The organism is Calothrix anomala FACHB-343, from assembly GCF_014696435.1.
Taxonomy (GTDB): domain Bacteria; phylum Cyanobacteriota; class Cyanobacteriia; order Cyanobacteriales; family Nostocaceae; genus Aulosira; species Aulosira anomala_A.
Genome location: NZ_JACJQG010000004.1, coordinates 1 through 57,671 on the forward strand (window position 1 = coordinate 1; position 57,671 = coordinate 57,671).

43 protein-coding genes and 1 pseudogene (1 of these 44 running past the window's edge) are annotated in these 57,671 nt (G+C 40.2%); 34 read left to right on the plus strand and 10 right to left on the minus strand.

Translation table 11 applies throughout. The annotated features are described in order from the left end of the window. From H6G08_RS02765 to H6G08_RS02785, 5 genes are all read left to right on the plus strand, one after another. Positions 1-1,349: hypothetical protein (locus H6G08_RS02765; RefSeq protein WP_190538770.1), on the plus strand; the 1,349-nt coding region annotated here is incomplete at its 5' end. 76 nt (positions 1,350-1,425) lie between these two features. After that, positions 1,426-4,443 carry a contractile injection system tape measure protein gene (locus H6G08_RS02770; protein WP_190538771.1) on the plus strand — a complete coding sequence of 1,006 codons (3,018 nt, stop codon included), beginning with the start codon at positions 1,426-1,428 and terminating at the stop codon, positions 4,441-4,443. 35 nt (positions 4,444-4,478) lie between these two features. Further along, on the plus strand, positions 4,479-5,666 hold the full coding sequence (locus H6G08_RS36850) for an eCIS core domain-containing protein (protein WP_199322341.1): 1,188 nt from the start codon (positions 4,479-4,481) through the stop codon (positions 5,664-5,666). Positions 5,667-6,083: 417 nt separating this feature from the next. Continuing rightward, positions 6,084-6,374 (plus strand): hypothetical protein, encoded by a 291-nt coding sequence (locus H6G08_RS02780; protein ID WP_190538772.1) that lies wholly within the window; start codon positions 6,084-6,086, stop codon positions 6,372-6,374. Further along, on the plus strand, positions 6,364-6,759 hold the full coding sequence (locus tag H6G08_RS02785; RefSeq protein ID WP_190538773.1) for a toxin-antitoxin system TumE family protein: 396 nt from the start codon (positions 6,364-6,366) through the stop codon (positions 6,757-6,759). The genes H6G08_RS02780 and H6G08_RS02785 overlap by 11 nt, the downstream gene beginning before the upstream one ends. A gap of 382 nt (positions 6,760-7,141) precedes the next feature. Here the strand turns inward: H6G08_RS02785 and xisF are convergent, their stop codons facing one another. The 5 genes and pseudogenes from xisF to H6G08_RS02810 all read right to left on the minus strand — a co-directional run bounded on the left by xisF (position 7,142) and on the right by H6G08_RS02810 (position 11,032). Beyond that, on the minus strand, positions 7,142-8,518 hold the full coding sequence (gene xisF / locus H6G08_RS02790; protein ID WP_190538774.1) for a fdxN element excision recombinase XisF: 1,377 nt from the start codon (positions 8,516-8,518) through the stop codon (positions 7,142-7,144). Positions 8,519-8,577: 59 nt separating this feature from the next. Then, positions 8,578-8,865: pseudogene (locus H6G08_RS02795) on the minus strand (cbb3-type cytochrome c oxidase subunit I); the annotation flags it as partial. 14 nt (positions 8,866-8,879) lie between these two features. Continuing rightward, positions 8,880-9,821 carry a cytochrome c oxidase subunit II gene (locus H6G08_RS02800; RefSeq protein ID WP_190538775.1) on the minus strand — a complete coding sequence of 314 codons (942 nt, stop codon included), beginning with the start codon at positions 9,819-9,821 and terminating at the stop codon, positions 8,880-8,882. A 108-nt stretch (positions 9,822-9,929) separates the two neighbouring features. Continuing rightward, the gene (locus tag H6G08_RS02805; protein WP_190538776.1) at positions 9,930-10,535 is read right to left on the minus strand and encodes a DUF2231 domain-containing protein; all 606 of its coding nucleotides are present in this window, start codon (positions 10,533-10,535) and stop codon (positions 9,930-9,932) included. Next, the gene (locus tag H6G08_RS02810; RefSeq protein WP_190538777.1) at positions 10,532-11,032 is read right to left on the minus strand and encodes a DUF2231 domain-containing protein; all 501 of its coding nucleotides are present in this window, start codon (positions 11,030-11,032) and stop codon (positions 10,532-10,534) included. The genes H6G08_RS02805 and H6G08_RS02810 overlap by 4 nt, the downstream gene beginning before the upstream one ends. Before the next feature lie 813 nt (positions 11,033-11,845). On the opposite strand from H6G08_RS02810, the gene H6G08_RS02815 reads away from it, so the two are divergent. The 18 genes from H6G08_RS02815 to H6G08_RS02900 all read left to right on the plus strand — a co-directional run bounded on the left by H6G08_RS02815 (position 11,846) and on the right by H6G08_RS02900 (position 28,414). Next, positions 11,846-12,151, plus strand: a complete 306-nt coding sequence (locus tag H6G08_RS02815; protein WP_096642009.1) for a CRISPR-associated protein Csx3 — start codon at positions 11,846-11,848, stop codon at positions 12,149-12,151. A 150-nt stretch (positions 12,152-12,301) separates the two neighbouring features. Then, entirely contained in the window at positions 12,302-14,602 is a 2,301-nt protein-coding gene (gene cas10, locus H6G08_RS02820; protein WP_242046045.1) for a type III-B CRISPR-associated protein Cas10/Cmr2, read from the plus strand. Next, the gene (locus H6G08_RS02825; RefSeq protein ID WP_190538778.1) at positions 14,599-15,339 is read left to right on the plus strand and encodes an RAMP superfamily CRISPR-associated protein; all 741 of its coding nucleotides are present in this window, start codon (positions 14,599-14,601) and stop codon (positions 15,337-15,339) included. The genes cas10 and H6G08_RS02825 overlap by 4 nt, the downstream gene beginning before the upstream one ends. Further along, positions 15,336-16,604, plus strand: a complete 1,269-nt coding sequence (gene csx10, locus H6G08_RS02830) for a type III-D CRISPR-associated RAMP protein Csx10 (protein ID WP_190538779.1) — start codon at positions 15,336-15,338, stop codon at positions 16,602-16,604. Before H6G08_RS02825 ends, csx10 begins: the two co-directional genes overlap by 4 nt. Before the next feature lies 1 nt (position 16,605). Then, positions 16,606-17,127, plus strand: a complete 522-nt coding sequence (locus tag H6G08_RS02835; protein WP_190538780.1) for a hypothetical protein — start codon at positions 16,606-16,608, stop codon at positions 17,125-17,127. Between the two features lie 27 nt (positions 17,128-17,154). Then, on the plus strand, positions 17,155-18,303 hold the full coding sequence (locus tag H6G08_RS02840; RefSeq protein WP_190538781.1) for a putative CRISPR-associated protein: 1,149 nt from the start codon (positions 17,155-17,157) through the stop codon (positions 18,301-18,303). 6 nt (positions 18,304-18,309) lie between these two features. Then, positions 18,310-19,182, plus strand: coding sequence for a type III CRISPR-associated RAMP protein Csx7 (gene csx7 / locus H6G08_RS02845; protein ID WP_190538782.1), 873 nt, complete (start codon positions 18,310-18,312; stop codon positions 19,180-19,182). 11 nt (positions 19,183-19,193) lie between these two features. Then, positions 19,194-19,814: a hypothetical protein gene (locus H6G08_RS02850; protein WP_190538783.1), complete on the plus strand. Its 621-nt coding sequence runs from the start codon at positions 19,194-19,196 to the stop codon at positions 19,812-19,814. A gap of 26 nt (positions 19,815-19,840) precedes the next feature. Further along, entirely contained in the window at positions 19,841-20,785 is a 945-nt protein-coding gene (locus H6G08_RS02855) for an RAMP superfamily CRISPR-associated protein (RefSeq protein WP_190538784.1), read from the plus strand. Next, a complete protein-coding gene (locus tag H6G08_RS02860; protein WP_190538785.1) occupies positions 20,782-21,225 on the plus strand; it encodes a hypothetical protein in 444 nt (147 codons plus the stop codon). Before H6G08_RS02855 ends, H6G08_RS02860 begins: the two co-directional genes overlap by 4 nt. Before the next feature lie 2 nt (positions 21,226-21,227). Then, on the plus strand, positions 21,228-22,280 hold the full coding sequence (locus tag H6G08_RS02865; protein WP_190538786.1) for an RAMP superfamily CRISPR-associated protein: 1,053 nt from the start codon (positions 21,228-21,230) through the stop codon (positions 22,278-22,280). A gap of 3 nt (positions 22,281-22,283) precedes the next feature. Continuing rightward, complete coding sequence (locus H6G08_RS02870; RefSeq protein WP_190538787.1) at positions 22,284-22,928, plus strand: hypothetical protein; 645 nt, start codon at positions 22,284-22,286, stop codon at positions 22,926-22,928. 117 nt (positions 22,929-23,045) lie between these two features. Beyond that, positions 23,046-23,432 (plus strand): hypothetical protein, encoded by a 387-nt coding sequence (locus H6G08_RS02875; protein ID WP_190538788.1) that lies wholly within the window; start codon positions 23,046-23,048, stop codon positions 23,430-23,432. 569 nt (positions 23,433-24,001) lie between these two features. Further along, entirely contained in the window at positions 24,002-24,310 is a 309-nt protein-coding gene (relB, locus tag H6G08_RS02880) for a type II toxin-antitoxin system RelB family anti-toxin (RefSeq protein WP_190538789.1), read from the plus strand. A gap of 1,156 nt (positions 24,311-25,466) precedes the next feature. Next, complete coding sequence (cas6, locus tag H6G08_RS02885) at positions 25,467-26,555, plus strand: CRISPR-associated endoribonuclease Cas6 (protein WP_313941071.1); 1,089 nt, start codon at positions 25,467-25,469, stop codon at positions 26,553-26,555. A 763-nt stretch (positions 26,556-27,318) separates the two neighbouring features. Next, positions 27,319-27,576: a YlcI/YnfO family protein gene (locus H6G08_RS02890; RefSeq protein WP_190538791.1), complete on the plus strand. Its 258-nt coding sequence runs from the start codon at positions 27,319-27,321 to the stop codon at positions 27,574-27,576. A 34-nt stretch (positions 27,577-27,610) separates the two neighbouring features. Then, positions 27,611-28,174, plus strand: a complete 564-nt coding sequence (locus H6G08_RS02895; RefSeq protein ID WP_190538792.1) for a Uma2 family endonuclease — start codon at positions 27,611-27,613, stop codon at positions 28,172-28,174. A gap of 18 nt (positions 28,175-28,192) precedes the next feature. Continuing rightward, positions 28,193-28,414 carry a DUF6887 family protein gene (locus H6G08_RS02900; protein WP_190538793.1) on the plus strand — a complete coding sequence of 74 codons (222 nt, stop codon included), beginning with the start codon at positions 28,193-28,195 and terminating at the stop codon, positions 28,412-28,414. Positions 28,415-28,430: 16 nt separating this feature from the next. Here H6G08_RS02900 and H6G08_RS02905 read toward each other — a convergent pair whose 3' ends face one another. Further along, on the minus strand, positions 28,431-29,123 hold the full coding sequence (locus H6G08_RS02905) for a LuxR C-terminal-related transcriptional regulator (RefSeq protein WP_190538906.1): 693 nt from the start codon (positions 29,121-29,123) through the stop codon (positions 28,431-28,433). Positions 29,124-29,209: 86 nt separating this feature from the next. Here H6G08_RS02905 and H6G08_RS02910 point away from each other — a divergent pair, with 86 nt between their 5' ends. From H6G08_RS02910 to H6G08_RS02920, 3 genes are all read left to right on the plus strand, one after another. Beyond that, positions 29,210-30,043 carry a sulfurtransferase gene (locus H6G08_RS02910; RefSeq protein ID WP_190538794.1) on the plus strand — a complete coding sequence of 278 codons (834 nt, stop codon included), beginning with the start codon at positions 29,210-29,212 and terminating at the stop codon, positions 30,041-30,043. A gap of 584 nt (positions 30,044-30,627) precedes the next feature. Then, complete coding sequence (locus tag H6G08_RS02915; protein WP_313941004.1) at positions 30,628-32,019, plus strand: efflux RND transporter periplasmic adaptor subunit; 1,392 nt, start codon at positions 30,628-30,630, stop codon at positions 32,017-32,019. Between the two features lie 11 nt (positions 32,020-32,030). Next, on the plus strand, positions 32,031-35,279 hold the full coding sequence (locus tag H6G08_RS02920) for an efflux RND transporter permease subunit (protein ID WP_190538795.1): 3,249 nt from the start codon (positions 32,031-32,033) through the stop codon (positions 35,277-35,279). Positions 35,280-35,450: 171 nt separating this feature from the next. Here H6G08_RS02920 and H6G08_RS02925 read toward each other — a convergent pair whose 3' ends face one another. Further along, the gene (locus tag H6G08_RS02925; protein WP_190538796.1) at positions 35,451-35,603 is read right to left on the minus strand and encodes a hypothetical protein; all 153 of its coding nucleotides are present in this window, start codon (positions 35,601-35,603) and stop codon (positions 35,451-35,453) included. Between the two features lie 409 nt (positions 35,604-36,012). On the opposite strand from H6G08_RS02925, the gene H6G08_RS02930 reads away from it, so the two are divergent. The 3 genes from H6G08_RS02930 (at position 36,013) to H6G08_RS02940 (ending at position 37,524) form a co-directional block, all read left to right on the plus strand. Beyond that, the gene (locus H6G08_RS02930) at positions 36,013-36,288 is read left to right on the plus strand and encodes a hypothetical protein (RefSeq protein ID WP_190538797.1); all 276 of its coding nucleotides are present in this window, start codon (positions 36,013-36,015) and stop codon (positions 36,286-36,288) included. 103 nt (positions 36,289-36,391) lie between these two features. Continuing rightward, the gene (locus H6G08_RS02935; RefSeq protein ID WP_190538798.1) at positions 36,392-36,880 is read left to right on the plus strand and encodes a DUF4174 domain-containing protein; all 489 of its coding nucleotides are present in this window, start codon (positions 36,392-36,394) and stop codon (positions 36,878-36,880) included. Positions 36,881-36,885: 5 nt separating this feature from the next. After that, positions 36,886-37,524, plus strand: a complete 639-nt coding sequence (locus H6G08_RS02940; RefSeq protein ID WP_190538799.1) for a glutathione S-transferase family protein — start codon at positions 36,886-36,888, stop codon at positions 37,522-37,524. 47 nt (positions 37,525-37,571) lie between these two features. Here the strand turns inward: H6G08_RS02940 and H6G08_RS02945 are convergent, their stop codons facing one another. From H6G08_RS02945 to H6G08_RS02955, 3 genes are all read right to left on the minus strand, one after another. After that, positions 37,572-38,858, minus strand: coding sequence for a M28 family metallopeptidase (locus H6G08_RS02945; RefSeq protein ID WP_190538800.1), 1,287 nt, complete (start codon positions 38,856-38,858; stop codon positions 37,572-37,574). Positions 38,859-39,078: 220 nt separating this feature from the next. Further along, on the minus strand, positions 39,079-39,294 hold the full coding sequence (locus H6G08_RS02950) for a hypothetical protein (protein ID WP_190538801.1): 216 nt from the start codon (positions 39,292-39,294) through the stop codon (positions 39,079-39,081). A gap of 595 nt (positions 39,295-39,889) precedes the next feature. After that, complete coding sequence (locus H6G08_RS02955) at positions 39,890-40,495, minus strand: chorismate lyase (RefSeq protein ID WP_190538802.1); 606 nt, start codon at positions 40,493-40,495, stop codon at positions 39,890-39,892. 1,156 nt (positions 40,496-41,651) lie between these two features. Here H6G08_RS02955 and H6G08_RS02960 point away from each other — a divergent pair. The 5 genes from H6G08_RS02960 to H6G08_RS02980 all read left to right on the plus strand — a co-directional run. Continuing rightward, positions 41,652-43,019 carry an AAA-like domain-containing protein gene (locus H6G08_RS02960; protein ID WP_190538803.1) on the plus strand — a complete coding sequence of 456 codons (1,368 nt, stop codon included), beginning with the start codon at positions 41,652-41,654 and terminating at the stop codon, positions 43,017-43,019. A 721-nt stretch (positions 43,020-43,740) separates the two neighbouring features. Beyond that, positions 43,741-47,274 carry a WD40 domain-containing protein gene (locus H6G08_RS02965; RefSeq protein ID WP_190538804.1) on the plus strand — a complete coding sequence of 1,178 codons (3,534 nt, stop codon included), beginning with the start codon at positions 43,741-43,743 and terminating at the stop codon, positions 47,272-47,274. Positions 47,275-48,053: 779 nt separating this feature from the next. After that, on the plus strand, positions 48,054-49,592 hold the full coding sequence (locus H6G08_RS02970; protein ID WP_190538805.1) for a class I adenylate-forming enzyme family protein: 1,539 nt from the start codon (positions 48,054-48,056) through the stop codon (positions 49,590-49,592). After that, on the plus strand, positions 49,589-49,840 hold the full coding sequence (locus H6G08_RS02975) for an acyl carrier protein (protein WP_190538806.1): 252 nt from the start codon (positions 49,589-49,591) through the stop codon (positions 49,838-49,840). The genes H6G08_RS02970 and H6G08_RS02975 overlap by 4 nt, the downstream gene beginning before the upstream one ends. 208 nt (positions 49,841-50,048) lie before the next feature. Further along, positions 50,049-57,671, plus strand: the 5' portion of a protein-coding gene (locus H6G08_RS02980; RefSeq protein WP_390625552.1) for a non-ribosomal peptide synthetase. 2,007 nt of this gene lie beyond the right edge of the window; 7,623 of the gene's 9,630 nt are visible here — the first part of the coding sequence; its start codon is at positions 50,049-50,051; its stop codon lies beyond the right edge, outside the window.

Here is a 57,671-nt window from a genome sequence, read left to right on the forward strand (position 1 = left end):
ATCAAACTAGTTTCTGTGCGAATGATGAAGCTGTTAATCTTATACCCAATGTGACGGGTGGTACATTCCAAGTGCTAGATGCACAAGGTAAAGTGATTAAAAATGCGCTCGCCGTAGACGTGGGCGCAGCCATCGCTAATTCTCAATTCCTCCCCAAAGCAGTCACAATCGACGAAGCTGAAACATCAACACAGGTTACATTAAAATACACCATCACCAGCAGTCAAGGTTGTACCAACTCTGCACAGAAAACTTTGACAATTTTCGCCGTACCAGATGCGAGTTTCCAAGTAGGTAGTGAAGCAGAAAATCAAACTAATATCTGTGAGAATGCTCTACCTGTGGAACTTATACCCAAAGTTGCGAGTGGTAAATTCCGAGTATTAATTGGCGACAAAGATATTTCTGATGATGCACTTGATTACCAATCTAATCCTCCGCATTTGATTCCTAGTGCAGTGAAAATCGGTGATGCACGACAAGTGACACTTACCATTGAGTATACAATCGTCAACGAAAATAACTGTACTAGCCAGCACGTTGAAAACCTCACCGTACATCGAGTTCCTGTAAGTGACTTTGAAGCAGAAATTTTCCAAATCAATGCTAATGGATTTTCCGTGCGAGTATTCGATATTTTACCAGCACAAAATAGTTCCATGAGGTTAGAGTGGGAACATCCCAACGGAGAAGCTAACACCAGCAATCCTGATGATAATGAGTTCTTAATTAGCTATAACTATGATTTCAATAATTGGCAAGCTGGCGCACAGGTTTCTATTACATTGCAGGTAATTACACCAGAAAATCTTGGTGGTTGTAGCAGCAATCCAGTTACCAAAAACGTTGCTATTCCCTTTGGTGCTGTACAAGGGTTTAATTTAGTGATTCGTAGTGGTACAAATGTACTTGACGAAATCTCATTGGGAAGCAATAACAGTTTTATATTAGGAGAGTTAGAGAAACAGAGTGAATCTCCAGCTGAATATACGATCGAAGCGGTAACTATCCCTGCTACCTTAGACAGCATAGTATTTACTTATACTGCTCCTGGTGATGAAGAGATGGTTAGTAGTCCAATGAATACACCCTACCGCCTACCCGATGGCTGGTTCAATATTGTCGGCGACCATATTATTCAAGCACAACCCGTTAAGGAAATTAACAACGTACTCTGGTTAGGGGTAACTTCGACTACAATCATTCACATATCTGACGGTGACACTGGTACAAATACCCCTACCCCATCTACACCTAAGTCCGCTACATTACTTAATCGCCTACGTGTCCTATTTGACACTAAAGAGTGGAATATTCAGGAGATCAAAGGCGTTAATCCTAATGGATAAACTGCTCAATCTTTGGGTAACTACTCCCAATACCCACAAAGGAGAGAATTGTAGCCTCTAGCCCCTAGCCCCTGCTATGACTAAACAACGCCACATCATTGGAAAAACTGTATTAGAACTCGATACTGGGCAAATAGCTGATGTATGGAGTTTACAGGAAGATATGAGCCGCTTGTTGCAGCAGCAGGGCGTGCAGGAAATGGAGCGTCTTTTTGATCAATTGCTGGGGGATGAGCAGGTGATTCGCCTGGATCGGGTAGTGGTGGAGATAGGTTATATTGACCGCAGATTTTTAGCTGATGAATTTATCCGCAATTTAATCAAAGCACTTAGGGAGACTTTAGCAGATCATTTAGCGGATAGGTTGGTTGGTAGTGCAAAAACCGAAAAAATTACCCGCGATCGCTCTGGCTCAGATTGGGAGGTGTTACTCTACTTTTTACGCTATGGGCGCTTACCTTGGTGGTGTCCTTCAGGAGACTGGCTTACTTGGTTTCCACGTTGGGCAGCCGTGATGCAAAATGATACCAGTTTGCAACAGTCTCTGCGGGAATTACTGATAAATAACCAAGCAGCAAAGCAACGCTTAATTGAGCAGTTACCAGAATCTTTCCTACACCAGTTAATATTACAACTACAACCCGCCTGGGTAATTTGGTCTACCCGACTAGCACAAGCTCAAGGGCTGATGCAATCCGGGAAATTAGATAGTAGTGCTATTCGCTACCTAAATCGGCAAGCTTGGCTATTATTACTCAGCGAAATTAGTGCAGATAACGCACCTACCAAACCATTTCCCGCAAATTGGACTCGTAACTGGTTAGCCCAACTGTTGAAAATCTGGCAGCAATCAGCTAATTTTACAGATTATCAGCCGCAAATCTCCCAGTTTAACCAAATTAGTCAACAAATCAGCGCCGATCTGCAAGGATTTCCCAGTGAAGAGCAGAGAATTTGGCTGACAGCACTAGAACAGGTGCTAACTGCTATCTCAGATCCTACAGCGCGATCGCCTGAACTGCCACAAACCCACCTGCAAACAGATTGGCAAGTTTTACTGTACTTTTTAGAACATGGTCGTTTACCCAATGAGGCAGCATCAACAACTTGGCAAACTTGGTTACAACGCTGGGAAACCGTCATCCAAACTGAAACCGCTTGGCAAATACCTCTGCGGCCATTACTGAATAATAATGTAGCAGCACGCCAGAGATTAATTATTCAGTTACCGCCAGCCTTACGCCATCAGTTGATATTGCAATTACAGCCAGCTTGGACAAATTGGTACACCCTGCTAGCTCAAGCTCAACAATTAATGCAGTCTTTGAGCCTCAACAGTGATAGCTTACAGAAATTAAACACACAGGCTTGGGAATTACTCTTAGCCGAAATCAGCAGCGATAACCCATCACTAAATCCCTTACCCGCCGCAAATTGGACAAGTAACTGGCTTGCTCAATTAGTGCAAAACTGGCGCTGGGGAGACAAGGAAGCAGGGGAGCAGGGGAGCAGGGGAGCAGGGGGGGAAAGTGATGAGTTGGCGGTTGATGTCAACGTCAAGCAAATTGCTTGGGAACGATTACGTAGTAGTATTGATGCTATATCTCGTGCTGAAAGAAACCTGTGGTTGAATGCCTATAACCAGGTGCTAAATTTAACTGCTACTGAGAAAAAAGAGCGATCGCCTCAGCTACCTCAAACCACTCCACAAACAGATTGGCAAGTTTTATTGTACTTTTTAGAACATGGTCGATTACCAGATGAGCAAGCATCAACAACTTGGCAAACTTGGTTACAACGCTGGGAAACAGTCATCCAAACTGAAACTACTTGGCAATTACCTCTGCGGCAATTGCTGATTAATAATGTAGCATCAAGACAGAGATTAATTACTCAGTTCCCGCCAGCCTTACGCCATCAGGTGATATTGCAATTACAGCCGGCTTGGACAAATTGGTACACCCTGTTAGCTCAAGCTAGAGAAATCATCCAATCTTTAAACCTGAGCAATGATAACTGTGAGCAATTAGAACAACAAGCTTGGCTGCTACTCTTAGCAGAACTGAGCTTTGATAACCCATCACTAAATCCCTTACCCGCAGCCAATTGGACTCGCAACTGGCTTACCAAACTTCTGCAAATCTGGCGATTAACACCGAACACAAATCAATTAACCGCAACTTCTCCCCCAGTGGAAGCAGCAGCACCGACACAAAACCAAGATGCAGTTCCCCCAGAAATAGCCAATCAGAAGCCGCAGCAAAACCTGCGTCAGCGCATCGCTGCATTCCCAATTAGCGACAGCACCCTGTGGCAAAATGCCCTTGAGCAGATGCTCACTGCTACACTTATTGATATCAGCACACCACCCTTTGAGACAAAAACCTCCGCCTTACCCCCAATTCCCCAAGAATCGACAGGTGTTCCTGCGCCATCTTCCCCAGAAACAAACATATTCACATACGCAACCCCAACACCACAGCAAAACCCATCGGTTGAGCAAGTAGAACTCCCGACACCAGAACCAACCAATCCCCTGAGCATACCCCCCCGACGGGCTAGGGGTTCGAGATTATCGAAGTCTGAAGAAACTGCGGGGTTGTATGTCAACCAAGCCGGAATCGTGCTGTTACATCCGTTTTTAACTGTCTATCTCGATGCAGTGGGGCTATTAGATGGCGAATCATTCCGGGATGAATTGGCACAGCAAACAGCAATTTACCTGTTGCATTACCTAGCTACCAAGCAAACCGACGCACCAGAATACGAACTAGTGCTACCCAAACTGCTTTGCGGCTGGCCTTTAGATGAGCCAGTTTCCCGTGGCTTAGATTTACCTGCAACCGCCTTAACAGAAGGCGAAAACCTGTTACAAACTGTCATCAACTACTGGGAAGCCCTGAAAAGCACCAGCCCCGACGGTTTGCGGGAGGGTTTTTTACAGCGTGCAGGGAAGCTTACCCAAGCTGATGGTAACTGGAAGCTTCAGGTAGAGCAACAGGCGATCGATATTTTGCTGGGTCGTCTACCTTGGGGACTCAGCATGGTGAAATTGCCGATGATGGATGACATTCTGATTGTGGAATGGCATTAGCAACTCAAGATTACTTTTATATTTAGGGGAAATTTATGAAAACCAACGAGAACCAAAAAAGCACAAATTCTCAGCCAGCGACGCAAAAGCCTTTTTTCGGAGCTAAACCAGAGCAAGCATTTTTTTCGTTAGCAAAAGAGCAGTCTACACCCTTTTTCCAACGGTCGGCTACTAGCGATGCTGATGCTATAAGTGAGTCAGTAGTGCAAAGAATGCCTGCTTTTGAAAGTGAAGTTAAGGATAATGGGGCAGTACAGAGAAAGTTTGTTAACCCATCACCGATACAGGCAAAATTGACTATCGGTGAGCCAGGGGATAAGTACGAGCAGGAAGCAGATCGGGTAGCATCCCAAGTGGTAGAACAAATAAATGCACCAGCACCCGTGCAGTCAAATCAAGGGCAGTCAGTACAGCGTCAGGAAGAAAAAAAAGAGGAACTTCAGGCAAAACCTGATATTACCAGTCTGCAAAGACAGGAGGAAAAGCCAGAAGAACTACAAGCGAAGTTCACTATCCAAAGACGCGAAGATATCGCAGGCGGGGAAGCTTCACCAGATTTGACATCAGCCATTAACAGCGCCAGGGGAGGAGGACAACCTCTAGATGCTAGTCTGCAAAAATCAATGGGACAAGCAATGGGGGCAGATTTTAGTGGGGTGCGGGTGCATACAGATACGCAATCAGACCAGTTGAATCGGTCGATTCAGGCAAAGGCGTTTACTACAGGACAGGATGTTTTCTTTCGGCAGGGGGCGTATGAGCCAGGGAGTCGTGGAGGTCAGGAGTTGATTGCCCATGAGTTGACCCATGTGGTGCAGCAGAATGGTGGGGCAGTGATGCGATTGCCTCTAGTAGAGGCGAGAAATTCGACGGTAATCCAGCGATTAATTGAGCAAAACACATCACACTGGAACCAGGGAGCGGCTGCGGGACCGGATATACACGCACACGCGGCTGCCTATAATATCCCCAATTTGGGTGCAGATCTGAATAATCGTGCAATCAACCAAGGACTAGCGAGCGACACAAAGATAGTCGTCAGCTATCCGCGAGCTGGTGCTCCCTATTTATCACATATAGTAATTGTTGCATTTTGGCATCAGGGAGTAATGCCTGCACAAAATCGAATTCGATACCATACAGCATATTACCACCGCGGTCATGCTCAACAAGGTGTACCAAACACACATTACTGGCAAAACGCTGCTGTAGTCAACGTATAGAGGTATTCAACAATTTAACCCATAGCGAGTAGTGCGATCGCCTGATCTTGTAGGGTGCGTTAATGAAATGTAACGCACCTTCAACGTACCAATTCCGGTGCGTTACGCTGTCGCTAACGCACCCTACTGGCGCGACAAGGCTAAAATGGTGCATTAATAAACCGCAGAGGCGCAGAGAACACAGAGAGAAGAGAAGAAATTTATTGCAACATTTTAGCTGTGTCAGTCCACTACGTGGATTTGCGTAAATGGGTGATTGGTTTTTGCAAAAGTGCGATCGCCGATCTTGTAGGGTGCGTTAAATTAAAATACGACACCATGATGATATTGCTTTGACTTTTGGGCGATCGCCTAAAAACCTGCTCCATCCCCTGGAATATATCATAAACTCTACAATAGCAGGCAAGGATAAAGATAATGGCTGAACTCAAACTTAGGTCAAAAGATCCAGATTCCCTCAGACGAATTATTCAAAGTGCTTTGTCAGAAAGATTACAAAGTGTGACAGCAGGAATTAAAAGAACACAAGAACGTCTTCAAGAATTTGAAACTAAATATCAATTATCGACGGGGGAATTTATCATCCGCTTTAATAATGATGAATTATCCCATAATTTTGACTTTGATGAATGGATCGGAGAAGCTCGAATGTTGGCACATTTACAACAAACAAAAGAATCGATAGAGGAGATTCATTTTGTTGATTGAAGACTACTTTCAGCAGATTCAGATTCTCATTGAATCCTCGCAAATAGTTCAATTATTTAATATTGAACCTGAAAAAAGAGGAATGTATGAAGGTTTTATTAGGGGAAAGCTGGAATTTGAAGATAATTCATTGCTGCATTTGAGAGAATTTGTTTATGTGGAAATATCCATAGATAGAAAAATGTATAGTTATCAATATATGAGTTCAGAGAATAATCTAATTTTTCGCTATGACAATACTGAGCATCACCGGAAATTAAATCTAACTACCTTTCCTCATCATAAACATGATGGAAGTGAGGATAACGTTGTTAAATCAAATGCTCCTTTTTTAGCTGATGTGCTAAAGGAAATTGAAAAAATATTAGTGCGATCACTTTGTTGATGATCATACAAAATGCGATCGTAAAACTTGGTCAATGGTTTTCAGTGCGATCGCCTGAAATAACCATTGAATCACGCAAAATCCAGATAACATCTCTCCGTCTTCCAGAGAGTGCCTATCATTTCAGCAAATGCTTAGGCGCAGCTCGCCTTAGGCATCGCAGGTAACAGAAATTTTTTGCTGGCACACTAACCTAAAAATAGAACGCCACAGAAAAATCATGCCGCAAAGAAAAACCGAATTTGATGTGTCTCGCTACATTCCCAGGAAGAACGAAACTCTATCTGAAAAACTGCTCAGGCTAGCTATGTTATTTCGTTTGGTGAAGCCGTTAAATGTAGATAAAGCAACAAAAAAAATGATCATGACAAACCCAGAGTTGTTACCGCAGTATCTCAACCAACAACACGGCGATGACATTGCCATTTAGAACTTTTACTTCCTTGACAAATTTTTTGTACAAATCCTTCTTGCTTTCATCTGGCATAACCTCAAGGAACTCAACATCACCGAAGGTGTCTATCAATTCTTTTTGCAAACTTGCCCCAACAAAAGCGAATTGAATGTTTTGTTGCTGAAGTTGCTGAATCTTGACTACTGTTCGGTCGATTGCTTCTTCAATAATCGAATCTCTGGGAAGTTTTCGCAGTACCTCAAGACGGGATTTAAGCTCGATAATTTCCGGGGTATCTTGGTTCGATGGCTGGCTGCTGACAACATAGTCCCTGAGTTTGATCGCTCTTGTTGTTAAGGCAGCATCAACGGCATCGACAACCTTTTTCAGTGAAACTGCGGTTCTATTGCTACAAGCAGTTTCGCCGTAAACCCGGCGACGTTTGCATCGCAATCCCATAGATCTTTTAGCATCATGGACATAACATTTCCCTCCGCAGGAACCGCAGATAATTTGCCCAGACAATAAACGCCCGCCAATATCTGTTTGTGTGGCACCCTCAAAGTTCTTACCCCACAGGCGTTGATTTTCTCTCAGCCGAGTTTCAATCTGTTGGTAAACTTCTTTTGAGATCAAAGGCTGATGGGTATTTTCTCGAATATCCCATTTTTCGGGGTTAACGCGATTAAATTTGACGTTATACCTAGTGTGACCTCGCAGCACTGGGTTCAACAACCAAGAGCGTAGCCCTGGAGGGGAAAACTGAATATTGAATTCTTTGATAAAGTGTTGAATAGTATTTCGCAGCGAAGTTTTTTGAGATAAAAAATATTGAATAATTTCCTGGGCTATTGCCCAATTAGTTTTTCCACTGGGCTGATGTATAGTCAGATCGGGAACATACTTACCGTCAACTCTAGCGAACCCGAACGGTGGCTGATAAGCTTTGTTTTGTTCGCGAAAATGCTCTAATCCGTGGTTTACTCTGCTCTGTAACAACCGAGATTCAAACTCAGCTAGTCCTGCCATTTGATTTAGAGAAAACCACCCAAATGGGCTGGATGCATCTTCTACGGGGGCATCTAAGATGACAAGTTTGATATTCAATTTTTCGAGTAGTGCGATTGTTTTAGCGATGGTCATCACAGACCTAGCCAGTCTATCGATTCGAGTGATCGCGATTTCTTTGATTTGTCCTTCGCGGCACATCGCGAGCATTTTGTTGAAGTTTTTCCGGCTGTCGCTTCGCCCAGATTCGATGTCAGAAAAAATCAAGCTACAGCCAGCTTTTTCAATTCTGGCGGTTTGTTGAGTCAGCGCGTCACTCTGTTCAAATTTCGATACTCTAACGTAACCGACCCGCATAAACCTCTAAAACTCAATGTCAGCGCAGTTTAACATAAAATGTCCGATGTTAGTTCATCTAGAGAGGGAAATGTCCACAAAAACAGCATCACTGTGCCGTGCATGGTGAACATACCGTTGTATACAGTACGATCGATGAGGTCTGATTCGGGGGTAATAAGTTCGCCGCGAATCACCATTGCAAAGATACCGCCCACGAGAAAGAAGATAAATGCGGTTACGAGGTATTGGATACCAATAACTTTATGGTCTGTACTAAAGCTAAAGTATCGCTTCCAATCACCTGGGGATTCGTGTTGAGGCTTGCCACTAGGAAGGGTGACGCCTTCAATTGAGATATTTGTCATCGGTTCTTGTCCTTTCAACCAGGATAGTTGACTAGTGGGGCTGACCCAGGTGCGACAGTAGCCCAACCAGTTTTAACTGATTGACTAGCGGCTTGGGCATACTCGTAAGCTGCTTGATTTTTTGCGGGTGCAAGTTTGTTGGTTGCAGCTTGGGCTAGCCATTGCTGGTATTGTTCGGGAGATTCAACTACCACATCTGCGTACATGGTTGCAAAGTATGTACCGCTATATTGAGAATCGGTGAGTTGGTACTTACCTGGGCGAATGGGTGTAAATTCAAAGTCAATGTTGTGGTTGGGAATGATGTCTTGCTTGAGGCGAAATGCGGGAATATAGAAGCCGTGAAGCACATCTTCGGATTTTAATGCCAAACGGATACGGCGATCGCTTGGCAGATGTAGTTCGCTACTGGTAACATCTGTTTCTGGATAGTGGAAGACCCATGCCCATTGTTTGGCAATTACGTCTATTTTTTCCACTGGTGCGGTTACAGCCTTTACTGGGGCATTTTTATCTTTAGGTGCTGCATAGGCTGATTCCATACCTACAGGATTATGCAGGTGTACCAATGCCATTGGCCCTTGAATCCCCATTTGTTCGTAGATTTGGTAGCTGTAACTGGCAATCCAAAATACTAAGAGGATGGGAATGGCTGTCCAAACTACTTCTAGGGTAATATTACCTTCAATTGGCGGGCCGTCGCTGTAATCACCCTTTGGTGCCCGATGGAAAAGAATCGAATACATGAGAGTAGCAGTCACTCCCAAAAAGATAAAGGCACCTAAGGTAACTAAGAAGCTGATTAAATCATCGATGAGGATAGATTCAGCCGCAGCTTGTGGAGGAAGCCAGGTATAAGCCTGCTTTCCAATCCAGAAACTGATAGCAGTGATGATGGCGATCGCGATCGCGACTGCTATTAGTGCGAAAATATTGAATGTCTTCTGGGATTTCATGATCTATGAGGCGTTAATCGTTGGTCAAGAGTCAATAGTCAAGAGTCAATAGTCAAAATGCATTACTTTGGACTGTGGACTTTTGACTTTGGACTCTGCAAAGCATAACTACTTAAACGCTGTGTTTAGGTCTTGGCCTAATCGCAACAATTTATCTGCTGTGTTGTGGACGCCAAATTCGGCGGCTAGTTGTGCGCCTAAAGTGCCGTGAAGATACAAGATAAACATGACTACGACACCTGTTAACAGATAGCGCCATTGCACTTGTTTCTCTTCATCCCGGCGAGTAATAAAGCGCTGGTATCCTCTCCAAACTGTCATACCAATCATGATTGCTAGTAACAACACACCACCGACACCATGCCAAATCATGGTATCTATGGCGGGTAATCCCCAAGCGCTTTTCACATCAGCTGGTGGTTGTGCTAGCAACATTTCGTAAAAGCCAGCAGCGACTGTAAAAAAGGTAATGGTAGATGCGGCTACCATGTTGTACCAGCCAACATCAAATAGGTTATTACGTTCAACAGAAATAGCGAAAAATTTAAAGACCCATTTTTGGAAGGGAAACAGCGCCCCAACGATATCAAAGGTAATCCCAATGATGAATAAACCTAAAGTTAGATGGACTAAGTTGGGATGAACTGGAATACTGTAAGGTAAGCCGTTTGGGCCGAGTTGCCCGCTAAATTGGTTAATTAGTTCTGAGTTCATGGCAAAAGACCGTCTCTGAGTGCTTCAACAACTGGTACTGTATGCAGTCCATATACCCAAACCAGTTCATCTCCCAGGTATACTTGCAAGCCAACTATTGCGGTTAAAATCGCCCCAGCACCGAGATAATAAATTGTTAATCTCTGAGGGTCGCGGGCACGAATTACGTAGCGCCAAGCGGTAATGGCGGCAATAATTCCTGATAGTGACCAGCCAATCAGTGTATGGACGTTGAGAACTGATTTAGCTGCTTCATAAGGATGGGCTAAACCTGCTTCAAATTGACCAAAAATGATGGCAACAAAGATGGAAATTGTCGCAATGAGCATATTCCACCAACTTACCTCATATAGGCGAAAGTTGCGCGTAAAATAGCCAATTACATCACAACAAAAGGCGAATAGCACCATCGCAATGACAAAGTGAACTACGATTGGATGGAGCGTATCCGGATAGGGTAAATTGTGGTCATTCAAATTTGTTAGATAATCAAACACGGCATTCTCCTAGTCATATTTGCTTAACCTCAAACAAACTCGCACGATTGACACTCAAGAGCTTTAACCACAATTTTTCTACCATTACCGGAATATAGAATTACATATATTTGGGGCGATATCCGGTTGTTTAAATATTAGGTTAGTGGTAGAGGAACTGAGTGCTGGAGTTCAATCGTGAGTTTGGGATTTTAGTCTTGATTCATTGGTTCATGGGGATTTTTTGAGATAACGGCTCTTGATGTTCACCAAAGAAAATCGCCGTTTTCTCTTTGATTAATTAAACCTATCTATTAGCTTAAGGATTTTTTTACTAGTTGTCAAAACAGTGAAAATAAAAATCTTTGGAGTAGTTTTTTTATCAAAAAGTTGTTTTGTGATATGTAGCGCAACTAGCAGCTTGATAAAACTTAAATGTAACTATCAAAAAAATTGTTTAATTGCGCACAATTTAATATTATTAATTTGTGATTTTGAGTACAAAAGCTTTGAAAGAGAGTAATTTATTGCAATTAATGTGCGCAAATGAATCGGCAATATATATGTTGATTATAACTGAGAGAAAATTCTGCAAATGCGGTTAATTATAGGATGTGATATTAAGCTTTTACAATTTATCGCCACCTGTAGAGAAATAATATATCTGAAGATAGGATTATTTAGCAATAAATAAAAAGTGCGATCGCGCGCTGCTATAATTTTATTCCCCACTAGGGGATGTAAGCAGTTAATAGGCAAATCTTCAACCAAAATCGGAATAAGCTTCTTCCAGCTACCTGTATGATGAAAACAACTCATCACCGGGAAAACAACATGACTACTTACAAAATCAACTTCCAAGATGGGGTTTTACGAGTTAATTTTGGCGAACCTTCCCAAAATGACCAAATTGTCAAAGATGCAGCCGCGCGACTAGAGGAAATGGCTAACGCTGGGGAATTGCAAGGAGGTTCGTTATTAAAAATTAACGGGCCCATCTCCATACCTGTAGCGTTTGTTTTAGCACACAAACTTGCCCATATTTACGGTGCAGTTGGTTTTTTCGATCCTAAGATTGGTAAATATGTGATTTCTATCACACACAATCCCGCGTATAAATTAGGAGACTTGGTTGATTGAGTAGCCAATTTAACTCTCTGCTGTTGCATAAATTTGGGGATTTACGGTGATGATACAGGGGGAGTAGTCGCATTTAAGCAAATTCACCCATGAGATGTATGCTTGCGTTTCTTGGTGGGGTGTGGTTGAGAATTGCTGGAGTATGTACAAATGACAACACAGATGGATAAGACAAATTCTATAACAATTGCTATTACTTGGTGTTTGGCTTGGGGCGATAAACGCGAACCTCAATATAGCTTGGAAGTGTTGCGGCAAATGTGTGAGGCTTTGAATGATGGGAAAGAAGTACCTGAAGAAGTTCAGGCGTTAGTGAAGCAAGCGCAGGAATTACAACATTTAGAGTTTCCAGACACCCTAGAAAAATTAAAGCAATTACCAGAGAAATATCCTCTGCTATGGAATTCTAAAATTGGTTTAGTTTATGGTGGTGCTACTAAGATTAAGCAATATGTTTTTGAAGAATCTAAACTCCCCGATATTCGTGGTGCTTCTGGACTTTTAGATAAAATTAACTTGGTTGAATTGCCTGCTTTTTTTAATGTCATCCCAGAGTCACCTCATTACAATTACAATATTGAATGCAGAGAAATAAAAAGATGGGTTAATGAAAATTTTGATAAAAAGCCCAATTTATCAGATGCTTTAATTCCTGAATTGATTATTTATTCAACTGGTGGTAATATCCTTGCTTTTTGTCCAGCAGATTTTGGAGATGATTTAGCTAATGCTATAGAAAAGCGTTATACGCAAAGAACCCTCACTGCTAATTCTTGTGCCGTTGGAGAAACTTTTAGAATTTTAGAAACTAGCTTAGGGTTGCTTAGAGATAATATTGAAAAAACATTTTGGCTGGAAAAATATCAGCAAGAGTATCAAAATAGCATTGTTGAAGCGTATTTCGGCAAAATTGATGATATCTCAAAAATTGAAGAGACATTTATAAAGCATAAAAGTTTTAACGAATTAACCACAAAATTAGCAATTCGTTTTAATCAACGCCGTAGTGGAAATTATAGCGAAAACCGTCCGACTCGTCGCTATCCGCCAATGTTTGAAACTCATCCTTACCTCAGAAGAGATGAAGGTGAGAAACGTTCTGCTATTGCTCATATACATCAACTAATTGGTAAACCTCATCTTTCTGAAAGTGTAATTTATAAACGCAGAATCGGCGATAGAGCAAAAACTGGGATTTCTGAAACACCCAAATGGTATCAAGATACTGGGTTAGAATGGGAACCGGGAATAATTGAAAGTTGGCTCGATAAATTTGAGTATTTTTTGCATAATAATTCCGAACAACGGCAGAAATATTATGGTAGTCAAAATGCTCAGACTAAAGAAATTAAAATTGCCCAATCTTTAACTCATTTGGGTAAAGTAAGCAATAACTATGTAGCATATATATATGCAGATGGTAATAACATGGGTGGTTTTATTCAAAACATCCGCACACCGCAAGAATATCAAGAATTTAGCCAAGATGTGGAAAATGCCACAAAATATGCTGTTTATCAAGCTTTAGCATACAATCTGCATCCGCGTGAAATTAAAGGTATCAGTGAAGCAGAATCAAAAGTTAAAGATGGAGATTTAATTCATCCATTTGAGATTATTACCATTGGCGGTGATGACATTTTCTTGATAGTACCAGCAGATAAAGCTTTACAGATTGCTAAGATGATAGGTGAGCAATTTGAAAACATACTTTTAGAGAAAGTCAAAATATCAGGTGTAAAAATCAAAGGCAAATATAAGGTAGATAATAATCTGCTAGTTGCTAATAAACACCATCGCTTTGCTGAAACGATATCTGAAGAGGCTCAATGTAAACTTAGTATGTCTACTGGTGTATTGATTACTGCTTACAATACGCCAATTTACTATGCAGAAGATTTGACAAACCAGTTGATGAAATCTGCAAAAAAATATGCTAAGTCTCTCAAAGAAAATGGCTATTATGGTGGAACGATAGATTTCTTTACTATGAAATCAGTCACAATGATTTCATCAAATATCGAAGAATTTCGCAAACAAGCATTAACTATTGATAACAGAGGTGCAAAACTTAAGCTTTACTCTGCACCTTATACAATACCAGAACTAGATAAATTTTTGAAATCTATTTACGCACTGCAAAAAGCTGAATTTCCTAAATCACAACTTTATCAAATTCGTGGTTTTCTAGAACGAGGTAAGCGAACTGCTAGTTTAAATTATTACTATTTTCGTCACCGACTGAAAAAAGGACAAGATGCACTGAAAGCCGACTTTGAAGATAAATGGTGTCCAGCTAAAACCAACAAAGGTAATATTGCACCTTGGATGTACGACTTAAAAGAAGAAACCTATGAAACTATCTGGCGAGAAATTGTAGATTTGTTTGATTTAATTAGATTTTCAGATACCGAATCTCCACAAACATCACATCAGGAGATTGCACGATGATAAAACTTCAAGCTTTATTAGATAATAATAAACCTAATCAAGTTGAAACCTTCACCATTACCGCCATAATTGACTCAGCATTATGTGTAGGTGCGGGAGGTTCTTCTGGTTCCTTAGCAGATAAACCGATTATCAGAAATTCACAACGTAATTTACTAATTCCTGGTTCACAGATAAAAGGCCGTGTACGTCATGAATGTGAAAAATTACTGCGTGGTTTAAGATGGGAAATTTCTGAATCTCCTCATGCAGGAAAAATGGTTATTCGTAGAGATAATGCACCTTCTACATTTAATCGTGATGAATACAAAATTACCGGATATGAAAATACATATCACTGTTTAATCAGTCAAATTTTTGGCGATCCAGTTTTACCTTCACGGGTAATTTTTGACGATTTAGTATGTACAGAAGAACCTGAAAATCTACCTGAAGTCTTGCGTCCTGGTGTGACAATTAATCGCCGTCGTCGCACCGCAGAAGAGCAAAAGCTTTATTTTCTAGAAACCTCACCCGCAAATGCAAAACTTCGGTTTCAGGGAGAAATTCACATTCAACCTAGCTTAACACCTGAACGACCAGATTATGCCAAATTATTAATTTGGGCAGGTTTACGACAAATTCATGCATTGGGGGGAAGTAAGTCAGCAGGTTTAGGATGGTTGCATTGGGAATTACCAAATATTGATGTAGGCGCTGAAGTTTGGCAATTTTTAGCAAAAGGAGAGATTAAATGAAACGTATTCAATTAGAGATTAAGGCGTTATCTCCCTTAGCAATTTCTCGACAAAAACCAGGCGGTTCGGTAAGTGAATGTGAAGATTATATTCCTGGTAGTGTGATTCGTGGGGCGATTGCGAGTGAAATTTTAAAACAATCTGGTCAAACATTTGCCAATCTTAATAAAAATGGTGATGATTTTCAGGCTTTATTTTTAAGTGATGAACCTGCGATTTTTCAAAATGCTTATCCTAATGTTTACAAAATTGATAAAAATAATTTTAGAATTGAAGAAGAAGTCAAAATATTACCAGCTACTGCCCTAAGTTCAAAGACAAATCCAGGGTTCACTACAGATGATAAAGGAAATGGTGTTTTTGATACTCTTTTTGATCGCTTTTGTGCAGATTACTACGGTTATGCATACGAACCAAATTGTCCTACTGATGGAAGTAGAGTAGATTCTCCTGGAATTATTTTCTATAGTGTATTTAACGATGAATACTATAAAATTTCGTCACAAAAGCGTTTATTAACTAGAGTAGGTATCAATAGAAGACGTGCTACCTCAGAAGAAGAAATTTTATATAGCATTGAGGTATTAAGTGAATCAGAATCAAGGGGTAAAAATCCAAAGCCAGTCAGTTATTTATCATCTATTATTGTTCCAGATAACTTATCAGATTTACTCGGTAAATTTATTGATAAAAATTCATTAAATTTTCGTTTAGGAGGTTCAATTTCACGCGGTTTAGGAAAAATCGAAATTCAGTCTAATATTTTAGAAATTCAAGATAATAGCAGCGAAATCATTAAAGAAAAAATTGAGGTATTTACTCATAAACTCTATACACGTTGGAAAAATCAATGGTCAATTTTTGGTCAACCACTTCAGGATTTATCAGAAAACCGTCAGTATTTCACATTAAATTTACAAGCAGATACAATCTTAACTGAAAAATGGCAACGTACAACTGTTATTACTGAAAAAATGTTAAAGGAATTTACAGATGTTGACGATGAATCATTAAAACTGGAAGCAGCTTATAGTAGTTATGACTATCGTTCTGGTTGGAATTCTGCGTGGGGTTTAATGAAAGATGTGGAGTTAGTAACTAATAAAGGTTCTGTTTACTTATTTAGCACTACTCAACCAAAAAAATGGTACTTAAATTTAGCAGAATTAGAGTTGCGAGGAGTCGGGGAAAGAACTTATGAAGGTTTCGGTAAAGTTGAAATTTGTAATGCGTTTCATTTAGTAATGAGAGAGGAGTTTGTTTAATATGGAAGATAATTTAGATTCGTTTTTGCAACATCAGCTTGAATTTAGAATTCAAAAGGCAATTGCGGAGCAAATGGACGATGTTATTGGAAAAATTCAAGAATTATCTAAGAAATTTTCTATTGGTACGAAAGATAAGAAATCTCCTTTCAGAAATGTGTTATCTGTTGCAATTAGTTCTACTTCTTCACTGGAAGAAATTAAAGTTTTTATCAGAACTCAGATTGGTAGGAGTGGAGCAAGCCCTATTTGGAGTACAAAAATAGGTAATGAATTATTTGCAACAGCACTTGTGAATGAGATTGACAGCTTGAAAGCCGATACAAGTAATATTGTTAGAAATCTAAGAAGTTCTATCCCAAAAAACAATCCACTAAATAACTATGTCGATAATCCAGATAATCAGAAAGAGCTTACACAAAAAATTCATCTTAAACTCACTCAACTATACTTAGGCTACCTTGCTAGAGAACATACTGCGTTAGTTGGAGAAGCCAAATTTAATTCTAATTCTCAAAATTAATAGGTCATATCAAGGAGTAAGTATAATATGCCTAGTCTTGTAATTTCTACTGTAGGTACTAGTTTACTGACAAATGAGATAGATGAAAGAAAAGACCCTAAAACTTGGATTCTGGATTTAAATAAAACTGCAAACTGGAATCAAGAAAAAATTGAAAAAAGTTCAGATTATTCTCATGTATTCTCTAAAATAATTAGACCTTTACGAAGTAGAGTAGAAAACAAGTTAAATAATAATAATATTTTAGAAATAAGAGAAATGAGTGCTGAGTTAAATGGCATTTATGGATTATATGATGAGCAATTGAGTAAAGGCAATCAAGATATACATTATTTAATTGCTACCGATACGGCACAAGGACAAGCCACAGCAGAAATAGTGCAGAATTTCCTCCGTGCTAAAGGAATCAATATTAATATTTTTACCCCAAAAGGATTTTCCACTGACAATAATGAATCTTTTAACAATGGTATTGATGAATTGTTAAATTGGATTGAAGATACAATTCCTGGTTATCAAGATAGCGGTTATGAAATTTACTTTAATTTAGTTGGTGGCTTCAAAGCTATTCAGGGCTTTGCTAATACTATTGGTATGTTTTATGCCGATAAAATTATTTACATATTTGAAGGGAGTAATGAAATTATTACTATTCCTCGTTTGCCGATCAAAATTGATACTTCAATTATTAAACCTATTCAATTTGCACTAATGGCAGAAGGAGCATGGATTAATATATCTGAACTTCAGGGAATCCCAGAAACTCTGATATTTGCAGTAGATAAGAAAGCAATATTAACTAGCTGGGGTAGATTAATTTGGAATCGTAGTAAAGAATATTTTCTATCTGAAGATTTGTTAAGTTTCCCTAAAATAAAGTATGAGACTTCTTTTGAAAAAGACTACAAGAAGATAACAGATAAAAAAGAAAGATTGAAATTGCAGGAAACTATCGCTAAAGTATCATATCTTCTTGTTAAATATAATGGTGATATGGCTCCGCTTAAAGGTGATGGTGGTGTACAACTAGAAACTTACACAAATACCGTCATTGACCATTTTCGCGTTACTCTCAGCCTGCGAGTTAGTTGCAAAATCGTAGGGAGTAATTTGTCATTGCGATATTACGGTACTCATGCTCATGTTGAACGAAGTGAAGGAATTAAAAGCAGATAAATTATTATGTTTGACACTTTCAAAAATCGCCTAGAAATTACAGGTAAACTCAAAACAATTACAGCACTACGTATTAGCGCAGGTCGTTCTAGTGAACCCATAGGTTCGGATTTACCTGTAATTAAAGACAGTTTGGGTAATCCATTAATACCAGGTTCTAGCTTTAAGGGTGCAATGCGATCGCGCTTAGAAAGTTTCCTCAGAGGTATCAATCCTAATTTAGCCGCAAATCCCGCTATAGAAGCTGAATGGTCAATTACTTCCCAGGCAATAAAACAACTAAAAGAGGATTATGATAACGATGAGGCTTTCACTAAAGAACTGATCGCGCAAACTGATTTAACTTCTCTGCTATTTGGTTCACCCTGGATTGCTAGCAAATTCCAAGTCCGAGATTTAACTGTAGTCCCTGATACTTGGTTTGGACAGTACCAAGAAAGAGACGGGGTAGCTATTGATAGAGACACGGAAACCGCAGCAGATGGGAAACTGTACGATTTTCAAGTTGTACCAGCAGGGACGCAGTTTGAATTTAAAGCGGTGGTAGAAAACGCTGAGAATTATGAACTGGGACTGTTGATGATTGGGTTACATCAGTTTGAGACAGAACAAATACCTCTGGGTGGAGGGCGATCGCGTGGCTTGGGTGTGGTTAAACTAGATATTGACAAAATGTACTGGTTAGATGTCAGCAACAACCCAGAAAAATTACTGACATATTTGCAAGAATTGGTAAATAGTAATTCATCAGATAAACTACCCAGCTATCAAGATGTCAAAGAGTCCAATTTAAAGCAAGATTGGACAAATTCGCTGATTCATTATTTACGAAAAAATCAAGCTAAGACTCAAACAACTGAAGTCACGCCAAATTCTTGAGGAGGGTAACTATGGCTTTCAGCAGTTTTAAAACTATCGGGGAAGTTCTCAAAGAGTTTCAAGTTACTTATACTGAAGCAAATTTTGTCAGTGAAATTGCTTTTACTATTCCTGACTATTTCCGCGAAGATTTAGAACTGATGATGCGGGATGCTGTTATTAATAATTCAGAGTTTGCGATTTGTGAAAATTTGATTTATTCCGTAATTAAAGAGGTTTGGAAGACTTACCGCAGTAAGTTTATTTTATGGGGTCATCAATCATTAAATTACAATCGAGATTTATCTGGGTATCCTGAATATATTTTGGCTCAACGTTCACCATTAGGTAAAGTCGTATTTGACAAACCTTATTTCATTTTAGTAGCAGCCAAGCAAGATGATTTTGTAACAGGTTGGGCGCAATGTTTAGCAGAAATGATTGCATCACAAAAACTGCATGAAAAAGATGAAATAGTGATTTTTGGTATTGTTTCTAATGGAGATGTATGGCAATTCGGTAAATTAGAGGCAAATAAATTTACTAAAAATATCATCTTTTACACTATTTATGAACTAGATAAACTTTTTGCTATTGTTAATTTTGTATTTCAACAATGTGAATCGCAGCTAAATAATTTAGTTGCAGCCTAAACAAAATTTCTCAATTAAATATAGATATGCACAAAAGATTTGTTAACCATTGTACTATTGATTTAACCCTAATTCCTGACGGGCCGATGCTGATTAAATCTGGTAAGGAAGGAGCCGATCCGACTAAGCCGGATATGGAATTTGTGGAAACATATCATGCTGGTGGGCGTTCTATATATTTACCTGGAAGTAGTTTAAAAGGTGCAATTCGCGCCCATGCGGAAAGAATTGTCAGGACTGTAGGTGAAGATAAACCAAACTCTAAAAAATTACCTTGGGCTAACGATCCGTTAAGCGATAAATACACTTATCTGGAGAATAAATCAGCAACGGATATTTACAAATTATCTAGTTTTACTGACCAAATATTTGGTAATACTTCTATTGCTAGTAGATTGAGAATTGAAGATGCTTATCCAGATAAATCTCAGCCTCTCAAAATTGAAGAACGGAATGGTGTAGCAATTGATAGGGTTTTTGGTTCGGTAGCTGTGGGGCCTTTTAATTATCAAGTTTGTACTGCTGGGGAATTTAAAACTAAAATTCATCTTAAAAACTTTACTCTCTCCCAATTGGGTTTAATTGGTTTAGTCTTGCGCGATTTAGATGACGGTTGGTTTGGTTTAGGGTTTGCGAAATCTCGCGGTTTGGGTACTGTACAGGTGAAATTGAATCAAGCAATTGTGCAATATCCTGGTTGTGTTTTATCGGAAGATAAACGTCAAATTCAGGCTATAGGTAGTCAAAAACAATGGAATCATACTTTTCTTTTGGGTGCGGGAGAATTTTTAGCAGATGAAGACGCACAATTATATGGTTTCTCTAAACCCGATTATCAAGATACTCCTGTAGCAGCACAAGAGATGAATTTAGGTTTTGGTGTGCAACTTACTTGGCGAGATGGTACGGTTACAGATTTATTTGAACGTGCTGTTAAATCTTGGAGTAGTTTATTAGGGGTATCAAGATGACGGCTTTTGTTGGTGTAAAAGAAAAACTTTTATCAGTTGCAGAATTACTTGATTTAATTCAAAAATTTGCAATTGAACCTAGTTACTACTTCCTCAGATGGACTCATAAGGTTAGCGATAATTGGAAACAAGTACCCACAGAAAATGACTTCCCGATGCTGGAAGGACAGATGTTTAATAAAAATTGTGAATTGCGGTGGAAGTATAAACGTCAAGATAGTTATGAAGTGCTGCTTTTAAGTGTTGCTGGTGAGTATGCTGATTTTAGCCCTGTGGGTAAAGATTGGGATATTCAAGATAGAAATGCTCATTTATATACATCTACCGAAACTCGTTTTCCTAAAGGATTTCCTGAGAAAGCAGCAAATATCGCCCAGCGTTATTTTATCGATAAACAAACTTCTACAGTTCACTTTGTCGCTTTGACAATTACAGAGTAATTATGACTGCAAATTTCCCTAAAAAACCTCAACCACCTAACCGTTCTAGCGGTGGGGGTTCATCTTCAGATTTTGTCCCCAAACCTTACGAATTTGTTTCCTTTCCAACTGAACGCCCTAATTTACAGCGTCCTGCTGGACATCATAAATATTTTAGCGATCGCCTGCATGGTACTTTGTATCTTACCCTAAAAGTGCAGACTCCTCTCCATGTCTCTACAGGGGTGGTAGTTATGGGTAGCGATATCGGTCAAAAAATTCCCTTAATTAAAACTATGGTACAGGGTGTTGACCAAAAACTCTCGATTCAAGGTAGTTCACTGAAAGGTTGTATTCGGTCTGTATATGAGGCGATTACTAATAGTACTTTAGCAGTTATTACTAATAGATATAGAGATAAAATCCCCCAAGAACGCTTACCTTGTCGCCAGAAAGAACAACTTTGTCCAGCTAGTAGAGTTTTTGGTGCTTTAGATTGGCAAGGTTTGCTAGATTTTAACGATGCGAAGTGTGAAAATATCAGCTTTTCTACGGGGTTTATGCCTTCATTATATCGTCCTCGTCCTGATGAACGTGGGGCATATTTTATTCGCGGTAAAGTTGCCGGACGCAAGTTTTATTATAATACTATCAAGGCAATTGATAAAGGTCAAAATTCAGGAATTCCCGTACAACAAGCTGGTAGAGAATATATTTTTACGACTCAATTACATTTTAAAAATTTGACAGCCGAAGAATTAGGTACTTTATTAATTGTCTTAGGACAAGATGCTAAATATCCGATGGCTTTAAAAGTTGGCGGTGGTAAACCCATAGGGATGGGAACAATGACTGTTAATATCGATAAAATCCATCAACCGCAAAACCTGAAACAGCGTTATTCATCATATAATCTCAATCAATCTGATGAGTTGATTGGGGAAAAATTACAACAATTTATCCAAAAAAATATTCAAGCAGCACATTCACGCTTGATTCAAAAACCGCAATTAGAAGAACTGGCTGCAATTTTACGCTATCCCACCGACCGCGAACCACCATCGGGAATGTATTAAATTATGACAATAGCTGAGTTATCTTCCGAATCTCTCACAGATGCACAGTGGGAAATTGCTCATGCGATCGCCCAAATTTTAGTTAAAGAAAATACAGATGTCAATGAGTTGGGTAAAGCTGTCGCTTATCTCCGCGCTTCTGTAAACCAGCCAAATGCTACCTCTCGGTTCTTCCAATATCTGAAAACTCTCGTCAGTAATGGTAGACAAATTGGACACAGTGGTAAAACTACCGATTATTACCGCAGTATTGAGAAAGCTTGTAGCGATTATCTCAAAGGCGTAAGCGATGCTGATACGATGCTGCAAATTTTAGGTTGGGTATCGCGTCTGATGCGTTATTACAGAGATGCTGGTGTCCCAATTGGGGAAATTGCGACTCCGAAAGCGCTACCTGTTGAGTCAGCGCGTCAAGCGGAAATTGCGAAAGCTACTAATACTCAGAAGTTTACAGTTGGTCAAATTGTAGAAGCTACAGTTACTGCTATTAAAGGGAATAAGGTAACTTACGAAATCCTGGGAGCTATAAAACTAACTGAAAAAGAACCAAAAAAAGCACAATTACTTAGTGAAGGGCAAACCGTTAAGGTTGAGATTTTAGATCTCAAAGAAGATGGAAGCATAAAGAAAGTTAAATGTATTGAATAATACAAAAATAATTGCTTGTTATTTTCATGTTGCCAAAGTAACATTTAAGATAGTACTCAAAGTTTAATATTTTGGGTGCTTAAACTTTAGATATCTGAACTCAAGGAGAAAAAAAATGTGTCATTAACCCGAAATAATCACAACAAACTGATTCAACCGTATCCACAACCTCTAGTTAGCGTATTTAATACAAAGAAGGTAGTCATGCTCAATATATCTGTGTCAGTACAAGTCACAGTCTGTTCTGGTATATCTCAAACCCAATCAATTGATCGTCACCCCTCTGCTCTACAAAGTGACGAAGTGGGTAAAAAACTAATCAAATCTCACCATAATTATAAAAAACTTCCTCAACTGGTAGGAATATTATCTGCATTTCTTGTTGCCGCTAATAATGGTGTACAGGTCTGGCAGAATTTACGCAACAACGTAAATATAAACTCTCCTTCTGATCAGTTATCTAGCGTTGAAAAAGTCCAGCTAGGTTCTAGAAAAACTGACTAAAAATACGAAAGCCTTGCTTTTGCAAGGCTTTTACTACACTATTTGTCAGTATTAAAGACAAATTAGTTATAGCAGTAAGCCAACTTTTTCTTATCTTGAGACTGACTTGACTTTCTTAGGCTATAAAGATATTGTCTTAATTACTAGGATAAATATGTGTTTCAAATACCTAAAAAAGATATATCTTACCCCGCAAGGGGATTGAAACACGCTCCTAGACGTTGATATTACTGTTGATTCAGTTTTTTCAACTTCCCCGCAAGGGGATTAAAAATTAGGTATGATATTTATTCAGATTGTTAACCTATAAACTTAGGTTGAAAAAGAGCGATCGCATTTCCTTGAAATTTTCTAATTGATTGGTAGAAATAGGAATCTCTGAAGGAAAATAATCTGATTAAATTATGTGATATCAATTTAATTAATGATTGTGTTTTGTGGATTGTCGTTAAGGGTGGGGATACTCTGGCGGGGAGGGGCGGGGAGACCCCGCCCCTACGAATGTATGTGTCACATTCTTTTTTAAAATGGGGTTTGAATACCTATTTAAACTGATATGAAAGGTAAAGATGAAAACAAAACCTTTTAGCGAATTGCGCCAGAGAATGACACCAGAACGCCGGGAAAAGAGCAAGACTCTTGCTAAACTCGCACTAATTCATATTAATTTGATGGAACTTCAAGAGTCGTTAGGTTTGACAGAGGATGATTTGCCAAAAGACCTTGGTATTGAATCTATTTTTGCTCAGTTAGAAAGCCAAGAAGATATTCAAGTTGTCACTCTTTCACGTTGTATTCAGGCTCTTGGTGGAAGTTTAAAATTAGTAGCTAATTTTCCGAATGAAGAGAAAGAAATTGTTCTTGCTCAATTCGATTGAGGGTTAATTATTTGCCATGAGTAAATACCAAAATATCAATTATCCCACATCGTAGGGGCGGGGTCTCCCCCATTGGTGTCAACTTAACGTGAAACCCCGATTCCATCTAGCTCCCATGCTCTGCGTGGGAGCTTAGATTTATGAGGCTCTGCCTCAATTTATCAGAAGACGAGGCGGAGCCTCGCAATCCGCATTTCCAGCCAGAGGCTGGAAACGAGATAAATGGATGGTAGGGGCATGGCACTGCCATGCCCTCTAGAATATATTGATATCACCTCGCTATCCCGAAATATCGCCGTCACCCTAGAAGGGTGCGGCTAATTCTACAAAGCCTGCAAAAGCAGGCTAAATTTCCTTAGCCCACAAAGGTGGGCTTGGTAACGATAGCCCCAGGCTTCTAGCCTGCGGGCGTTATTTCGGGTATGCGAGACAACATTTATCCCAATATTGAGCGCAGAAACCCATAATTTGCTAATTGAACCGGCAAAAGAGCGATCGCTTTGACCGCTCAGTAATTTTTGTAACAAATACCGCAGACTACACTATAGTAATTCTCCAGTAGCCAATCGCTACAGTATGGGGAATTACCAATCCAATTGGGGAAAATTTGCGCATAAAGCGAATTTAAACCCTAAATATGCTAATAAAAGCGCAAATCAATTCAATTATCTCTTAACAAGAAAGTATTTCTCTCACCATAAAAAAATATTTGCAACAGTATGAATGAGATTATTTTACAATTTGTAATATTTCTCCAAACACCTGCTAAATCAGCAAGTTCAGCCATTAATACTTGGGTAAAAACGCAATTTTCGCTTTACAAAACTCAACATTTGTAGAGTTAATTACTAATTAGCAATTATGTTGAAATTGATCCCCATTTATTTTTAATTCAATGTATGTAATGTGATTATTCTTAATTTCATAAAAAACTCTACCCACACTTCCCCTTAGTCCCACAGACTCAGGAAACGCAGGGTAAATCACTCAGTAACCACCAGGGGATAATTTCTGGGCAACATTGTGAAAACTCCCAATGCCCAATGCCCAATGCCCCATGCCCCACACAGTACAATTATTTGCATAGCAAGCAGCGATGGCAAGATCAGCTACATCTACCAATCGCAAAGCCAAGTCTAAAACCCTGTCTCCCACAATTCCCAAGTGGGCAGATAATACAGAATTGGTGGGATTGGTGTTTGACCTAGAGGCGACTAGTTCGACTTCCCTCTATTCCCAGTACACAATTGGACTTCATGCTTGGTTTCTCGACCAAGTCAGACAATTTAATCCGGAACTTTCGGCTTACCTCCATGATGGGGAGTCAGAAAAGCCCTTCAATATTTCGGCGCTGGAAGGTCAACTCCTCCCTAGTGGTAGACAACTGCATCTAGAAGCCAAGCAAATTTACCATTGGCATGTTAACGCCCTTTCTCCCAGGGTGGCACAGTTTCTCGTGCAATGGTTGACCCAATTGCCCCAAACTTTAGCTTTACGAGATGCACCTTTGCAAATTAAACAGGTGAGTCTCGCCCATCCCCCCACCACCTACGCCCAATTGTTAGATTCAGCTTTAGAGAAACAAACTAACGTGACTCTTAGCTTTGTTTCCCCTACCAGCTTTCGCCGTAAAGGTCATCATTTCCCCCTCCCGGTGCCGGTGAATTTGTTCCACAGTTATTTGCGGCGCTGGAATGACTTTTCGGGAATGGCTGTAGAAACGGAAGCTTTTCTCGACTGGATAGATGAAAGCGTGATTATCCATCAGCACCGCATCGAGTCGGTGAAAGTAGCGGCGGGTAAACGGGGTTCGGTGACTGGGTTTGTTGGGGCGATTTCCTGTGGTTTGAGTAAAACTGCTTTAGCTAATACAGAATTTACTAAATTATTTTATGCGCTAGTCAAACTCGCACCATACTGCGGTACGGGACATAAAACTACTTTTGGCTTAGGACAAACGCGCTTGGAATGGGTGGAACCGGAAGTTAATACATCTACCCAGGTATTAACAAATCTTTTGGGGGAACGGATTGCAGAATTAACAGCGATATTTACTGCCCAACGCAAACGCACCGGAGGCGATCGCGCTGATAAAATAGCTGCAACATGGGCAACTATTCTCGCCCGTCGGGAAATGGGGGAATCATTACAAGCGATCGCCCAGGATTTAGAAATGCCCTATACTACGGTGAAAACCTACGTTAAGTTAGCGCGACGGGCGTTGAAACAGGAAGATGAAGTTTAAAAAGTGCGATCGCTAGATTGTAGGCGATAATTTGAGCATTTTGCCAATCTACTATTTGATACATTCAAATCTTAGTAGAGATTGGGTTTTGTACCTAATACCGATTTAGATTATGTTGGCGATACATCAATATATTCTAGAGGGCACGGCAGTGCCCATTGGTGTCAACTTAACGCCAAACCCTTATCCTAACTGGCTCCCATGCTCTGCGTGGGAGCAATGATCTGTGGGCTGCTGCCTAAATTTATTCAGAAGACGAGGCGGAGCCTCGCAATACGCATTTCCAGCCGGAGGCTGGAAACGAGATATAGAAAAGTTTTTAGCTTAAGTTGACACGTATGGGCACTGCCGTGCCCCTACAATTATCTTTAATTAACCTGTATTGCGATATACTCCATACTTTGACATCTGAAGTCTAATATTCGAGTTCAGAAGGGAAAGTTTCCGGTTTTGAAGTCGAAATTTCTTGTTCTAAAGTACAAGGTTGCTGTTTGGAAGGCGAAGTTTCTAGCTTTTTACGCGGATGTTGGTGTTTGGAAGGCGAAACTTCCTGTTCTGAGGTGGAATGATGGTGTTCGGGAGGCGAAACTTCGAGATTTTTACTCGGATGTTGGTGTTCTGAAGGTGAAGCTTCGAGCTTTTTACTCGGATGTTGGTGTTCGGGAGGCGATCGCTAATATTTTCTTACCCAAGTTTTATTATTAAAATAAATTCAATCTCATTTAACATCAATTGATAACCACAGTTAAACAAGACAACTAAAGTGAGTATTAATCTTAATTTGCCGCCAGAGCTAGAAAACGAACTTTCTCAAGAAGCTTCTCAGCTTAACTTAACTGTTTCCGAATATATTCTTCAGATTCTTACTGTCAGGCGTATAGCAAACCCACCCAAGACTGGATCTGAACTGGTTGCTTATTGGCAAAGTGAAGGTGTTATCAATTCTCGACCTGATATTACAGATAGTCAAGCCTATGCTCGTCAGTTGCGTCATGAAGCTGAAACCCGCGAACGAGCATAGGTAAAATAGAAAATTGAGTTTGTCTAATTCCTAAATGCTACAAGCAGCATCCAGAACTCTAACGCTGGAAGAGTTTCTGCAATTACCAGAAACTAAACCTGCCAGTGAGTATATTGATGGTCAAATTATCCAAAAACCAATGCCACAAGGCAAACATAGTGCGCTACAAGGAGAACTTGTACCGGCGATTAATTTTATAGTCAAGCCAAAACGTCTGGCTCGTGCGTTTCCTGAGTTACGTTGTACTTTTGGCGGACGTTCAATTGTTCCTGATATTGCAGTTGTCGTTTGGGAGAGGATTCCCCGTGATGAGAATGGGGAAGTTGCAAATATCTTTCCTATTGCTCCCGATTGGACAATTGAAATTTTGTCTCCCGATCAAAGCCAAACTAAGGTAACCAAAAATATTCTCCATTGTCTCAAACATGGAACGCAAATGGGATGGTTAATCGATCCAGATGAGCAAACTGTGTTTGTTTATCGTCCTAAGCAAGAAACTGAGGTGTTTGACGATTCAGATGCAATCTTACCTACGCCAGCTTTTGCAAATGATTTACAGCTTACCGTTAAGGATTTGTTTGCTTGGTTGTTGGAGTGATGGCAAGTGGAGGTTTAGATGAAACCAGACTTTGATAGTATGAGTATTGCTGAACTGCGAGCTTATCTACTTTTACATCGAAATGATGATGAGGCTTTTTACAAACTTGCCGATCGCCTAGAAGCCAGTTCTGAGGATACTGACTTATACCCAATTCCAGATACACCAGAAAACATTGCCATCATGGAAGCAGCGATTCAAGAACAGGTGAGGAAGTTGGAACAGAAGCGACAAGGTTAAGCGATCGCTCAATCGCTTAACTCTCAATTTTTTGTGCGTGAACAGGTAAACTTTTATTGGCGAAAACCTCTGCAATCATTTGTGCGCGGGAGGAAACTTCTAGCTTGCGAAACATCCGCTTTAAGGCTTGCTTGACTGAATTTTCTGTAATCCACAGTTGAGCGCCAATTTCTGCGTTGGTGTATCCTTGTGCAACTAATTCCGCAATTTGCATTTCTCTAGGCGTGAGGCGATGAATTGCTAAAGTTTGCTGTGGAGAACGCACGGTTGCTACCCAAGTTGATAAGTGCAAACAAAGGGCACTTAAATCTAACAGATTTTGTGTATCAAAGGCTGGCTTTCCTTGCTCGCGGGTTAAGCCGACACCACCTATTAATTTACCATTGGTAACCAATGGCCCTGCCATCACATGCCAATGATCCTGGCGCGGACAAATCAATCGCCAGGTTTTAGGCGATACTACTAATGCTTCGTGTACGGGAGTATGTCGCTCAACTATGTGACGCAAAACTGGGTTGTGTTCAATGGATAAGGCGAGTTGAAAGGTTTGTTGTAGCTTGCTGTCTACTTTGGGAAGGCGATCGTAAAAGAATAAGCCGCAGCGTTTTGCGGCAAAGTAGTCTTTGAATTCTAGCAATACTTGCGATCGCAATTCTTGTTCGTTTTTGGCTTGGGCAATGGCTGCAAATAATGCTTGTAAGTTCGCCATGATGGCAAGTTGTACTCGTTCGAGGACTAGGCGCATTCTGGTAATCATTTTAATCTTAGCCTGTGTGCAAATGCAGGAGAAATCTTATGTCTCAGTATGCTCATCCTGAAGTTTTAGTTGATACCCAATGGCTGTTAGAACATTTACACGATCCTCAGGTGCGGATAGTAGAAGTTGATACTAATCCTCAACTATACAAAGATGCTCATATCCCCGGTGCTGTTTTCTGGAATATCTTCTCTGATTTACTTTTACCCAATTTGCAAATTAATTTTGACCCCGCAGCTATGGCAAAATTACTATCTCGTTCGGGTATAAATAATGATACAACTGTAGTAGCTTACGGTAGTTATCCAGGTACGGGAGCTTGGATTTTTTGGTTGTTAAAAGTGCTTGGACATGAGAATGTCCTGGTGCTGAATGGGGGATATCAAAAATGGATGGCGGAAAATCTCCCGGTAGCAACAGGTTTATCAGATTTTCCACCTAGTGAGTATTTTATCTCAGATATTGATACAGAAAAGCGAATATTTTTGGAAGAAGTTCAAGCTTCGATTGGTAACCCAAATCGGGTATTGTTGGATGTGCGATCGCTTGCAGAATATCGCGGTGAATTCTTTTTCGATCAACCGCCTGTGGGGAAGGAACGTGCTGGACATATTCCCGGTGCTGTACATGTTGAGCATCTGCTGACTTTAAATGAGGATGGAACTTTTAAGTCTTTTGCCCAGTTACAAGCACTGTACGCTAGTCAGGGAATTACACCGGATAAAGAAATTATCCCTTACTGCGCCATTGGTGGGCGATCGGGTTTTACATGGTTTGTTTTGAAATATTTACTGGGTTATCCCCAGGTGAGAAATTATGATGGTTCGTGGAATGAATGGAGCCGAATTCCTGATGTAGCTATTGAGAGATGAAAAAAGGCAGGGGGAAGAGGATTTTGGGGTTTTTGCACAGATGAGGGAATTATAACTAGTACAGCACGGCGTAAATAAACAGACCATTCAAAATCAACAAAACGCTTACTCTGTCTTAATTTTGAATTTTGAATTTTGAATTTTGAATTCCGCCTTGCGGTACTAGATTGAACCGCCAAGACGCCAAGGACGCCAAGAGCACGCTGTAGGGGCACGGCACCGACAATCTTTTGGTACATACAATAATTTTACTGGTGCCGTGCCCCTACTACTACGACAGATGTGGTTTAAATAGGTGAAAACTGCTGTAATCAGAGGGGATTTCCAGAGAATAAATTACCCAACTTATTTAAGGAGATTTTTCTTTACTTCCCCCTGCCCCCAGCCCCCCTGCTTGCATAGCAATTGGTTATTTTTTTAATTGGAAGTCCTGAGGCGTTTCTAATTCACCTGAGACGAGATTACCTTTCCTACTAATGAGAGAGAAAGTAAAAATCTATTCTGTTCTATAGTTATTCACATTGCTGCGGATTCGGAAATGGTTGTTACTTTGTCAGGAAGTAGCAACTTTAATTTAATGCATTGTGAAAAAGCTAGATGTCTTTATTGATAGCTGGGTTTATCGTGACATCTGGTTAATTTTGCCTTGGCTGTTGGAGGGTGAGCCAGTGGAGACGCCGAAGAGTGATCATTTTATTCCCAAAAAGCTTTCGGGTAAACAGGGGTTGTTGGTGGGGTTGGGGCTAGGTTTGGTTTTAGCTATTGGCGGAATGAGTATATTTTCTCGTTTTGGCAATCAGCGTTCGGCTGCTCCGCCTGCTGCTCCTGCTGCGGCGAAAAATTCGGCTTTACCTGTGGAAGTTCAACAAGTTGGTACGAGTACGACAGAGGAAAGTTCGGATTTTGTGGGGGCGTTGGAAGCGCAGCAAAAGGTGACGTTACAGCCGCAAATTCAAGGACGGATTGAGACGATTTTTGTGTCTAGCGGACAACGGGTGCAGAAGGGTACGCCGATTGCTGCTTTAAGTTTAGATCAAACTCAGGCGAATGTGGCGAGTGCGATCGCGGCTGCGAATGCGTCTCAAGCTGGGTTAAAAACGGCTCAAGCTCAACTCCAGCAAGCCCAGGCGCAACGCACTAAGGCGGCGGCAAATGTGGAGTTGCAACGTACCCAATTTAACCGCACGCAACAATTGGTGGCTGAGGGCGCACAAGCAAGACAGCAGTTAGATTTGGCAAGAAATAATTTACAAGCCGCGATCGCGGATTTACAAGCGGTTGATAAGGAAGTGGCGGCGGGAAATGCGGCGATTCGGCAAGCGGAAGCGAATGTTCGCGCGGCGCAAGCTGATACGGCGGCGGCGCAGGTGAATGTGAATCAGAAACAAGTGGTATCACCGATTACTGGTGTTGTCGGTGAATTCCCGGTGAAGGTGGGGGATTTTGTGAATACTGGGCAAACAATTACTACAATTACTCAAAATGATGCCCTGGATTTGAATTTGTCTGTTCCTTCCAATCGCTTGAAACAATTGCGAGTTGGTTTACCGGTGCAGTTAATCGATCCTACCACTCAAAAAGCGATCGGTACGGGGTCAATTAACTACATTTCACCCACAGTCAGTCCTAATCAGCAGTCGATTTTGAGTAAGGCTCGCTTTGCGAATTCCCAAGGTAGATTACGGGATGGGCAATATGTGCAAGGGCGGGTGATTTGGAATCGTCAACCGGGTATTTTAATTCCGACTGTGGCGATTTCTCGGATTGGCGGACAAAGTTTTGTGTTTGTGACGGAAAATACGACGGTGAATGGCAAACCGCAGCAAGTTGTTCATCAACGCTTAGTCAGGCTGGGCGATATTCAAGGGACAAATTACCAAGTCCTCGAAGGACTAAAACCAGGGGAAACAATTGTTACCTCTGGAATTCTCAAATTACGAGAAGGCACACCAATTCAACCACAATCTGAAAATTAGGACAAACGCTTGTGTCGATTGCGAATAATTTTATCAAACGTCCGGTATTAACTACCGTTTGTTCTCTGCTAATTCTGATTTTGGGTGGTGTGTGTATTCCTTTACTACCCTTGAATTATTTACCTGATATTGCGCCGATTCGCGTCCAGGTGTCAGCTAACTATACTGGGGCGGATGTGGCGACGGTGGAAAGTGCTGTGACGACTACGTTAGAACGTCAGCTTAATGGTGTCGAGGGGATGCAGTACATGACCTCGAATAGTTCTGCGGGAAGTAGTCAAATCTCCGTATATTTCGGGTCGGAAACTGATAAAGATATTGCCCAGGTAAACGTACAAAATCGCCTTGCTAGGGCGACACCACGCTTACCCACCAGCGTGCAACAATTGGGGGTAACTGCACAAACGGCTTCGACTAGTATTTTGTTGGTATATACCTTTTATGCGGAAAATAACGAGTACGATCCGCTATTTATTAGTAATTATATTGATTTAAATTTACGCGATCAACTGCTGCGTACCCCTGGGGTGGGAGATTTGACGATTTTTGGCGAAAAACGCTATGCGATGCGGTTATGGCTTGACCCCAATGCGTTAGCGAGTCGCCAATTAACTGTGGCGGATGTGGCGACAGCATTGCGATCGCAAAATATTCTCGCTGGGGCGGGTACTATTGGTCAAGCACCCATCCCCCCCGGACAAAGTTATGAAATTCCCCTGCGGGTGAACGGACAATTTAAGGATGCGTCGGAGTTTGAGAATTTAGTTATTAAAGCTGGAAGTGATGGTAATTTAATTAAACTTAAAGATGTGGGTCGGGCGGAACTCGGCTCGGAAACTTATAGTAGTAATGCGCGAAATAATGGTAAACCCGCCATTGGGGTGGCGATTTATCAGTCACCGGGAAGTAATGCGCTAGATGTGGCGAAGAATATTCAAGCGCAAATGAATGAACTGATTAAGGACTTTCCCCCTGGGTTAAAAACTCAAATTGTTTACGATACGGTGGGATTTGTCCAAGCTTCTTTGGAAGAGGTGGTAAAAACTCTAGTAGAAGCGATCGCATTAGTTGTCTTGGTAATTTTTCTGTTTCTCCAAGACTGGCGTGCTACAGTGATTCCGATTATTGCGATTCCTGTTTCTTTAATTGGGGCGTTAGCATTTGCCTATGTATTTAGATTTTCCCTGAATAATTTAACTTTATTTGGCTTAATCTTAGCCACCGGGTTAGTTGTTGATGATGCGATTATTGTTGTGGAAGCGATCGCGGGTAAAATTGAACAGGGTGTGAGGCCTTTACAAGCTTCCTTTGAAGCTATGGAGGAATTGAGTGGTGCGATAATTGCCACATCTCTGGTATTAATGGCGGTGTTTCTTCCTGTAGCCTTTTTCCCTGGTTCCACCGGAAAACTGTATCAGCAATTCGCCTTAGTTATTGCCTTTTCGATTACTATCTCCACATTTAACGCCCTCTCTTTCACTCCCAGCATGTCTGCAATCTTGCTGCGTCCCCCTCAACCCAAACGCGGCCCCTTGGGTTGGTTTTTCAATAAGTTTAATCAGATTTTGGCATGGATTATTAGGCGATATTTAGCAATTGTTAATTTCTTAATTCGCCTGCGTTATGCTGTGGTGGCTTTATTTGTTGTCGGGTTAGCTGGGACTTATTTTATGTTTACCCATGTCCCGACTGGATTTGTCCCGACTGAGGATCAGGGGATTGTTTTGGGGATTATTCAAGCGCCAGATGGGGTATCTCTAGCTTACACTGATGAAGTAATTACCAAGTTGGAGGCCATTCTCCAAAAAGAACCAGAAATTGATAATGTGTTTGCGACTTCCGGCTTTGGCTTTGCGGGTAGCGGCTCAAATCGCGGGGTATTTTTCGCCAAGCTGAAACCTTGGGAAGAACGGAAAGAAAAAGAACAAAGTGCTTCAGCAATTTTAGGGCGGATTAATGGTGCATTCCAAACCATCCCCCAAGCGATTATCACCGCCGTCAATCCCCCACCAATTCAAGGTTTTAGTACTTTGGGCGGTTTTGAGTTACAGTTGGAAGACCGTACCAATGGGCGATTAACAATTGATGATTTTTATGCCAATGCTCAAGCCATCATCGCCGAAGCTAACCAACAACCAGCCTTGAGAGGGGGAGTATTTACCCAGTTTACCGCCAGCACTCCCCAATTTCAAATTGATTTCGACCGCAATCGTCTGCAAGCGTTGAATGTAGATTTTCAACAAGCTGTAAATACCTTGGGTGCGGCGATTGGTTCCCAGTATGTGAATGATTTTACCTTGGGACAACAAAGTTATCGGGTATACGTCCAAGCTGAGGGGAATTATAGGCGATCGCCAAATGATATTAATCAGTTGTATGTGCGATCGGCAAACGATCAAATGATTCGCTTGAGTGAGGTAGCAACGCTGACACCAATTACTGGGCCTTCGGTAATTTCTCACTATAACGGCTTCCGCTCTATTAATATCCAAGGTAGGGAAGCTCAAGGTTACAGTAGCGGACAAGCAATTCAAGCTATGCAACAAGCTGTAAATGCTGCCGCTTTACCTGGGGTAGGTAGCAATTGGACAGGAACCGCTAGGGAAGAATTATCTGCTGGTAATTTGGGAATTCTCATCTTTGGCTTCGGGATTGTAATGGTGTTTCTCACTCTTTCCGCCCAGTATGAAAGTTATATTGACCCAGCGATTATTTTGTTAACTGTACCATTGGCGTTGTTGGGTGCGTTGAGTTCTTTAGCGTTGCGCGGTTTGGTAAATGATGTTTACGCCAATGTCGCCTTAGTCATGTTAATCGGCTTGGCTTCCAAAAACGCTATTTTGATTGTCGAGTTTGCCAACCAAGCTTTAGAACAAGGGATGTCAATTTCTCAAGCTGCTTTAAGCGCCGCCCAAGAGAGATTTCGCCCGATTGTCATGACTTCAGCTTCGTCATTGCTGGGATTTTTCCCCCTAGTCATCGCCTCAGGTGCTGGTTCTGCTTCTCGTTGGTCGTTGGGAACGGCGTTATTTGGTGGTTTACTAGTAGCAACGGTGTTAAGTTTGCTAATTGTGCCGGTGTTGTATGTGATTATTAAGAATTTGGAAGTCCGTTTCTTAAAACGCAAACCAAATCGTCCAAGTACGCCACCTGACGCCGATAGAGATGGGAATGAACCAGCAACGGTGACTGTTGCTAAATCGAGTGCGATCGCTCATCCTACTGTTGACGATCGCCATCCTCATGATGGTAATTTTTAATTGGGTAGCAGTGCGATCGCATTAATTTTGCTCAGTTATCCAAACACTTTTCTCGCTTGCCCGACACACCGCCCGCAGGCTATAAGCCACTGGCTCATGCTACAAAACCTGCCTCCGCAGGTTAAAGAAATTTAGCCTGCGGAGGCAGGCTTTGTTCAGTTAGCCGCACCCTTATAGGGTGACGGCGGGATTTCGGAATAAGCGATGAGCTAACTTTAAACGTTTAAGGTTGTAACTTACTCGATAAGCCATTTCATCTTCTCGTTTTCTTGTTTCACCTACTCGATAAGGCTTTTCATCTACTCGTTTCAGTGTTTCACGCACTTGATAAAGCTTTTCATCTACTCGTTTTACTGTTTCATCTACTCGATAAGGCTTTTCATCTACTCATTTTCTTATTTCACCTACTCATTTCAGTGTTTCACGCACTCGATAAGCCATTTTATCTACTCATTTTGGTGTTTCACGCACTTGTTAAACTTTTTCCTCTTCCAATTTCCGTATTATCCATTAGCTATCACCCGTATTACAACAGGTAAAAATTTAGCTCCCACTTTGGCAAATGTACAGATAATCGAAGTATCCCCTGATAAGCTAGGGGACATCCAATTTTTTAAATACCCAATGAATTTGTAGTGCGAGCGTCTCGCTCGCTGGTGTTCAAAAGCGAGCAAGATGCTCGCACTACGAAAATATGGGTAATTTATTTTTTGTAAGTCCCTAGCCAAAGCTCATGAATACCAAACTTATCGCTTTCTCGGCAATTGTGACTGCAGGTTTAGGTGCAGGAATCGGTTTTATTGTGGCTTATTTACTTCCTACTCCCTACACCAGCCAAATGTATAAAGATTTAGGGCAAAAATATGCGATCGCAGGTGCGGTTGCTGGCTTGTTCATCGGTTCTAGCCAAGAAATGATTCGCGAACTCAAGCAAGAACGGGATGCAGAAGAGGAGTTTTTACGGGATTTCAACAAGGCTGTGCGCTCAGTTAGCAAACGAGAAGATTAAGATACAGTTCTCTACCTCATACCCAGAACAAGCCACCAGATAGAGGAATTATGAGGAAACTGATGATAGCTTGAGATGATGGCAGTAAATAACAAACCCTACTGTGAATCAGTCATTATTAATTGCTCTTACTCTCTTAGCATCTACCCTGTTACCAGTCAACATGGCTGTGACTGTGGAAGCTTCAAGCAATCATCCAATCAAAATGTCTTCATTTAATCTGAGTTCCCAAAAATGGCAAAAGCGTGTATTACTAATCTTTGCACCATCTGTTAATCACCATGCTTATCAACAGCAGATGCAGTTATTGCAACAGTATGATAGTGGTTTTACCGACCGGGATTTAGTTCTGGTTCAGGTTTTGACAAAAGATACAAGTTATGCTAATGGACAGTTAATCGATGAATCTTCTGCGGCTAATTTGCGATCGCGCTTTGGAGTTGACGAAGATAATTTTCGCGTCATTTTGGTAGGTAAAGATGGTGGTGTGAAGCGCCAAGATGCAACACCAGTCCAAGCCACAGCAATATTTGACCAAATTGACGCTATGCCCATGCGCCAACAAGAAATGCAACAGCAAGGTAGAAGGTAACTATTATGATCGTTGTCCATCATCTTAACAATTCGCGATCGCAGCGCGTTCTATGGCTACTAGAAGAATTAGGTATTGAATACGATATCAAGTATTACGAACGCGACCCAAAGACGATGCTAGCACCAACTTCGCTACGGCAAGTCCATCCCCTTGGCAAATCACCAGTGATTACAGATGCACAACAGACCGTTGCTGAGTCGGGCGCTATTATTGAGTATATAGTAGAGCGTTATGGTAATGGTCGGCTAATTCCAGAATCCGGTACACCAGAGCGTCTGCGTTATACCTATTGGTTACATTACGCTGAAGGCTCGGCAATGCCACCTCTATTGATGAATCTCATCTTCAATCGCTTTCCATCTGTCGATAACAGTGTCAACGAAGCATTTATTATGCCCCAGATTCAGCTTCACTTTGATTATATAGAAGCTGAACTTGGTAAGAGTACCTGGTTTGTAGGCGAAGAATTTACCGCCGCCGATATTCAGATGAGCTTTCCCCTAGAACTTGTTGCTATGCAAGCCGAACTCATCCAAAATCGACCAAAAATTCAGCAATTTATCGAACGCATCCATGCTCGACCGGCTTACAAACGCGCCCTTGAACGTGGTGGTAAGTACAACTACGCCAACAGCATTTAATCAAAAACCCCACTTTAACCTGTGGGGTTTTTATTGTGTCAGTAATATTACTCACTAGGCAATAATTGCTTGACGATACTTAACCCATTACTCATAGTTTCATCCAGCAATTTTGCATCAACATTTTTATCATTCGGGCTGTGATAATTCGGTTCATCACCCCGGTGGAAAAACAACACGGGCACTTTTTTACTCGCAAATGATGCATGATCGCTGCCACCATTGTTATAGGAACCGGCTGTTTTAATATCTGGATCTATCGTTTGCGCGATCGCAGTTAATGCAGATGTCCCACTGATAAATAGCTGCTGATTCACTCCCACCATATCAAAATTTAACATGGCTTTTAACCCAGCCAGAAATTCTGGTTTAGCTGTATCTACAAACGCTTCCGATCCATGTAACCCGTCTTCCTCCCCATCAAAGGCGATAAACCAAATTTGCCGAGCAAGTTTTGTGTTCGCTAAGTTACGCGCCATCCCTAGTACAACTGCTGTACCAGAAGCGTTATCGTTTGCCCCAGGGGAACCCTCCACAGAGTCATAATGTCCGCCAAGTATCAATTTTGGCTGTGTTACTCCTGGTAAATGGGCAATCACATTTCTACCTGTCACAACTTGCTGTTGTCCATTCACATTCAGAGTAACATTTACTGGTGTTTTTTGTTCCAGTAAGGGATTACCGCGATCGCCGGAAATTCCCAAGACGGGAATGGTAACTTTCTCCCCCAACCCAGCGCTAGTTAAATTCCCCGGTTCGTTGTTAACAACTACCAAGCCAATCGCCCCAGCAGCTATCGCATTTTTCGCTTTTTGCGAGAAGCGAATTTTACCACGCCGCACAATAGCGATCGCACCTTTAACATTAACTTTGGCAAAGTCTTCCGTTTGCCCAAAGTTGGGAACTGCTACCAATGGTGCATTCAAGTTTCCCTTAATTGTGCCATCTAGTGCCCGACCGGGAATAGTTGTACCATTGATAACTAAGTTAGAACCTAAGTCTACAAATTTCTCGTAAGTAAAAGTCTGAATTTTGGTCACATAACCAGCCTGACGATACCTTTCCACAAGATAGGCGCTGGCTTTTTCCATGACTGGCGTACCTGCGACACGGGGGCCGAAATTTACCAAAGCTTGGACATCTGCATAAATTTGATTAGTTTGATGAGTTTGATTAGTGCGATCGCTTTCTTGTGCCTCAGCTTTGGGTAGAGATGCCACAATATTACTGACACGAGTTGATGGGAGACTGCAACCGGTTGATATTGACACTAGAATAGCTGCTAGTGCCGTATTAAACCAAGAATTGGTAAGCTTTGGGGATAAAGGAGACATTTTCAGTAGATAGCAAGAGTGAGAAGGAACAATACTTTCCCTATATTTACGAGTTCGTCTGTGATGTCAAAATGTTCCCACCTGGTGTGAAAAAGCAGGGGAGCAGGGAGCAAGGGGAATTAATCACTTTTTTATGTGTTTTGGCTGACAAACAAAGCCCACTTACGTGGGCTAATTAAATGTATCTTCATTAGTTTATAATTGCAGAGTTCGTTAATCGTCACAAATTCTTACTGGATTTAAAAATCAGAAAAACCCCTAAAAAGACGAAAAAATATCTAAATCCATAATCGATAAAATCCAAAGCAGTTTTGGTAAAGCTGAGGGATAAAAGACCAATACCTGCAAATAAAATCCCACTAATCATCAAAGAACAGGATATTATCGTCCTTCTTAAATCTTTAATCGCTTCAACTAACTGTTTATTCTCTACCACAATCAACACCCTGAAATAATTAAATAATTACTTTACAACAAAGGTAACTATTGACAGCGTAGGGTTAGGATACTTTTTACTTTGACCATTGACACACTATTTCAAGTTCGTAGTCTACCCCTTTGGGGAAGCAAGCTACGCACAGTGTCTAGTTCGCCGTAGGCGTCTCGTAGAGAAGGGAGGACTTGATACCAATTCAAAATTCTCTCTTGGAAAGTTCTGAGCGCCGGAAGCCAGCGCTCAGACTTTCCGCAAAATTCAAAATTAAGAAAGCTATATGTAGCAAAGGTTTTTGAGATTGGATCTATTGCTGCATTTTGAAGAATTGGTATTAGTCCTCAAATAAGGGCTTATACCAATTTAATATGAAGTTGCATATATATATCGAGAAGCAAACTCGGTAAAAGTTTAATAATTATGACACAGTTTGAAAAACTTCTAGACTCTGTTCGAGCTATAGCAGTCTAAGCGCGAGCGCTTTTAATTCAACCCACATCGTCAACGCGATCGCATCTCACAAAACTTTGCAAATTGCACTTTTCATTCAACCAATATAGTAATTGTCAAGCTATTTTCAGAAATAAAAATCATACTTTTAAATGTATGGAGAAGCAATAGTCTCAGAGCCTAAGTACTTTCTTAAGTAGGGTGAGAAAACCTCATAAATTAGTGTTATGGGTTTGCCTTGATGCCAAAATAAGTAATAACGTCCCCAAAAAGCTCCTGTGTGATTGAAAGCTGATTCTAAAAAAGCCGATTTACCGTAATGGATTCCCCATATTTCTCGATACAGTTCTGTGCGTCGGCCAGATAAACTAGACCAAATTGGTATCTTTCGGTTTTGCAAATACCTATCTACATAATTGGCTGGCCACCAAGAAGTTGCATAAGCTAATCGCTGTCCAGAAGCAGTACGCAGCCATACTTGTCGCCGCACCCTTGGCCCTGGTAGTAATTGGATTGCTTCTGGTGCATTATCTGAGTCCATACCTACGTTAGACATCTCAATTAAATCTACTTCTGTTCTTTCACCAGTGAGGAGTTGTAAATGTCTTGTTGGCGAACCATCTCCCAAGAGTAGAATTTGCCAAGTAGGTGCTAACTTACTGTGGGGTAACCCTTGTTGAATTATTTCCCTTTTACCTTGCCAAATAGGAGTTAAGTAATGCCATCCCGTGTCTTGGAAAATTTTTGCAGTCATTAATTTATGAAAAAAATAAAACTAATATTTATCTGGAGGTTAACACTCATATTTAGTAATTATGGACTTTTCCAGGTGAGTGCTTTTGCGAACAATAATTTATAGACAATAGCCTAAATTAAGCTGATAGGAGATGCTGTTGATGGAATTACGTTTATGAAAATCCTCATATATGTCTGCAACATATAAATCCTCAATTTAAGGAAAATTGCCTGTTTTCTTGCAGAATTCAGGTGCAAATATTTGCAGTGATATTTGCGTTGCTTCTGGGGATGCGATCGCATATCTGATTTTCTGCAATCATTGCTCTTTTAGCATAGTATCCAGTTGTAGATATTACAAGGAAAGATAAGACAGTTAAGCAAATTATCTAGCAGACAGATAAGATATTTAGTAAATTTTTCAAAATTTCACTTTTCAACAATAAAATCTCTAATTATTAATATTATGATTTCATAACACATTATTCAAAAAATTATATTTACGATTTACTTTGCTTAAAGTCTCAAGGTAAATAAAAATTGCGGCTTTCAAAATTATCGAGCGCACTCAATTTACCTTGTCTGGTGCCGATTCAACAGTTAATTTTTTCTTAAAACTAGGTAAGTAATTTCAATAATCAAATCTCATCCTACTAGCCAATCTTGTGGATTTGATCGATGAGGCTTTGAGGCTTCTCGGATGACAATAATTTACCAATCTGATTGGTTTTTTATTAGTCAATCAAGTGAATATATAACTTAATCTATTTTTAATCTATCTAAAGATAGATAATTTTCTCTAATTACTTTAAATTTCTTAATATTACCTCGCTGCTAAATGAGGATTTTAATTAAAGCTACAGCTACATTTTTCTGCATATCTGCCTGAATTGAGACCTATAAAATATCCAAAATTGAAACTTATTTTTCAGTACTCTGAAGCGTATACTATGATGTTTATACTTAGTCTAATTACTTCTAGTCAAGTATAGCCAAGGCTTATACAGTATTTTCTACTGATATTTTGGCTATTGTCAGCGTTAGTAATACCAAATACCTAGCACTTGTATCGGATGATAATAAACTGGTGTTTCTGGAATGCTCGCAAAAATTGGCTCAATTAATACTTTAGTAAGTAGATTTTGTGTCTGGCAAGAACTTTTGGTACACACCCTATGGAATTGAAGCAAAATAGAATCAAGAGAAAAAGAGGAGTTGTATTAACTCCCAAGGGACTCAAAAAACTACAAGAAGCGATTATTTCTAGCGAAATAGTCGAAAATCAAGGAGATCGCTTTACTTTAGAGAAGCTATCGCAACGTACCAATATTTCCCCTAGAACTATTAGCCGTTTGTGGTCTTTAAGTAAAGGTGTGGATCAAAAAACCTTAAAATTATGTTTTAATGCCTTTGATTTAGAACTCCAGGATGAATATTATAGCTTTGTCCAAGATGAGGAGGAAAATCAAACAGAAATCTCAGAGTTTGTGTCAGAGAATTCTTATACAAAAGAACAAAGTTATTGGCCATATCCAGATAGACCGGTACCTCTAGATTCTCCTTTATATATCGAACGCCCACCTATAGAAGAACAAGTATATCGAGAAATTACTCAACCAGGTTGTGTAATTCGGATTCGCTCGCCCAGACAAATGGGTAAAACCTCTTTGGTAATGCGTTTGTTAGCCTTTGCGCAAAAGCAAGAATACCATGCTCTGAATATCAATTGCGACCAACTTGACGAGCAATGTTTAACTGACTTAAATAGGTTGTTGCGTTGTTTTTGTCTGCAAATCGCTACACAATTAGGTATAGATAGTAATATTGACGATCAATGGGATGATGAGATTGGTTGTAAATTAAGTTGTAGTTTATACATACAAAATTATTTACTAAAACAGAGTGAAAATCCGATAGTTTTGGTTTTAAGTGAAGTTGACCGCTTTTTTGAATATCCTCAACTTGGTCGGGAATTTTTTGCTTTATTACGTTCTTGGTGCGATGAAGCTAGACAAAATAACCACTGGCAAAAATTGAGATTAGTGGTAGTTTACTCGACAGAACAGTATATTTCTTTAGATATTAACCATTCTCCATTCAATATTGGATTACCGATTCGTCTTAGGGAATTTACTGTCCAGCAGGTAGAAGAATTAGCAAGGCGATACGGTATAGAATTGACAAATCAAGAACTAAAGCAGTTAATTTCTTTGGTAGGAGGTCATCCTGGACTGCTACAACTAGCCTTGTTTAATCTTCTTTGTGGAAGTATGACTTTACAAGAGTTGATAGCTGAAGCGATCGCCAACGGTGGCATTTACCGTTATCATTTATGGCAACATTGGGTAAATCTGCAAGCCAACCCTGGTCTAATTAAGATTTATGCTGAGTTAGTTACAGCACAAAAAGGTATAAATCTTGACCCTGTATATGCGTACAAACTTGAAAGTTTAGGATTAATTTCCTTTGAAGGCGATCGCATCGTACCCCGTTGTGAACTCTACCGCAATTATTTTGCCAAGCAGTTAGCTACAAGTACCTAAACAAATTACCTAGATAAAGAGAATTGTAAGTTGTAAATCCACTAGATTAGGACTTACGCACCGAACATAAAAACCCTCACAAGGGTGGTCAAAAGTCAACATTCAATGGTCAAAATTCAAGTTTTTGGACTATGGACTATTGACCATTGACAAAAAGCATGAAAAATATCTGACACTGCGTAATTCCTAATTTATTATTCAGCGTAATTAAACATAACTTGTAAGGGCTGTCATTAGTCATTAGTCAAATATTTTGGTTTGGAATTGATATTGCCGAATCTAGATTTTTAATAGCATATATATCTCGTTTTTCTATATACCGATAGTATAGCAATTACTAAATAATAATTTTATCAAGACTTTTAAAATGCTAAATATTAGCAAATCATTGGTTGGTAAAACATGTAACTATATTCTGATTTTTGACATCAAAATTCAAGGACAGTTAAGCTATTTAAGTAAAAAAATCAGCAGAAATTTAAGACATTTAAGACTGCAAAGTTAACAAGCTTAAACTTACTAAGTAGCAATTGCAACTGACAATAATTAAATAATGTGTAATGATGATTTTCTCAATGCCAGATAGCAAACAGGCGGATAACACAGCTATTGGAGTGGGAAAAAATTCTCTACAAAGAGTCAAAAGTTGTGTTAATCTCTCTATGTGAGATCGCATATCTGATATGACACATTTATATGTAATATAAAATCCCTATATGATATGAAATACCAAGTTGGCGGTAGTTTGCCCAGTAACGATCCAAGCTACGTTATTCGTCAGGCAGACGAACACCTTTATACTAGCTTAAAGGCTGGTGATTTTTGTTATATTTTTAATTCCCGCCAAATGGGTAAATCATCGCTGCTGCATCGTACAAAAGATCGTCTGATGCAAGCAGGTCATAGTTGCGTTTATATCGATGTCACACGCTTGGGTAGTGAAGATACCACAACTGAACAATGGTATAAAGGAATTATTATTTGTCTTTTTTATGGTTTAAATTTAGCTGACAAAATCAATTTTAAAAAATGGTGGGAAATGCAAGCAGGTCTTTCACCTGTGCAGAAGCTCAATCAGTTTGTTGAAGAGATTTTACTTTCACCAGAAGAAAGTCAGAGGATATTTATTTTTATTGATGAGATTGATAGTTTATTAAGTTTGAGCTTTCCAGTTAGTGACTTTTTTGCTTGGATTCGTCATTGCTATAACCAACGCGCCCACGAGCCAAAATTTCAACGTCTAGCATTTGCAATATTTGGGGTAGCTAGTCCATCCGATTTGATTGCTGATAAACGCCGCACACCTTTTAACATTGGTACAGCAATTGAGTTATATGGCTTTAAATTAGAAGAAGCAACCCCATTACTAACAGGCTTAGAAAAAGTTGTTAGCGAACCAAAAATAGTATTACAAAAAATTCTTAACTGGACGGCTGGACAACCTTTTTTAACACAAAAACTTTGTCAGATAGTTGTGCAGATAGCAAAGGAAACACCACACAACAAAATTGATTTACCGCCAGCTACAGAAGGATACTGGATTGAGCAACTAGTAAAAAAGCATATCATCCAACATTGGAAAGCCAAGGACGATCCAGAACACCTGCGGACAATTCGCGATCGCCTTTTACATAACGAACAGCGTGCTGGCAGGTTATTAGGCATTTATCAGCAGGTCTTACAAGCGGAGGCTGGTAATTCTCCGGTGGCGATTGATGATAGTCGAGAACAAAAGGAACTGTTGTTATCCGGCTTAGTAGAAAAACACAATGGCTACCTCAAAATTAAAAATCTCATTTATCGCCATGTGTTTAATGCGGAATGGGTAGAAAGACAATTAAATAACCTGCGTCCTTACTCGCAAATCTTTAATGCTTGGATTGCATCAAATTATCAAGACGAGTCACGCTTGCTGCGAGGAAAAGCTTTAAAAGATGCGCAAAACTGGTCAATAGGTAAAAGTTTGAGCGATTTAGATTATAAATTTTTTGCTGCTAGTCAAGAATACGAACAAAGAGAAATTCAAATCACATTAGAAGCAGCTAGAGCTAAAGAAATAGAAGCCAGACTAGCACAAGAGAAAAAAAGTGCTAAAGTGCAAAGATTGCTGTTAATGGGCATGTGTATTAAGTTAGTAATTTCTATTATGTTGGGATGCGGAATATATATTTTGTATCGCCAATCCCAGAAAAGTGAAACTGAAGCCAAAAACAGCGAAATTCGCGCACTTGTATCGGCTTCTGAGGGGATGTTCGCCTCAAATCGCAGATTAGATGCGCTTGTAGCCGCAATTAAAGCTCAACAAAGACTAGAAAAACTAGAAAAACCAAACGCCAATCTTGAGCATCAAGTAAACGATGTCTTACAGCAAGCAGTGTATGGCGCTGATGAATACAATCGCTTTTCTGGCCATCAAGCAGCTGTAATGTCTGTAGATATCAGTCCTGATAGTTCTTTAATTGCTTCCGCTAGTATAGATAAAACAATCAGATTATGGCGGCGTGACGGTACAGCAGTGGCTACTCTCACAGGTCATCAAGGCGCAATTAGATCTGTCAAATTTAGTCCTAATGGTCAAGTACTAGCTTCAGCCAGTGAGGATGGTACGATTAAACTGTGGAAGCGGCAAAGTACAGACAGTCAGTGGCAGATTTCTACAACATTTAAAGGTCATACGGCTTCAGTTTGGGGAGTCGCTTTTAGTCCTGATGGTCAGTTTTTAGTCTCTGCTGGTTGGGACAGAACAGTCAGGTTGTGGCGGCAAGATGGTAAACTTTTAAACACATTTTCAGGTTATAAATGGGGATTTTGGGGAGTCGCTTTTAGTCCTGATGGTCAAACCGTAGCAGCTGCCAATTTAGATGGGACAGTAAAACTTTGGCAACGAGATACTACAGGTTGGCAAAACCCCAAACAGCGACAAATTTTGCGAGGCCATACAGCTTGGGTTCAGGGAGTAGCTTTTAGTCCTGACGGTCAAATTCTGGCTTCCGCCAGTGAAGATAAGACTGTGAAACTTTGGCGGCGAGACAGCACAAATGGCAGCTATCGCCTGGATAAAACGCTACAAGGTCATACGGCGGGGGTTGCAGGAGTAGCTTTTAGTCCCGATGGCCAGACTGTTGTCTCAGCCAGTCTCGACAAAACAATGAAACTTTGGAATATAGACGGTACAGAACTGAGGACACTCAGAGGACATAATGCTTCTGTTTGGGGAGTGAGTTTTAGTCCTGATGGTAGCTTTATTGCTTCTGGGGGTGCAGAAAACCTTGTGAGACTATGGCAAAGTGAAAATCCATTTCAAAAAAGTGTCATGGCGCACAGTGGCGGAATGTGGTCAATAGCTGTTACTGCTGACAGTTCCACCATTGGCACCACTAGTCATGAAAACGTGGCGAAATTGTGGAGTCGCGAAGGTAAATTGCTGAAAACTTTGACTGAAAAAAGTATCATCCCCGAAGTTTCATTCAGCGAAGATGGTAAATTAGTTGGTCTATTTGCTGACGATGCGATGGTGAAAATCCGCCGACGAGATGGAAGTTATGTTGCTAGTTACAAAGATACTCGTGGTAAAATTACAGGTGCAGTTTTAAGCCCCAATGGTGAAGCGATCGCAATTGCGAATGTGGAAAAGATTGCCCAGATATGGAAACGCGATCAGCCTCAATCGCAGGTTCTCCGAGGACATAAAGCAGAAATCTGGCAAGTTGCCTTTAGTCCCGATGGTAAAATGGTAGCAACCGCCAGTGCTGATGGGACAGCAAAGTTGTGGACAGTAGAGGGTAAACTGATATCTACCTTAGTTGGACATACTGCATCTGTGTGGAGATTGGCTTTTAGTGCTGACAGTAAAATGGTAGCTACTGGCAGTGGTGATAATACTTTGAAGTTATGGACAGTAGAAGGTAAGTTATTGCATACCTTTAAAGCTCATAATGCTGCAATTTGGGGAGTAGGATTTAGTCCCGATAATCAAATAATTGCTTCCGGTAGTGTAGATGGTACCATCAAACTTTGGCAGTTAGATGGCAGAGAAATCACTACTTTGAGAGGTCATACCGCCGCTATTCGCAAAATCGCCATCAGTCGCGATGGTACTTTTTTAGCCTCAGGGGGTGATGATAACAGGTTAATTATCTGGAATTTGCCACGTATTCTCAAAACTCATCCCCTCGCTTACGGCTGTAAATTGGTGCAGGATTATTTGCAAAATAACATAGCACTGGAAGGGAGCGATCGCTCTTTGTGTCAGTGAAAAGAAAAAATAGCTCCTTCAAAATTGTGAATAAAGGAGTAATGATGAGATCTGTTGACAGTTAACTGTCAACAGTTAACAAGCCATATAACTAGTTATGCAATTTAAACGCGCATTAGGGAACTCCTGACAATGGGTTACCCCGCCTCTACGAGTTGCGGGTTTGGTAAGTTAATGATTGGAATATTTTTTTATTTGGAAGTCCCTTAGTTTATCTGTTTTCCGAATGAAGAGCATTTAAAGCCATGACAACAGAAAATAGACTGTTAAAACTGATGTAGTTGAATGATTTGCAAATCTCGTTTGGAAATCTGAGCTATGTTCTCAATATCCATTAATTTTTACTTTAATAGCTAATATTTGACTCTTACAGTCATAATATTCTCTTAGTAGTTGGGCAAATATACAAGGACAGATAAGACAGTTAAGCCTATTCCTCTATGCATAATAATTAGAGTTATTAATTTTTTTTTAATGATTGTTTTAAAAAAATTATCGAAAGATTTTCACTATTTGGTTAACTGTCTTAACTGTCTCCTTAATTTTCTTAAATGGCTACTTAATTATCTTAATTTTCTTAAAATTCATAATTAACTATTTTTTATCGAGTATCTTACATATTTACTAGTATTGTATTCTGTGGATAAAGCTGAGATAATCCATGAGTCAACCTAAAAAAAAGCTAAAAAACGATTTTAAATTATAAAATTATCAATTGTCGCTATCAAAAATAAAGATTATATACAAAACTGCTGTTTTTGGGATTTTTGAGGTAGCTAATGTTAAATAAAAAATTAGAAGAAGTTGTTAAAAAATATCCTTATAAAACTGCGATCGCTTACGGTAACATCAGGATTACCTATCAAGAACTGTATGCTAATATTCAGGATTTAAGTAACGACTTGAGTATCGCTGGTATTGCCCAAGGTGACTGTGTAGCCTTAGTTTTACCCAATATCCCAGAGTTTGCGATCGCCTTTTACACGGTAGCCAAAATAAATGCTATAGCTTTGCCAATCAACCCCCTGCTGAAGGAGGAAGAACTTAGTTACTACATGATTGATAGTAACGCTCGTGCTATAATTACTAATAGTGATGGCGTAGATATTAGCCGAAGAATTATCTCTAAATTAGATAAAAAAATAGAATTAATTGTTATTGATGATATTAAACTGACCAATCAAGTAAATAACTCACTAATTCCACAAAGCGCCACTCATTTTAACGGCGATGTACTTTATCAATATTCATCTGGCTCTACGGGTAGACCAAAAAGAGTATGTAGAAGCCAAAATAATTTATATCACGAAGTCAGCAACTTTACTCAAACCACTAATATCTCATCCGCAGATAATATTTTATGTTTAGTGCCACTGTACCATGCACATGGACTAGGTAATTGCTTATTAGCTGCTCTAAATAATGGCGCGACTCTGGTAATTTTAGAACAAGTTACAAATCAAGGCAAAGCTGTTGAAGTACCGTTTGTATTTAGACGCGCGCGAGTTTTAGAGCTTATAGAAAAAGAGCAGGTTACTATCTTACCTGCTGTTCCCTATATTTTTAATACTCTTGCAGAAACACCAGATAATACTCAAGTTAATCTTTCCTCGCTAAAATTATGCTTTTCTGCAGGTAACTTTTTATCAAAAGAGATTTTTGATAAATTTCTGCAAAGGTTTAATATTCCTGTGCGACAACTTTATGGTTGTACAGAAGCAGGTTCTATCGCCATTAATCTCGATTCTGATTTAACCAGCACTTATAATTCTGTAGGGTGTCCGTTAAAAAATATTGAAATTAAAATTATTGATGATGCTGGGAAAGAATTACCATTTGGTAGTATTGGCGAAATAGTTATCAAAAGTCCAGCCTTAACGAAAGGATATTGTCATAAACCAGAACTAAATCAACAGGTATTTCAAAATGGTACGTTTTTAACTGGCGATTTAGGTAAAAAAGATGCATTTGGGCGGGTTTATATTACTGGGAGAAAACAAATCTTTATTGATACAGGTGGACATAAAGTCGATCCGTTAGAAATCGAAAAAATATTGATAACCCACAATCAAGTTAAAGAAGCTGTAGTGGTTGGTATCAAAGGCTCCTATGCAGGAGAAATTATCAAAGCAGTTATTGTACCTGAAAATCAAGATATTTGTGATGAGAAAGAGATTTTATCTTATTGCAAAGGTAAGTTAGCTGATTTTAAAGTACCGAAAGTTATAGAATTTCGCAATGAAATACCCAAAAGTCCACTAGGTAAGATTTTAAGAAAGAATTTAATTGATAATTTCTCAGAGAGAAGAACATCATGAAAACTATTGATTTAATTACAGAAGAGACTAAAAATATAGTTTTAAATGTATTACCAAATATTAGTAGAGAAGATTTGTCAGAATCTAGTAATCTTTTTAGCCTGGGTCTAGATTCTGTTAATGCTATGACACTTGTTTTGAAACTACAGAGTAATTTTGGGATTAAATTTGCAGTTAATGATATTAATGCAGAAAATTTCCAAAGCATAGAAACGATTGTGCAGTTAATCAATACCAAGCAAGGCTGATAGTTTTGAGCATCGGCTGTTTTGTTGCATATCCCTGAAGAAGTAAAGCCAGAAGACTAAAATGAGCTACTCTGCAGAAATCAACCCATTAGAACTGAATAAATCAGCCAAAACAGGAGAAGATATTTGGCAAGCGATCGCCAATATTCTCGAATTACAAAATCAAGCGCCAATTTTGCAGCCTGTATCGCGCGATGAACATTTACCATTGTCTTTTTCTCAAGAAAGATTATGGTTCATCCACCAATTGCAGCCAAATAGCTCTACTTATAATGTCTCCTTTGCTTTTCGTCTTCAGGGTTTGCTCAACATTTCTGCATTAGAGCGTAGTTTTAATGAAATTATCCAACGCCACGAAGCATTACGGACTAGGTTTTTCTCTGCGGATAATAAACCTGTCCAAGTTATTGCACCCAGCTTTAACTTGAAGTTACCTGTAATTAATCTTCAGGAACTTTCTCAACAAGAAAAAGAAACTCAAGTTTTACAACTAATTAAAAACGAAGTTCAACAACCCTTTGATTTAGAGCAAAATTCGCCGTTACGCTGTTCCCTATTGCAGTTAGGATCAAATGAATATGTGCTACTTCTGATTGTCCATCACATTGCTTTTGATGGTTGGTCTGAAGGTGTATTCTGGCGCGAACTCACAGCTTTGTACACAGCTTTTGCAGATGGTGAACCTTCTCCATTACCAGAACTACCCATTCAGTATGCAGACTTTGCAGTTTGGCAGAGAAAATGGTTGCAAGGTCAAGTAACCGACACTCAACTAAACTATTGGAAGCGACAATTAGCAGACGCACCTCCCCTGCTAGAACTTCCCACTGACAGAGTGCGTCCACCTGTACAAACAAATCGTGGTAGTATTCTGCACTTTCGGCTAGATGAACAGCTGACTCAAAAACTCAAAAGCCTCAGCGAACAGTCAGGCGCAACCTTATTCATGACTTTGCTGACTGGCTTTGTCATCTTACTATCGCGCTACAGCAATCAACAAGATATTCTCGTCGGTTCCCCCATCGCTAACCGCAACCGTAGCGAAATTGAGTCTCTTATTGGCTTTTTCGTTAATATCTTGGTGTTGCGTACTGACGTTTCTGGTAATCCTACTTTTTGGGAGTTACTGCAAAGAGTCCGCCAAGTAGCAATAGAAGCCTATGCTCATCAAGATGTACCATTTGAGCAAGTAGTCGAAGCGTTACAGCCAGAAAGAAACCTGAACTACTCTCCATTGTTTCAGGTAATGTTCGTATTGCTGAATACACCACCAGGAAAATTGGAATTACCTGGTTTATCTTTAACTCAGCTAGAAATAGAAAATCCCACAGCTAAGTTTGATATTACCTTGCTGATGACCGAGACTGAGCAAGGACTGACTGCAAGTTTAGAGTATAATTCCGATTTATTTGAGCCAGCTACAATTACTCGGATGGCTGGACATTTCCAAACTTTGCTAGAGGGAATTGTCAGCAATCCAGAGGAAAAGATTTGGCAATTACCACTATTAACACAGCAACAGCAACAACAGTTATTAACTCAATGGAACGATACTCAGGCGAATTATCCTGCTGATAAATGCATTCATCAATTATTTGAGGAACAAGTTCAACGCACACCTGATGCTGTAGCAGTTGTATACGAACAGCAAAAACTGACGTACCAAGAATTAAATACTCGCGCTAATCAGTTAGCACATCACATCAAAACTTTGGGTGTAAGTACAGATGTGTTAGTAGGGTTGTGTGTAGAACGCTCAATAGAAATGCTGGTAGGACTATTGGGAATTCTCAAAGCTGGTGGTGCTTATGTTCCACTTGACCCAGATTATCCCACTGACCGTTTATCATATATGCTCGATGATTCAAAAGTTTCAGTGCTTTTGACTCAAGAGAAATTGCTAGCAGATTTACCACAGCATCATGCCCGTGTTGTCTGCTTAGATAGAGATTGGCAAAGTATTTCTAGAGAAAGTCAGGAAAATCCTGTTAGTAACGCCACAAGGGAAAACTTAGCCTACGTCATCTACACATCCGGTTCAACAGGTAAACCCAAAGGTACATTAGTCAACCACTACAACGTCGTGCGGTTATTTGCTGCCACAGATAGTTGGTATCATTTCCATCAAGACGATGTGTGGACAATGTTCCATTCCTACGCCTTTGATTTCTCAGTTTGGGAAATATGGGGTGCTTTGTTATACGGTGGTAGATTAGTAATTGTGCCATATTTAGTGACGCGATCGCCTGAATCTTTTTATCAGTTATTACTCACTCAACAAGTTACAATTCTCAATCAAACACCCTCAGCATTCCGCCAATTAATTCAAGCAGAAAACTCAGGAGTAACAACCGGGGAATTAAACTTACGCTTGGTGATATTTGGTGGAGAAGCCTTAGAAATCCAGAGTTTACAACCTTGGTTTGAGCGACATGGCGATACCACACCCCAATTAGTGAATATGTACGGGATTACAGAAACCACCGTACATGTTACCTATCGTCCATTAAGCAAAGCTGATTTACATAGTACAGCCAGCGTTATCGGTCGTCCCATACCCGACTTACAAGTCTATGTGTTGGATGAATATCAACAACCAGTACCGATAGGCGTTCCGGGTGAAATGTACGTTGGTGGTGCTGGGGTGACTCGTGGTTATCTCAACCGAGAACAACTAACCGCAGAAAGGTTTATTTTTCACCCTTGGGATAACTCAATATTATATAAAACCGGAGATTTAGCGAGGTATTTACCCAATGGCGATTTAGAGTATTTAGGACGCATAGATCAGCAAGTCAAAATACGCGGATTCCGCATCGAATTGGGAGAAATTGAAGCATTATTAGCTTCCCATCCTGATATTTGGGAAAGCGTGGTATTAGTACGCGAGGATGAACCAGGAGATAAACGTTTAGTTGCTTACATAGTAGCTAAAGAACAATCTCCCACCGCTACAGAATTGCGCCAATACCTGAAAGCACAGCTACCAGAATACATGGTTCCCAGTGCTTTTGTGATGCTAGAGTCTTTACCTCTAACATCTAACGGTAAGATAGACCGCAAAGCCTTACCCACACCGGAATCATACAGCGCCAGCACAAAAAAATATATTGCTCCACGCAACCCCATTGAAGAACTGTTAGCACAAATTTGGTCGCAAGTGCTGAAAGTAGAACGAGTCAGCATTGATGATAACTTCTTTGAATTAGGGGGACATTCTCTACTAGCAACCCAATTGCTTTCACGCATTCGTACCAGCTTTAAAGTAGAACTACCATTGCGTGAGTTATTTGCTACTACAACCCTAGCCGAATTAGCACAAGCTATTGAGCAATTACAGCAACAAGATTTAGAAATATCTGCACCGCCAATCTTACCAAGGGCAAAAAATGCAGATTTACCACTTTCATTTGCTCAACAACGGTTGTGGTTTTTAGACCAATTAGAACCGAATAGTGCATTCTACAATATCCCTACAGCTTTGCGTTTAGTAGGTAATCTCAATCAAAAAGCCTTAGAAAAAAGCTTAATTGAAATAATTGATCGCCACGAAGCATTACGCACTAACTTCATCACTATTGATGGACAGCCAACACAAATAATTCAAACACAAATCAATTGGACATTCTCAATAGTTGACTTTCAGGATTTACCCGCAACTGAACAAGAAATCGCCATACAGCAGTTAGCACAAAAACAACTAATTCAACCCTTTGATTTAGCAACTGAAGCATTAGTCAGAGCAACATTAATAGTGCTAAATGATACAGAACACATCTTGTTAGTATTTATGCACCATGTTGTCTCTGATGGCTGGTCAATGAGCGTGTTTATCTCTGAACTAGCAGCACTGTATAACGCTTATTCTCAGGGGCAACAGTCACCATTAGCACCATTGCTAATTCAGTATGCAGATTTTGCCATTTGGCAAAGACAATGGTTGCAAGGGGATGTACTGCAAAGCCAACTCTCCTATTGGGAAAAGCAACTAAAAGACGCGCCAACTGTATTATCTCTACCAACTGACCGACCTAGACCTGCTGTACAGACATTCACAGGGGTGCGTCAGCAGTTTACGCTGTCAGTTGATTTAACGGAGAAATTGCTCAAACTGAGTCAAGAGCAAGGCTGTACCCTCTTTATGACCCTGTTAGCGGCTTATGATACCTTGCTGTATCGCTATACAGGACAGTCAGATATTTTAGTCGGGACACCAATTGCAAACCGCGATCGCAGTGAAATAGAAGGGTTAATTGGCTTTTTTGTCAATACCTTAGTCATGCGGAGCAATTTAGCAGGTAATCCCAGCTTTAGCGAATTGCTAAATCGCGTGCGAGAAACGGCAATGGGTGCATACACTCATCAGAATTTACCTTTTGAAATGCTGGTAGAAGCATTACAGCCAGAACGGGATTTAGCTCATACACCACTATTTCAAGTGATGTTTGTGCTGGAAAATGCACCGATGTCTCCAGTACAGTTGACTGACTTAAGTTTCCATCCCTTAGTAGTAGAAACGACAATTTCCAAGTTTGATTTAACTTTATTAATTGAGAACACTACCCAAGGATTAGTCGGGTGGTGGGAGTACAACACTGATTTGTTTGATGCGTCCACCATTGAGCGCATGACAGGTCATTTTGTCACCTTGCTGGAAGGTATTGTTGCGAATCCAGAGACAAAGATTTCGCAATTACCTTTACTGACAGAAGTTGAGCAACATCAATTATTAGTTGAATGGAACGAAACTCAAGCAGATTATCCAATAGATAAGTCTGTCTATCAGTTGTTTGAGGAGCAAGTTCAGCGCACCCCTGATGCTGTGGCTGTGGTGTTTGATAATCAACAACTGACTTACCAGCAATTAAATTGTCGCGCTAATCAGTTAGCTCATTATTTGCGTTCCTTGGGTGTCAAAGCAGATACTTTGGTGGGTATTTGTGTAGAACGTTCATTAGAAATGGTCGTAGGACTTTTGGGTATTCTCAAAGCAGGTGGCGCATATTTACCACTCGATCCAGAGTATCCAACTGAGCGTTTGCGCTTCATGCTAGAAGACACTCAGCTACCAGTTTTATTAACTCAATCAAAACTAATAAATAAACTACCAGAACATCAAGCACAGCTTGTTTGTTTAGATACTGATTGGCAAGAAATTTCTCAATTAAATCAAGATAATGCAATTACTAATGTACAAGTTAGTAACCTGGCTTATGTAATTTATACTTCAGGCTCTACAGGTCAACCAAAGGGTGTACTCGTTAAACATGAGAGTTTGCTAAATCTAATTTTCTGGCATCAACGTACTTTTGAAATCACCCCATTAGACAAAGCCACTCAGTTAGCAGGAACAGCGTTTGATGCTGCGGTATGGGAATTGTGGCCTTACCTCACTGCTGGTGCAAGTATTTATTTGGTGACATCTGAAATCCTTCTCTCACCAATAGATTTACAAAATTGGCTAACATCAAACAAAATCACAATCAGTTTTTTACCAACACCTCTTGCAGAGAAGTTACTTTCTCTAGATTGGAATGAAAGTACAGCTTTGCGAACAATGTTAGTAGGTGGGGATAAGCTGCACAATTACCCCTCAGCTTTCATACCTTTTGAGGTTGTGAATAATTATGGCCCTACAGAGAATACAGTGGTTACAACCTCTGGTTTGGTAGTTTCTCATGGTCAAAATACTTTCTCATCGCCTTCTATTGGTCGCCCTATTGCCAACACAAAAACCTACATTTTAGACTCAAACTTACAGCCTGTACCCATCGGTGTACCAGGAGAGTTGTACATTGGTGGTGCTTCCTTGGCTAAAGGCTACCTTAACCGTCCAGAGTTGACACAGGAAAGATTTATTGCGAATCCGTTCCCAAGAAGCAGAGGAGCAGAGGAGCAGAGGAGCAGAGGGGGAAGCAAAGACCAATTTTCTGATTCTGAACGCCTATACAAAACTGGGGATTTAGTACGCTATTTAGCAGATGGCAATATAGAATACTTGGGGCGCATCGATAACCAAGTAAAAATACGTGGTTTCCGTATTGAATTGGGCGAAATCGAAGCTGCACTTAGCCAACATAGTAACGTACAAGCTTGCTGCGTGATTTGCCGCGAAGATAATGTTGGTGAGCAACGCCTAGTTGCTTATTTGGTAGCAAATCAGGAATCTACACCCACAATTAGCGAACTTCGACAATATTTGAAAGCAAAACTCCCAGAATACATGGTTCCAAGTGCTTTTGTAGTGCTGGAGTCTTTGCCGCTAACTCCTAATGGTAAAGTAGACCGCAAAGCTTTGCCAGCACCGGAATTATACAGCAGTAACTTAGACAAATATGTCGCCCCACGCAACCCAATCGAAGAACTGTTGGTACAAATTTGGTCGCAAGTCCTCAAAGTAGAGTCAGTAGGCATTGCTGATAATTTCTTTGAACTAGGGGGACACTCACTATTAGCAACACAATTGATTTCACGCATTCGCAACATTTTCAAAGTAGAAATACCATTGCGTGAGTTGTTTGTTACTGCAACATTAGCTGAGTTAGCACAGGTTATTGAGCAGTTACAGCAACAAGATTTGGAAATATTTGCAGCGCCAATTTTACCAAGGGCAAAAAATGCAGATTTACCACTGTCATTTGCTCAACAGCGTTTGTGGTTTTTAGACCAATTAGAACCTCACAGTGCTTTATACAATATTCCTGTTGCTTTGCGTCTTGTGGGTAATCTTAATCAAACTGCTTTAGAGCAAAGCTTAATTGAAATAATTCATCGCCACGAAGTATTACGCACAAATTTCACCACAATTGATGGACAAGCAACACAAATAATTAGGGAACAAGAAACAGTATCTATTGTTGATTTCCAGCATTTATCTGTAACTGAACAGGAATTAGCGACGCAGCAGTTAGCGCAACAACAAGCTATTGAACCCTTCGATTTAGCTTCTGAAGCGTTAATTAGAGTAACTTTACTGGTGTTGAATGAGACAGAATATATCTTGTTAGTCTGTATGCACCACATTGTCTCTGATGGCTGGTCAATGGGTGTGTTTATCTTTGAGCTAGCACAACTTTACAACGCTTATTCTCAAAATCAGCCGTCACCTTTAGCACCACTACCAATTCAGTATGCAGATTTTGCGATTTGGCAAAGAAACTGGTTGCAAGGTGATGTGTTGCAAAGTCAACTCTCATACTGGGAACAGCAATTAGCAAATGCACCTGCTTTATTAGCGTTACCTACAGATAGACCAAGACCTGCTGTACAAACATTTGTTGGCGCACATCTTGAGTTTACTTTGTCAGTTGAATTAACTGATAAATTGGTCAAACTCAGTCAAGAGCAAGGCTGTACTCTGTTTATGACGCTGTTGGCGGCTTATGATACTCTGCTTTACCGCTATACAGGACAGTCAGACATTTTGGTGGGGACACCAATTGCAAACCGCGATCGCTCCGAACTCGAACAGTTAATTGGCTTTTTTGTCAATACCTTAGTCATGCGGAGTAATTTAGCAGGTAATCCCAGCTTTAGCGAATTGCTGACTCGCGTTAGAGAAACAGCAATGGGTGCATACACTCATCAGAATTTACCGTTTGAAATGCTCGTGGAAGCATTACAACCAGAACGGGATTTGGGACATACACCACTGTTCCAGGTAGTGTTTATGCTGCAAAATGCACCTGTACAAGAATTAGAGCTTGCTGGGTTAACTGTTAATGCATTACCAGTAGAAACTAAAACGGCCAAGGTGGATTTAGCCTTGTCGATGGAAAACACGACTCAAGGCTTGATAGGTGTGTGGGAATACAATACTGATTTGTTCGAT

Coding starts and splice junctions, on each gene's coding strand:
- H6G08_RS02930 (WP_190538797.1), top strand. CDS start 36,013: ATGAATACCAAACTTATCGCTTTCTCGGCAATTGTGACTGCAGGTTTA.
- H6G08_RS02970 (WP_190538805.1), top strand. CDS start 48,054: ATGTTAAATAAAAAATTAGAAGAAGTTGTTAAAAAATATCCTTATAAA.
- H6G08_RS02805 (WP_190538776.1), bottom strand. CDS start 10,535: ATGAACTCAGAACTAATTAACCAATTTAGCGGGCAACTCGGCCCAAAC.
- H6G08_RS02770 (WP_190538771.1), top strand. CDS start 1,426: ATGACTAAACAACGCCACATCATTGGAAAAACTGTATTAGAACTCGAT.
- cas10 (WP_242046045.1), top strand. CDS start 12,302: ATGACAACACAGATGGATAAGACAAATTCTATAACAATTGCTATTACT.
- H6G08_RS36850 (WP_199322341.1), top strand. CDS start 4,479: ATGAAAACCAACGAGAACCAAAAAAGCACAAATTCTCAGCCAGCGACG.
- H6G08_RS02905 (WP_190538906.1), bottom strand. CDS start 29,123: ATGGCGAACTTACAAGCATTATTTGCAGCCATTGCCCAAGCCAAAAAC.
- H6G08_RS02855 (WP_190538784.1), top strand. CDS start 19,841: ATGCACAAAAGATTTGTTAACCATTGTACTATTGATTTAACCCTAATT.
- H6G08_RS02800 (WP_190538775.1), bottom strand. CDS start 9,821: ATGAAATCCCAGAAGACATTCAATATTTTCGCACTAATAGCAGTCGCG.
- H6G08_RS02960 (WP_190538803.1), top strand. CDS start 41,652: ATGGAATTGAAGCAAAATAGAATCAAGAGAAAAAGAGGAGTTGTATTA.
- H6G08_RS02815 (WP_096642009.1), top strand. CDS start 11,846: ATGACTACTTACAAAATCAACTTCCAAGATGGGGTTTTACGAGTTAAT.
- H6G08_RS02945 (WP_190538800.1), bottom strand. CDS start 38,858: ATGTCTCCTTTATCCCCAAAGCTTACCAATTCTTGGTTTAATACGGCA.
- H6G08_RS02965 (WP_190538804.1), top strand. CDS start 43,741: ATGAAATACCAAGTTGGCGGTAGTTTGCCCAGTAACGATCCAAGCTAC.
- csx7 (WP_190538782.1), top strand. CDS start 18,310: ATGTTTGACACTTTCAAAAATCGCCTAGAAATTACAGGTAAACTCAAA.
- H6G08_RS02780 (WP_190538772.1), top strand. CDS start 6,084: ATGGCTGAACTCAAACTTAGGTCAAAAGATCCAGATTCCCTCAGACGA.
- H6G08_RS02910 (WP_190538794.1), top strand. CDS start 29,210: ATGTCTCAGTATGCTCATCCTGAAGTTTTAGTTGATACCCAATGGCTG.
- H6G08_RS02825 (WP_190538778.1), top strand. CDS start 14,599: ATGATAAAACTTCAAGCTTTATTAGATAATAATAAACCTAATCAAGTT.
- H6G08_RS02840 (WP_190538781.1), top strand. CDS start 17,155: ATGCCTAGTCTTGTAATTTCTACTGTAGGTACTAGTTTACTGACAAAT.
- H6G08_RS02940 (WP_190538799.1), top strand. CDS start 36,886: ATGATCGTTGTCCATCATCTTAACAATTCGCGATCGCAGCGCGTTCTA.
- H6G08_RS02870 (WP_190538787.1), top strand. CDS start 22,284: ATGACAATAGCTGAGTTATCTTCCGAATCTCTCACAGATGCACAGTGG.
- xisF (WP_190538774.1), bottom strand. CDS start 8,518: ATGCGGGTCGGTTACGTTAGAGTATCGAAATTTGAACAGAGTGACGCG.
- H6G08_RS02860 (WP_190538785.1), top strand. CDS start 20,782: ATGACGGCTTTTGTTGGTGTAAAAGAAAAACTTTTATCAGTTGCAGAA.
- H6G08_RS02900 (WP_190538793.1), top strand. CDS start 28,193: ATGAAACCAGACTTTGATAGTATGAGTATTGCTGAACTGCGAGCTTAT.
- csx10 (WP_190538779.1), top strand. CDS start 15,336: ATGAAACGTATTCAATTAGAGATTAAGGCGTTATCTCCCTTAGCAATT.
- H6G08_RS02895 (WP_190538792.1), top strand. CDS start 27,611: ATGCTACAAGCAGCATCCAGAACTCTAACGCTGGAAGAGTTTCTGCAA.
- H6G08_RS02850 (WP_190538783.1), top strand. CDS start 19,194: ATGGCTTTCAGCAGTTTTAAAACTATCGGGGAAGTTCTCAAAGAGTTT.
- H6G08_RS02975 (WP_190538806.1), top strand. CDS start 49,589: ATGAAAACTATTGATTTAATTACAGAAGAGACTAAAAATATAGTTTTA.
- H6G08_RS02955 (WP_190538802.1), bottom strand. CDS start 40,495: ATGACTGCAAAAATTTTCCAAGACACGGGATGGCATTACTTAACTCCT.
- H6G08_RS02835 (WP_190538780.1), top strand. CDS start 16,606: ATGGAAGATAATTTAGATTCGTTTTTGCAACATCAGCTTGAATTTAGA.
- relB (WP_190538789.1), top strand. CDS start 24,002: ATGAAAACAAAACCTTTTAGCGAATTGCGCCAGAGAATGACACCAGAA.
- H6G08_RS02865 (WP_190538786.1), top strand. CDS start 21,228: ATGACTGCAAATTTCCCTAAAAAACCTCAACCACCTAACCGTTCTAGC.